Raw genomic sequence first — 52,683 nt, 5'->3', positions numbered from 1 at the left:
AACGAGGCGCTCTACCAAGCTGAGCCACTTCCCGATAAATGTATGCAGAAAGGGATGGTAGCGGCGGAGGGGATCGAACCCCCGACCTCACGGGTATGAACCGTACGCTCTAGCCAGCTGAGCTACACCGCCTCAAAACAATCGAATAAGAAAAGAGCGGGTACTAGCCTATTACAAAAGCTTTTATTATCACTTTCGTGTTAATATTCAACTTCTTGCTTATATAATGGCGGAGAAGGAGGGATTCGAACCCTCGCACGGTTTAACCCGTCTACTCCCTTAGCAGGGGAGCCCCTTACAGCCTCTTGGGTACTTCTCCGAATAATGGCGGACAGGGTGGGATTCGAACCCACGAGACGAGTTAACCCCGCCTACACGATTTCCAATCGTGCTCCTTCGACCAGCTCGGACACCTGTCCCTACATATTTAACAGCGACAAGATTCATCCTATCATAACCTTAGATTAAAAGCAAGGTTTTTTTTAAAAAGCTCCTTCTCCAGTACTGGAGAAGAAGCTTGACATGTACAGGGATTATCCGCAATGCTTCTTAAATGCTTCAAGCAAATCTCCCGCAATAATTTCAAGCGGACGGTTTTCAATTTGATGACGCTCCATCATATACACTAGCTCTCCATCCTTCAACAAAGCAAAAGAAGGAGAGGAAGGCGGATAACCAGTAAAATATTCTCTCGCTTTAGCGGTCGCTTCCTTATCCTGGCCAGCAAATACCGTATAGAGATGATCGGGCTTTTGCTCGCTATGCTGCAGTGAATAGGCTACAGCAGGACGGGCAAGACCAGCAGCACAGCCGCACACTGAGTTAACGACTACAAGGGCGCTTCCTTTCATGTTTTCAAACTTCGCCTCTACATCTTCCGGTGTTAACAACTCTTCAAATCCGACAGATGTAAGCTCTGTACGCATCGGTTGAATAACCGAGCGCATATATTCATCATATGACATCATAAGTCTTATCCCTCCATTACCGTTTCGTACTTTCTTATGGCATGATTACAAAGCGGTTTATTTCATTATAGCGATTTCTCTCCTGTTAGGAAAGTTTTGCAGAACATTCCCGCGCAGAGTGCATCCTTTTACCTGTTTCCAAAAAAAATCAATATTGTATAATTTTATAATGAGGAGGGTTCGTATTCAGCGAATATAATAAATTAAATTTTCGCCAGAAATTTTTGCACATTACTGCTGTTTTTATAGTAGAATAGGCGACGAACATACATCGATACCTGTTTATGGACGAAGTACATAATAAAGAGATAAATAGAGAAAGAAGGGACATATTTTGGAGAATAATCGGAGGAGAAAAAACAGGAACATAATTTGGATTGCGCTATCCCTGTTAGGATTAGTTATTGGAGCGAATATCTTATTTCGCGATAGCCCCCCTGTTCAATCAGCCCATGCGTTTCTAAATAAAATTTCCAATGACACGCTGTACCCGAAAACTAACGAAGAAGCATTGAAACAGCAAAATGCAAATCCAGAACCTAATCCACCGGTTCCGGAAAAAACAGCACTCCCTTCAGCAAAATCAGCTGAAGTTTCTAATGTACCAGCGGTTGGCAAAATGATCGCCAAAATCCCCTTGTCTAAACCAACCGTATATTTAACTTTTGATGACGGACCGGGTCGATATACACAAGACATTGTAGAAATTTTAGACAAAAACGATATTAAGGGTGGATTTTTTTGGGTAGGACAAAATCTAAAAACAGAACAGCAGAGCACTTTCGCTAAAAAGATGCTGGAAAACGGACACATTATCGGTACCCATACGATGCATCACGAAACGTTGAGAAAAAAACCGAAAGACGTACAGGTACAAATGATTCGTACTTCTACTGAATATATCTCCCAAAAAATTGGTGCGCCCATTTATTATTTTCGACCGCCTTACGGAGCCATCGACCAAAATACATTGGTTGCTTCCAAGGAAACGAATCAAATCCTTGCCTACTGGAACGTAGATAGCCTGGATTGGAAGCACGGTGACAAGCCGGATTTAATTATGAATAATATCGCCAGCGAAGTAAAGCCAGGCTCCATTATCCTCATGCACGAAAAAGAGCAGACGGTACGGTTGCTGCCGAAAATTATTGAATTACTCAAGCAAAAAGGCTACGGCTTTGCGCCACTTCCTGTACCAGATCCCGTTGAAAAATCATAGTATTCAATTCATGCAAAAAGAGGCACACCGCTTAAAAACGGAGCCTCTTTTTTTAAGCTTAATCAAGAACAACGAGACACGAACCGGCGCCCGCTTTAGGTTCGTTGTGATGGCTATTTCCCTGGATGATACTGGATAATCAACACCCTTCGCTTAATTAATACACATCGCGTCGAATAAATACAATATAAGCCACAAGAAGGGAGGCTACACTCCATATGCCAAGAGTAGTCAATGAAAAGGTCAGGCTTAATCCGGGAATCGTCGGCAACGTGCCCGCCAGATAATCGGTTAGCTGTAGATTTACCATGAAAAAATATTTTGCTGACTCCCATGCAGATGCCATATTCGTTAAAATCGTACCCGCAATAAGAGCGGATACCATCACTCCCATTCCTGCGGCTGTACTGCGAACAAGCACAGATACCATAAATGAAATGCATGCTACCGCAAGACAGGCGTACCAGGAAAGTCCATACTCCATCATGATATACAGCCATTGTGGGAGTACATGCACACCTTCTGTATTCACCTCCTCCCCTTGAATCTGAAATCCGGTTAGTACTGGGTATGCCCATCCTGTATAGCCAAATACAACACCGGAAATTGCATAAGCAATAATTCCTGTAAGTACAACAATCGCCGAAACAAATAGAAATAAGGCAATCAACTTGCTTGTAAGTATTCTCCATCTTTTTACAGGACGAGTTAGCAGCAACTTAATTGTTCCACCCGTATGCTCGCCCGAGACAATGTCCGAAGAAATAATTACAATAAGAAGCGGGATAAACAAGGAAACAGCATTGCTCATGAAATCCCGCGTGAATGTGACTCCGTTCGGAGATGTTGGATTAATGTCGTGATCCAAATAATATTGTTGTTGCTGAATACGAATCCGCATTAATTTTTTCCAGTCTTCTGGAATACGAGTGCTGCTCAAGCGATTTGTCGTATCATTGATGCTCTGCCGCACCGACACCTTCCAATCTGTCGTCCCGAGCTGCTTCTGATTATCGAGTGTGGCCCGGAACTGAGCATAAGTAAAAATCGGTACAAGCACAAGCAAAATCAATACAACAACCCATAGTCGCTTCCTTTGCAAAATTTTCAACGCCTCGTTCATAACTAAGCCATACATACTAAGCATGATGCTCCCCCTCGGTCATATCGAGAAACAAATCCTCAAGACTCGGCTTTTTCCATTCGATTCCGTATATTTCGATGCCTTGATCGACTAGAGCGGCTGTTAGCTGTGGAATATGCTCGGGAGCTACTTCTGTTACAATCCCGGCGTCTACTAATTCCTGCTCCCGTACCTTGATGAATGGTGAGTTCATAAGCAAACTTTTCGCCCTATCATAAGGGTTAGCATACCAGATGATTTTACGAAAGTTTTGTGTCAACAATTCATCCACGACCCCTACGCGAATGATACTTCCTTCGTTAATAATGGCTACTCGATCGCACATAAGTTGAATTTCACTCAGCATATGACTTGAGATAAATACACTCAAGCCCTCATCAGCCAATTGGCGGATAAAAGCACGCAATTCTCTAATTCCCTGCGGATCAAGACCATTAGTCGGCTCGTCTAAAATGAGCAGCTTCGGGTCACCGAGCAAAGCCTGGGCAATCCCGAGACGCTGGCGCATCCCCAGTGAATAATCTTTTACACGATCCCCAATACGTGCACTTAAATCGACACGTCGTACAACTTCATCAATTTTCTCCCGGGTTACCCCTGGAATCATGCGGGCAAAATACTCCAGGTTCTCCATTCCACTCAAAAACGGATATAGTTCAGGATTCTCCACAATCGAACCAACCTTTGCCAGCGCTTCCGTATGGTCTTTCTGGATATCATAACCGCATACGCGAATTCGCCCCGCGGTTGGTCGAACAAGGCCGACCATCATCCGAATTGTGGTAGTTTTCCCTGAACCGTTTGGTCCAAGAAATCCAAACACTTCGCCCTCTTGTACAGAGAAGGAGATACCTTTAATAATACGGTTACGGCGAATTATCTTTTCTACCTGGTCTAGTTCAAGCGTAATCGCTCGTTGCACCGCTCTTCCCTCCTATCGGATTACTTCAGCCATCCTCTCTCCGATCCGTCGGTACCCCGCTTGGTTCGGATGAAAATGGTCACTGGACAAATATTTTTTGCCATCTACACGAAATAAGTCGTCGGTCGGTACAAAAATCGCATGAGGATACCGGTATAAAACGGCCGACGTTTCACTATTCCAACGCTCTACAACCTTATAGCTTTCCTGTGCATTCGATAAGTCGGCAAACGCATTATATAGCCCCATATACAAAATTTTGGCCTTCGGATTTAACGAATCGATAATTTTTACGATTTCCTTGTAGCGCTCTACTGCCCCAGGCAAACGCTTCTGACTTATTTCCGGATTAACCTCTTCTGCTCCCCCTGCATTAAACAAGTCATTTCCACCAATCGAAAGTGTAACGATATCGGCCTGGCGGAGCGTTCTTCGAATATCTTCTTTTTGTTGTAAATCACGCAGCAAATCAGCAGTTTTATATCCATTTACCCCATGGTTTAATACATACGCTTGCTGACCTGTCGCCTCCGACAGACGCGCCCGCAAGTTGCCGACATAACCAAGTCCTGCTCCGTCTCCTGTGCCTCGAGTTAACGAATCACCCAACGCAACGATTTGGACGGCGTTTACTTTGGGCTTCCCCGTTTCTTCTGTACCTTTGTCAGTTTTCCACTCTCCCGTCGCGGAAGGGGAAAGAATATCTGTAATCCCCAGATAAAGCCCAACTGCAAGAGCCAGAGTAGATGCAAGGGAAAAAACCGCAAATAGACGCCAGCTGGCTTGTGATGACATATCCGCTCCTCCTTTGGACGAAATTCTTTTTCCATTATATACATAACTGACAAGAAGTAAAAAACACATACCTTTTTTGTTTCTCTTACATATAAGCAGGGTAAAGTAAAAAAGGAGAAATACATTCATATGAGAGGATGAAATAATAATGAACAACAACAATGACAACCGAAACCATAATGATAAAGAAGCCCAAAATAAGTGTATACAGAATACAGCCGTTCCTAATTTCGATGCAGCCAAGAAGACAGGTACCGAATTCGAGCATATGAAATCGAATGAAGAGCTCCGAAAGGAAGGTTTACTCGAAGATCCAATTCAAGAAACCAAGGAGCATGCTGAACAAGCTGCGGATAAAAGGTCGAATGTTAAATTAGTAAGGGCAGAGGAAGAGAAATAAAAAGGAGCCCGATCGGCTCCTCTAACGTTTATTCGTTTATTAGCGTATGTACCTTTTTTATCACATCGGCTTTTAAGCATGAAAGGTTGGTCTGCGCTTCTTCCATGGTGCTGCCTTTTACGCCAAAGTAGACTTTTAGCTTCGGTTCCGTGCCGGACGGCCGCAGGCAGAACCACGCACCATTTACTAATGTGTATTTCAATACATCAGATGCAGGAAGCGTAAGTTCCTCGTCCCGGTTCTCCTTCACGAACCGGCGCCGCCCTGTTTGGTAGTCTTCTACCACATTTACTTTTTGACCGCTCATCTCCAAAGGAGGCTCCTTACGGAACGTTTGTAGAATGGACTGGATGGTTTCAATCCCCTTTTTTCCCCTCAGTGTTATCGAATACAAATCTTCCAGATAATACCCGTATGTCGTAAATACTTCCATCAATCCTTCATATACCGTCAGACCACGTGATTTATAATATGCAACCATCTCTGCAACAAGCAGGCATACCTGCACCGCATCCTTATCCCGTACAAAATCACCAGCGAGATATCCGTAGCTTTCTTCATACCCGAAAAGGAACGTACGATCTCCCATCTGCTCAAATTCTTTTATTTTCTCTCCAATGAATTTAAATCCTGTCAATGTGTCTATCGTCTCCAACCCAAAGGAGCTTGCAATGGCGCGCCCGATTTCAGACGTGACGATCGTCTTCAATACGACACCGTTTGGCGGAAGCGTACCTCTTGCCCGCTTTTGTTCCAGCAAATAATGCAGTAGAAGCGCCCCGGTCTGGTTCCCGGTCAGTACCACATAGTCGCCGTCGCCGTTTTTAACCGCAACACCGACACGGTCTGCATCCGGATCCGTACCAAGCAGCACATCAGCATCCACTTTCTTGCCATATCGAATCGCCCACTCGAATGCAGCATGCTCCTCAGGATTTGGAGAAGCAACCGTAGAGAATTCAGAATCGGGCTGCTCCTGCTCGGCTACAACGGTCACATGCGAAAATCCCATCTGAGCAAGACCTCGGCGTACCAGAACATTGGCCGTGCCATGCAGCGGTGTAAATACAATACGCACATCCTCACTCATCCGCCCAATGACTTCTGGATTTACACTTAGGGCACACGCCTTCTGAAGATAAGCTTCGTCAATGTCCGCTCCAATCTCTACGAACAATCCGGCTTTGCGTGCTTCTTGTTCGTCCATAACTTCCACGGTCAACTCATCGGACACTTCATTTACTTTATCTGTTACTGCATCGGCTTCCATTGGGGGCAGTTGTCCCCCGTCCGGCCCATATACCTTGTATCCATTATACTCTGGCGGATTGTGGCTGGCCGTAATTACAATGCCTGCATACGCGTTTAAATGACGCACTGCAAACGACAGAACCGGAGTCGGACGGATGTCATCGAATACATAAGCTCGGATGCCGTGTCGTGCCAGTGTCAAGGCCGACTCCAGCGCGAATGCCCGCGACTGACGGCGCACATCATACGCGATGGCCACACCGCGCAGCTTCGCCTCCGCTCCCTGTGCTTCTATATAACGGGCAAGCCCTTCAGAAGCCTTGCGCACTGTATATGTATTCATCCGGTTCGTACCCGGTCCCAGTTCGCCGCGCAATCCACCGGTACCAAAGGCCAGATTGCGGTAAAAAGCATCTTCCAAGCGTTGCGGATCGTTCCATATGTTCACAAGTTCACGCCTGATGTCTTCCGAAAGGCCAGAATATGCATGCCAGCGCGCCGCCTTCTGTTTCCATTCCATCTTTGTCTCTCCTTTTATATATCTAGATTATTTCTTCTATCATAAACCTTGTTTGACATCCAAGACAATTCCCAGCCTGTGAAGAAGAAAAGCCGTTCGCCTTGAACGGCTCTGCTACTGCCTGTTAAGAGTGGGACAAACTATGTTATTTTTGGTTTGCCCAACAAGCGGAACATATTTCGTTTATATGCTTCTACACCCGGCTGATCGAATGGATTCACCCCGAACAAATAGCCGCTTATGCCACATGCTTTCTCAAAGAAGTAAACAAGCTGTCCGAAATAATAGGGGGACTGCTCGGGTACGATAATGCGCAGGTTGGGCACGCCGCCCTGTGTATGAGCCAGCATCGCCCCCTCACACGCTTTTCGATTCACCTCATGAAACGAAACACCCGATAAATAGTTCAATTCATCCGTATCATCCCCCATCGCAGGCACAGTGACCTGCTCACTTGGCGCCTCCACCCAGAGCGTAGTCATAAAGAAATCGCGGCGCCCTTCCTGTATATACTGGCCCAGGGAATGAAGATCGGTTGAAAAATGAAGGCTCGCCGGGAACACACCCTTGCCGCCTTTTCCTTCGCTTTCACCAAATAATTGCTTCCACCATTCCGCTACATACCGCAGCCCCGGTTCATAGCTCGCCAGCAATTCCGTCGTCTTTCCCTTATCATAAAACAGGCATCGCAAAGCTGCATAGCGATAAGCGGGATTATTGTCCACATCCGGTTTCCCATACAGCCGAACCACGTCAGCTGCGCCTGCCAGTACCGCATCCACATCAATGCCTGCGACGACCATTGGCAGCAGGCCGACCGGCGTCAATACCGCATACCGGCCCCCGATATTGTCCGGTATCGCAAACGTTTCATATCCTTCATGTTCTGCCAGCCTTCTTAACGGACCGTGCGTGAGATCCGTCGTCACAATAATCCGCTTCCGTGCCTCTTCCTTACCGTAGCGCTTCTCCAGCATCTCACGGAACAGACGAAAGGCCAGCATCGGCTCCAGTGTCGTACCGGATTTGGAAATGACATTAATATAGATCTCTTTTTCTTCTACCAAACGCAATAAATGGGCTGTGTACAAAGCGCTCATTTGATGGCCCGCAAAATACACCTCCGGCGCTTTGCGACAGGCTTTAGACCATTGATTATAAAAGACAGGACAAAGCATTTCGATAGCAGCACGTGCACCTAAATACGAGCCACCGATGCCAATTACAATAAACGCCTCCGCCCGATTGCGAATCGTCTCCCCCATCTGTTTGAGACGCGCATATTCTTCCCGGTTGTAGGTTTCAGGCCAATGAACCCAGCCGATATGTTGACCGCCGGGTCCGGTGCCTGCGCTTAGCATGTCATGCGCCTGCTGTACTTTCATGCCCATCTGATCCAGCTCATACTCCGTCAAATATTCGCTAGCAAGCACGCCATCAAAAGCTATCTGTTTTTTCATTCCTGCTCTCCTTCCCGGGTCAAACTCTTTTGCTGAACTGACGGAGAGCTTGACGTATAACAGAAACGAATTAAATCGAAAGTGTTTTACTTAATTCATACATATCTAAATCAATATCATTCTCAATTGTAAACACGTCAGCAAAATCAACCTCTGTAATCCGATTCCGTTGAATGCCTACCATCTTACCGCTCTGGCCTTCACGCAATAAATCAACCGCTTTGGCCCCCAAACGGCTTCCCAGCATCCGATCAAATGCGGATGGAGAGCCGCCGCGCTGTACATGCCCAAGTACAGTTACTCTTGTATCCAACCCAGCCTCTTTCTTGATTCTTTGCGCGATTTCTGAAGCCGGGCATACACCCTCCGCCACGATAATAATGCTATGCTTCTTGCCCCGTTTATTTCCTTCAAGCAAACGATGAATTACATCGGTAATTTCGACGTTTACTTCCGGAATAAGAATCGACTCCGCTCCTCCGCTTAAGCCTGCCCATAACGCAATATCCCCGCAGTGGCGACCCATCACCTCCACAACAAAAATTCGCTCATGTGAAGTTGCAGTATCACGTATTTTATCAATCGCTTCCAATACTGTATTCACTGCTGTATCGAAACCTAACGTCATCTCTGTTCCCGAAATATCGTTATCAATTGTCCCGGGAATACCGATTGTAGAAAATCCTTTGTCCGATAATCTTTGTGCACCACGGAACGAACCATCACCACCGATTACTACGAGTCCTTCGATGCCTTTTCTACGCAACTCATCTATTCCTCTTTGCTGCCCTGCATCCGTTTTAAATTCCTCGCTACGGCTACTGTGCAATATCGTACCCCCACGCTGAATAATATCGCCTACACTTCCTGCATCCATGAGTGTAATCTGCCCATGCATTAAACCTTCATATCCATGGTTGATACCGTATACTTCCATTCCGTATGAAATACCGCGACGTACAACAGCACGAACAGCTGCGTTCATGCCCGGTGCATCTCCTCCACTTGTTAGAACCGCGATTTTTTGCATGTTCATCATCCTCTCTTTTCTTCTATGCCAGACAAAGACAAAAGGTTCATCTTCGCCAATTTTGCTAATCCTATAATCCCTGCATCATTGCCAAGAACCGCAGGTGCAATAATGTTTTTATCTTTAATATCTGGCAACGCAAACTCGCGAAACCAATGAATGAGCGGGGTAAATAATAACGAGCCGGCAGCAGCTACCCCTCCCCCAATAACAATACGTATAGGAGCCGTCACAGTAAAAATACTTGCGAGTGCATATCCTAGATAATATGCCGCATGCTCTATTACCTCGCATGCAGCTTTGTCGCCCTTCTGGGCAGCTTCAGCTACATCTTTGCTTGTTAGTGTTCCGGCTTGCTTCAGTCGCTGTGCGAGCCTGCCCCTCGGATATTGCCTGGCTGCTCGTTCACCATAATAGGCAATGGCCGATGCAGAAGCTTCTGTTTCCAGACATCCTGTTTTTCCGCAGTTGCAAAGGCGTCCGTCCTTTATTTTCACACGAAAGTGACCAATTTCTCCAGCCAATCCGTAAGCTCCATTAACAATACGACCGTTTGCAATTACACCGCCGCCGACACCCGTACCAATGGTCAGACACAGAAGGTCGTCCAAACCTTTTCCAGCCCCCTGCCACATCTCACCCAGCGCAGCCGCATTCGCATCGTTAATTACAAAAACCGGCATGCCCAGCATAGATGATACCTTTTCTGCTACAGGTACATCATGCCAGCCAAGGTTTACTGCCCTTGTTACCGTTCCTGTCTCCATCTCCACAAATCCGGCCACCCCTATGCTAGCTGCCCGTATGTGCTCCAACGTAATTCCACTCTCACGGCAAAGCACATTTTGCAGTTCCAGAAACTGTTTCAGAACTGAATTGGCCTGCTCATCCGTTTGTGTAACCACGCTTTGCTTGGCAAGAATCGTCCCGCTTGCATCTACGAGGCCGGCTTTAATATTTGTGCCCCCCACATCAAAGCAAAGATACACAGCATCTTCCTCCTTGCCCATTTATTCTACCCGTTCACCATTCTATTATAGTATGTACGAACGATTTCGTTTTGATTTTATAGCTAGTTCGAGGTAAAAATACAAGGAACAAGGAGATATAGCCTGTTTCCTAACTAAAAAAAAGCAGGCAATAAAATACTCCCGCCCACCTATACTATCTTTATCGTCCCTTTAATTGTTGCGATAATAATGTTTTCCTACACCTGTTCTTGCAGACTGCGGGCGTGACCCGAACACATCCGCTGGAATGGATAAGGATAACGTTGCGACAACTTGCTCCCCTTTTTCTTATGTTGCTGAGCTTACAATATTTTTATGTCAAATAACACGGTTTGCTCTTGACTTCCCTTCTAGAATCATGAGTATAATAAAAAGGTTTGCAAGATATAGAAGAACGGAAAAAAGGTAAGGAGGAGTTTGTCGCATGGCCATTGTAAGCTATGAACAAATCGAGGAGAAAATCTGGGATATTGTCGAAACAGAAATTATACAAAGTAAATTCATGCAAACGCTGCTTGCAGGTGAATGGACACCGGCACAGGTGCGGGAATTCGCGCTTCAATACAGCTATTACAGCCGCAATTTTCCACGTGTGCTCGGCGCAGCTGTTGCGGCCGTCGAACCGGAAGATGACTGGTGGGTTCCGCTTGTTGACAACCTATGGGATGAAGGCGGACGCGGCAATCCGAAAAGTTACCACTCCCGTCTGTACCATTCCTTTATGATTACGGCAGCACCCGATGTATCGACAAACGAAAAGTACGTGCCGGATTATCCGGTCGCTCCTGCTTCAAAAGAAGCAGTAAATACTTTCATCTCTTTCCTGCGCAATGCTACGCCGCTTGAAGCGATGGCTTCAATTGGTTTCGGCTCGGAGCTGTTTGCAGGAAAAGTTATGGGTCTTATCGGCCAAGGACTGGAGCATCCGAATTACAACAAGGAACAGAAACTGAATACGACATTTTGGACCGTGCATGCCGACCATCATGAACCACGGCACTATGAGCTATGCAAAAGCGTGCTAACCCGCTTTACATCCCCTCAGGATTTAGAGCACATGTACCGGGCCGGAGCATACATCACTCGCTCTGAGGCTCGCTTTTACAACGATCTTTATGAACGTATGAAAAGCGTATAGTCCGGCATACTTTTGAAACGGCCTGTTCTTCCCACAAGAGCGGGCCATTCTTATTATGCTAAACTCATTTGCGTCGCCTTAACGAGCAGTACTACCCAATAGAGGATTAGAAACAGCTTTATTGAGTGAAGTTTCACTTTATTTAGAAAGAAGGAGAGAAAGTGGAGATCGGAACTGTCGTGACTTCCATCCTAATGATGGCATCTATGATTTTAATCGGCAGCCTGCTGGCACGTCGTATTCCTTTTACAGCGGAAAGACGGCAGCTTCTAATAGCGATTATTATTAATGTGGCAATGCCTTGCATTATTCTAAATGGCGTATTCCAAACGGAGATTGATGCAGAATTTCTTATGCTTGTTCTGCTGATCTTCCTTGGTTCCATCATTATTAATTGTTTAGGCGTCCTGCTTGGCTGGATTGCAGCTCGAGGAATGCGTGTCGCCCCAGACAAGGCGAAAGAAATGGCCCTTCTATCCGGATTAGGTAATACCGGTTTTATTGGAATCCCACTCTGTGCTGCATTATTTGGACCGAAGGGCGCACTGCTCGCTGCCATCTTCGACGCTGGACTGGATTTTACTATCTGGACACTTGGCGTGATGATGCTGCAAGGCGAAAAAAGAGTGAGCTTTCGTTTGCTTAAAGAGCTTATTAATATTCCTATGATAGCTATTTTCGTCGGGATGCTTGCAGCTGTCATGCATATTACACCACCACAAAGCGTGGCAAACCTGACAGAAACGCTAGCCAACCTTGCGTCTCCGCTTGCTATGATGTACATCGGTATGCTCATTCCTTCCATATTGAAAAAGAAACAGACCGCCAGCCTACATCAGCTAAGCATGCCGCTCATTATAAAGTTACTGATTTTTCCGGTAGCTACCGCATCCCTGCTGCACATATTTGCCTTGCCGATAGAAGTAGCGCAGATTATTATCGTACAGTCGACAATGCCGACTCTTACGCTGGCCTCCATTCTATTTGCCCGATATTCCAAAGACGAAGAATACGGGGCAATGGCGACTGTATTTTCTACACTCGTATCTATTACAACCATTCCTCTCATGACAATGTTTTGCTTTTATCTTCTTGCCAAATAAACATAGAGAGCCCGCTGATAGCAGGCTCCCTATGTTCCTCAGGCACTTTTTTCCTTGTTTCGTTTTCTTTATAGTAACGGATCATTGTTACGACGCTGTACCGGTGTATCGTTCAAGTACGGATCATACATATGGGAATTCAATGCATTATTGTTACGGAAGGTGTCGTATACACGGTATTTGCGTTCAGCATTTGCATCTACCATGACTAGAATCTCGCCTTCATTGAGATATTCTTCATATTGTTTCGCTTCGTCCTCAGGTATGCCCATGCCAACCAGTGCACCTACCAATCCTCCTGCACCTGCGCCTACGACGGCTCCTCCTAGTGTTGCGGCAATCGGACCAGCCGCCACGATAGGACCTACTCCTGGAATGGCCAACGCTCCGATACCGGCCAGAAGCCCCGATACCCCACCGAGTACACCTCCTGTTGTAGCGCCCGCTGCCAAACCTTCCTCCAGTTTTGTGTCCGTTTCCTCTTCGATCGACCCTATGCTGTCTTGATCTTTTGCAATAACAGAAATGTCTTCGGAGCGGCACCCTCTATCCTTTAGCGTCTCAATTGCACGTATCGCCTCATCACGCGTACGGAATACCCCGATAATTTTCTTGTCTTCATTCATATTATTGTCCTCCTTCACACTTGTCTATCTTGGTAGTTAGCTTGTTTTCGTGAACACATTTATCCCTACCCTTCTTTTCTTCACTTCCAAACTAAAAATCTTATATTAGGAAAAAATACCTCTGCATATAAAAACTCATAAGATCATATCCCTGAGTTATGAGGCTCAGTCTTAAAGAATCATGATATAACACATTTTTTAGTATAAAAGTACGAGTTTTTATGTGAATGTCATGGTATAATCATCAATAATTCTACTGCATACAATTCCATTTCATATATTACGTGTAAAGGGGAAGAAAAAATAATGGGATGTCCGTTTAAGCATCTACTTAATAATGAAAAAGGAGCACTGGGCTTCTTTAAAAACACAAAAAAACAAGAGTCCAGCCAGATGTCCAGCAGCAACACACCTGCCACTTCTTCTACAGAAATTTCCCGATTCTACCGGGAACTGATGAATAGTACGGAAGCCTCCAAAGCCAAGTTTGTTGGTCTAACCGAGGAAGATTTGCGTCGTCTAGTATCCATTCGACCTATCTTCGAAAAACATGTAAGCGACATTGTCGCATCCTTCTATGAAAATTTGTCACAAGTCCCCGCTCTTATGTCCATTATTAATAACCATAGTTCGGTCGACAAGCTGCGTCAAACGCTAGAACGTTATCTGCTTGATATGGTATCCGGCGAAATCGGCCAGGATTATATTGTGCGTCGAAAAATTATAGGCAGTGTACATAATCGGATTAATTTATTTCCAGAATGGTATATCGGGGCCTATACGCTCATTCAAAACGAAGTACTAGCTCTGCTCCTTCGTGAGATGGACGCTGTAGACCAAGCCCGTGAAACGTTCGCCTCGTTCCAACGTCTCTGCTCATTTGATATGCAAATTGCGATTGCCACATATATCGACTCGTACACGTCTTCCATGATGCGCCTCAATGAAATCGAGCGTATTCAGCATCGTCTCAATGAATCATCTGAAATGCTTGTTGCTACTGCAGAAGAAACAAGTGCTTCCATCGGAGAAAAAGAAACACATGTTGTGCAAATGCTTGACGGAACACGTGACATTCAAGAAAGTTCACGAAAAATGGTAGAAGACGTAGAGGAAGGAAAGTCAGAGATTGGTTCGGCGCTTAATGAAATCGACCGAATCGTAGAAATTATGGATGAAACACGGGAAAAATCTAAAGAACTGATTGAAAGCGCCAATAAAATAGGAGAAATTGTTCAGGTTATCCATGCCATTTCCAACAAAACGAACGTCCTCTCACTCAACGCAAGCATTGAAGCAGCACGGGCCGGTGAACACGGACGCGGCTTCACTGTAGTCGCCAAAGAAGTTCGCAATCTTGCTATGCAAACCCAATCAGCACTTGAACATATCCATGAGCAGATTTCCATGGTACAAAATAATGTCAACTCGTTCGATAATTCATTTGAACAAATTGCTAAGCAAACAAGTCGTTTCCGTGAAATTAACACAGCCATTATGAACATTATGGATAACTCCTCGGTTCAGGTGCGTTCCAACAGCGAAAAAATCAAAAACGTCAGTAGATACATTCTTGATTTCCAGCAAACGTTCAACGAAATTTCCACTGCATCCGATCAAGTAGCCAAGATGGCAGAAGAATTGAGTCTACTAAGCAATCAATTAAACGACAAATTTAGCATCGGAAAATAGCATGGGAGAAAATAAAGAAATTTTGGCATAGGTGGGACACGGAATGACTACAAAAAAATTTTCTTTTGAGAGCCGAGAATTTTCCTCGTTAGAAGAAATGACAGATGCACTGCTTCACGAAGCAAACGAACAGATTGTTCGTATTGATATAGGAAATGTCAGTAATGTAAATGAGAATCGAAACTATGTAAAATGGCGTCTGCTCCATCTTCAGTACTATTTTGGCGATATTATTCCTATCCAGATAAAATCTACATACAATTCGCTCTGGAGTCAGCTATATCGTCTTGAACACCAGGATGAGTATCGCCACCCTTATCTTAAGAGCTTATTGGAAAAGATTAAAAATGCTAACGTATAATTTTCCTGGAATGGCGAAAGAAAACGTTAAATCGTATGTAGAGCTTATCCTACGCGACATTCGTAAAGAGCTTTCTCTTAAAGAAGAGTGTCTGCTACATTACTCACTTCAATTAAGCATATGGGAAATTCTTGTTAATATCATCGATCATAATCCAGAGGCTGCAGCCATTTGCCATACACATATTGCCATCCGATGGACGGACAGCGACATTATATTGGAGATTACAAATAAAGGTAGCGGCTTCGACTGGCGCAAATACCTGACGACAGGGCCGCCTTCTCTTGCTCAGGAGAGAGGACGGGGCTTGTATATTATTCAAAGCATCAGCAAGCATTTTACATTCGATGAAAATGGAGAATCGGCAAACATTACGTTTCCTCGTAAGTGAGGACGAAAGACAAAGGGGATAGTGTAATGATTAATTATAATGTGGATCATGAGCAAATCACATTTACATTTAAGGAAGACATTAATTTTGAAACTGTACGGCAAATCGAAACCAAAGTACGGGAATTGGAGATCCCTGGACAGCCAAAAAGAATTGTTATCGACTTTAAACAAGTTCGCTTCATCGACAGCACTGGTGTAGGATTTTTAATCAGTTGGATTCATCCGCTGATTTCAGATTATCAAATTCGCATCATCAACAGCTCGTTTCCTGTAAAAAACATTCTACAAATCTGCAAGCTTGATACGTTAGTAGATATCACATAACCTAAGAAGCAGGATAGGCAGCGAGTATTTTCTCGCTGCTTTCCACTATCTTAGCGGACTGTAATGACAAGCAAGCATACATCGTCTTTTTTCTTCCCGGTAACAAACGTTTGAATCGCTAGTTCCTTTGCTTTCGCCGTCGATGTGTGGTGGTGCCGTGAAAAAAATTGTTGCAGCTTATCAATTACTTGAAGTGCCGCCTGGTTCTTTCCTTCGATAAGTCCGTCCGTATAAAGAACGATGCGTGCTGACGTTTGATAGGAGAGCACTTCCTTTTCCACAGAAAAGTCAGACAAAAGGCCAACTGGAAGACTTCCCCGTTCAAGCCGTCTGCTCTTTCCCTCTACTGTACACATAATTCCCGGAGGATGACCCGCATTCACATATTCAATGATTTTTTCTTTCGTATTAACGACCACATAAATGCATGTAAAATAATACGAATGCATCTTTTGTTGTTTTGCATATAAGTTACGCATATGCCTGTTTAATTCCTTGATAACTTTGACCGGATCTGCCAATCTAGTGATAAGCCCTTGCAGGAGTGATCGCACGGACATGCCAATAAGCGATGCGCTGATACCATGCCCTACTACATCTAATAACAAAATCCCATAACGATGGGAATCAATTTTATACCAGCAATACATATCACCAGCGAGCTCTTCAGATGGAATATAAACCGCCTCCACCTCTATGTGCGGCTCATATAGGGGCGGACTTAATACGCTTTGCTGAACAGCTTTAGCAAGCTCCAACTCTGCCTGCAGCTTTTGTTCCGCTTGCTTGCGCCGGGTAACATCAGCTTGAAGCCCTACAAAATACAGCAGTTCACCTGCCTCGTTTAAAACCGGGCTGATGGTTAATTCATTCCAAAAATAACTCCCGTCCTTACGGTAATTCAATACTTCTGCTGTGATTGGCTGGCGCTTCCGCATCGCCTGCCGTATGAGATCCAGTGTCTCCCCATCTGTTTCTTCCCCTTGCAGAAATCTACAATTATGACCAAGCACTTCCTGAACCGTATAACCGGTCAACAGTTCAAATCCTTTATTCGCAAAAATTAGCGGATTATCAGACATGCTCGGATCAGAGATGGTTACTCCTGTTACTGTATTAGCAATCGCAGCAGCAAGATGATTGTTCGTTTCCAATGCCCGCAAAAGCCGTTCGTCGGTCTTCTTTCGCTCTGTAATATCATGAAAATAAATACATAGCCCTTCTGAAAAGGGCGTTGCATGAACTTCAAACCATTTATCATATACGGGCAAGTATTCTTCAAACTCCACTGCACGTTGTTCAGCTATTGCTTTGAAATAATCATTCTGAAATGAAGACACCATCATACTTGGAAACACATTCCACATGTTTTTCCCTAGAAGTTCTTCCCGGCGCTTCTCAAAGATTTTTTCAGCTTCCCGATTTGCATATGTAATTCTCCATCGTTTATCCACACTTAAAAAAACATCTGGAATCGACTCGATCATCCGGGCGATTCGCCGCGTCAACTGCTCCTCCTCGTTCATGCTCCACCTCATTGCACCTCTTTTATTCTCAGTGTAGCATACTCGCAAAAATATAAAATCCCCTGTCCTACATACAAATTCAGATGATGCAAGAGACGGATATGAAACACCGCTGCGTTTACATCCCTACTTTAATATACTTTTCTCTCCGTAAAATAAACGTTTCCCGGTCCTTACTTCTGATAAGCAATTCGTGCACAGGTGAATACAATGTAACATCTGATACCCAAGTATCACTAAAACAACAAGAAAGGGTGAAAATATGAGTACACAAAAAAAAGAGCACCAGGCGCTAAAGTTGCTGAGTATATCCGGGATCGGCTTGCTGTTCGATTCAATGGATGTTGGTATTCTCTCTTTTGTTATCGCTGCACTGCAAGCGGAATGGGGATTAACACCGACACAAATGGGTCTTATTGGTACAATTAATTTCATTGGAATGGCATTAGGTGCAGCACTGGCTGGCGTCTGGGCTGATCGTTACGGACGCAAGCAACTGTTTATTGTTACCCTTTTAATCTATAGTATCGCGACCGGGTTAAATGCTCTTGCCACTACATTGTTGATATTTATGGCACTGCGATTTGTTGTCGGCTTTGGCCTGGGTGGGGAGCTGCCTGTCGTTACAACGTATGTACTGGAATCCTCTCCGCAACGGGATCGGGCCAAATGGGTTGTCTGGCTTCAAAGTTTTTGGGCGGCTGGTGCGCTTGTTGCAGCCGTTATTTCTTACTTTATCATACCAGAATATGGTTGGCGGATTGCGTTGTTCATCGGTGCTTTGCCTGCTCTGTATGCTCTATATTTACGTCGCGCCTTACCGGAAACACCTGCATTCACTAAACAGGCGGATCGACAAAAAATCAACGAAAAAATTCGACTTCTCTGGTCTCCTACTTATCGACAAACCACTTTTGTTCTGTGGCTACTCTGGTTTGCTTCCGTTTTCTCCTATTACGGTATGCTGCTATGGATGCCGTCCATTATGGTTATGAAAGGATTTACACTCATTAAAAGTTTTGAATATGTCTTGCTAATGACATTAGTGCAAATACCCGGCTATTTCACTGCCGCCTATTTCGTAGGCAAATGGGGTAAGAAGCCTACGCTTATTACGTTTATGGCACTATCTGCTATTGCTTCCCTGGCTTTCGGTCTCTCCCCTAATATCTGGGCGCTGTTAGTCTCTGGAATATGCCTTTCCTTTTTTAACCTTGGCGCCTGGGGAGCGACCTATGCTTATACGGCGGAGCAGTACCCGACCTCCTTCCGTGCAACCGGTACTGGTTGGGCAGCAGGCTTTGGGCGAATTGCTGGCATTATTGCGCCATATCTTGTCGGACTGCTTATTGGTATGAGCGTTGGTTTTCCGTATATATTCACCATATTTTTTTTCATGACAATGTTGGCTGTGCTAGGCGTACTGTTCTTCGGTAAAGAATCAGCACCTGAACAATAAGGGCATCGATCTTTTTGCCTGCAAATCCACGTTCCCTACAAAGATAAAAAGAACCGCTCCAGGCTATGGAGCAGTTCTTTTTATCATGTACAGCTTCGCTTTTTATATTATTGTGCAGTATACCCACCATCAATAACTACAGCCTGACCTGTCACTCCAGCGGCTTTATCACTGGCAATAAACAATGCGTAATCCGCAACTTCCTTAACAGACAGCAATTTGCGCTGTGGAACAAGCGGGTAAATGACTTCCTCCAATACTTTCTCTAAAGGCACATTGCGTGTTTTCGCCAAATCAGACAACTGATTACGTACGAGCGGCGTATCTACATATCCCGGACAAATTGCATTGACCGTAATCCCATGTGCCGCCCCTTCTAAAGCCGCTACTTTAGTTAATCCAATGACACCGTGCTTCGCGCTATTGTATGCGGCCTTACCGGCAAAACCAACAAGACCATTAATCGACGCCATATTGATGATACGACCGAATCCCTGCCTCTTCATCGTCGGAAATATATGCTTGATTGCCATAAATGGTGCTACGAGCATCACCTTCACAAGCAACTCGAACTTCTCTGTCGGAAATTCCTCTATCGGTGATACGTATTGCAACCCTGCATTGTTTATCAATACATCCAAACGACCGAACTGCGCTATCGTTTCATTCAAAGCCGCTTTAACTTGTGCTTCCTCGGCTACATTGCATCCTAAGCCGATAGCGGTATATCCTTGTGCAGCAAGCTCTTCTGCTGCAGCTTTCGCAGCCTCTGAATGCAAATCGCTAATGGCTACTTTTGCACCCTCTTTGGCAAACTCTTTGGCGACCTCCAATCCGATTCCGCTTGCGGCCCCCGTAATAAACACAATTTTATCTTGCATTAAATTTGTCATACGTCACTATATCTCCCCTTGATCTCCTTTACGCCTGATTAGCCAGCTTCGGAGAAACGAGTAACTCCGGCTCCGTGCAATCCTGAATATCCTGCACAGTAAAGCCCGGTGCTACCTCTAACAATTCCAGCCCATTCGGGGTTACATCGATAACCGCACGATCTGTAATAATACGATTAACAACGCCTTTACCCGTCAGGGGGAGTGTGCATTCGTTTAAGATTTTTGGCTGACCATGTTTATTAACATGTTCCATAATAACAATAATCCGTTTCGCACCATGCACTAAATCCATTGCGCCGCCCATGCCCTTTACCATTTTGCCAGGGATCATCCAATTAGCTAAATCGCCGTTTTTCGATACTTCCATGCCCCCGAGAATAGCCAGATCAATGTGTCCACCGCGAATCATTGCGAAGGATTCAGCGCTGTTGAAAATACTTGAACCCGGAATCATCGTTATGGTTTCCTTACCAGCGTTAATCAATTCGGGATCTACTTCATCTTCCGTCGGATAAGGACCAATGCCAAGCAGACCGTTCTCTGATTGCAGCACAACATGCTTATCTTCCGGAATATAATTAGCTACAAGTGTCGGAATTCCGATTCCCAGATTTACATAAAAGCCGTCTTCAATTTCCTGTGCCGCCCGTCTGGCGATTTGCTCTCTTGATAATGTCATTATAATCCCTCCTCGTTATGCTTGCCGTACCGTTCTACGTTCAATTCGTTTCTCATATTTCTCGCATTGAATGATACGTTGTACATATACGCTAGGTGTATGGATTTGATCCGGTTCCAGTTCGCCTATCTCTACGAGTTCTTCGACTTCAGCAATCGTAACTTTACCTGCTGCCGCCATCATCGGATTGAAGTTGCGTGAGGTCTTGTTATATACCAGGTTCCCCATTTTGTCGCCTTTCCAGGCCTTAATCAGTGAGAAATCAGCGGTCAAGCCCTTCTCCAGCAAATATTCCTTGCCATCAAATGTACGAACCTCTCGCCCTTCCGCAAGTGGAGTTCCGACACCAGCCGGCGTATAGAAGGCAGGTATCCCCGCACCGCCTGCACGGATACGCTCTGCCAGTGTGCCCTGCGGTACCAACTCCACCTCCAGCTCACCTGATAGGAACTGGCGCTCGAACTCTTTATTTTCACCAACGTAAGAAGAAATCATTTTCTTGATTTGCTTATTTTGCAGAAGTAGTCCAAGACCCCAGTCGTCCACCCCGCAATTATTCGAAATAATCGTCAAGTTCTTTACTCCCCGGTCACGCAACCCAAGGATTAGTTTTTCGGGAATGCCGACCAATCCAAAACCGCCCACCATAATGGTAGCTCCGTCCTGAATCCCGTTTAAAGCTTCATCAATTGACGTAAACATACTCACTCGACTCACTCCTCACTGGATTTATAAGTATGCAGCAGCATGTGATATTGCAATCGCTTGCAAGCAAGCGAAAATTTAAACGATACCAAACATATAGTAAAGAGCAATAATAAAGAATACAGCTATTGTTTTGATAAGTGTCATCGCAAAAATATCAAGGTATGATTGCTTGTGTGTCAAACCTGTCACCGCAAGCAATGTAATGACTGCACCGTTATGTGGAAGCGTATCCATTCCTCCGGACGCCATAGATGCAACACGGTGTAGCACTTCCGGATTAATACCGAGCTTCTGCGCCTGCTCAAGATAAGTCTCACCCATTGCCGCAAGCGCGATGCTCATACCACCGGATGCAGAACCCGTAATCCCGGCAAGTGTCGTTGTGGTGACCGCCTCATTGACCAGCGGGTCCGTAAACGTATTTGCCATCGCATTGTTTACAGCCTTAAAGCCAGGCAGCAATGCGATAATTCCGCCGAATCCGTATTCGGATGCCGTATTCAAAGTCGCTAGCATCGCACCACCAATTGATACGTTAATGCCAGCATTAAAGTTCTCTTTAATTCGGTTAAACGAGAAAATAAGGACGGCTACAATCCCTAGCACAAGTGCTCCTTCAACGGCCCAAATCGCCGTTTCCTTCGAAATATCAACCGGAGTTACTTTCTGAATGTTAATGGCTGTAAAATCGAACGTCTTGCCGTAGAATTGTGGAATTAAATTCGTAAAAATCTTATTGAATACGCCTACAATAATAAGCGGCAGAATGGCGATAAGAGGATGGGGCAGTTTCTCATCGGCAAGTTGTTCCGGCTCGTTCCTGTGCCCGGTGCCATATCCTTCGCCTGCTGCCTTCGCTTTTCTTCTTCTCCATTCTAAATAAATCATACCAATAACAAGGACAAAAAGTCCACCGATGAAACCAAGCCACGGCGCAGCCCATGTATCCGTTTTAAAAAATGTTGTCGGAATAATATTCTGAATTTGTGGCGTTCCCGGGAATGCATCCATCGTAAATGTGAATGCGCCAAGGGCGATCGTGCCTGGAATAAGCCGTTTTGGAATATCAGCAGCCTTAAACAGCTCCGCAGCAAACGGATACACGGCAAACGCTACAACAAACAGGGAAACCCCTCCGTATGTTAGAATAGCGCCTACCAATACGATTGCAAGCATTGCGCGACTCGGTCCGATAATCTTTATTACCGCGCCTGTAATCGATTTTGCGAAACCAGACATTTCGATCACTTTTCCAAAAATGGCACCCAATAAAAATACAGGGAAATAATTTTTAATAAAACCAACCATCTTATCCATAAAAACGCCTGAGAAAAACGGAAGCACATGTCCCGGATCCGTCAGCAATACCGCAAACAGCGCAGCGATAGGTGCAAACAGAATGACGCTAAAGCCGCGGTATGCGACAAACATAAGAAAAAATAGCGCCAGTAAAATAATAATAATTTCCATCTAGCTTCCTCCCCCATATGTTCCTCAAAAAATAAAACGCTTTCATATTGATATAAATATATTTTTTATTTTTTTCATCACTCGCTTCCCTCTGCACTTTTATTGTGTGTTACCAATTCTCAAAGCAAATCTCGTGCCAACTCTTGCCGATTTTTTGACAATTCATTTACATATCCTATTGCTTCTGCATTTTTACTATTTTTACTTCCCTAAACAACAGGCTAGGCCCCCTTTTTTCCACATTACCCCCTCGTTTTTTTCCGAAATTCAGGACTTTTATTCCAAAAAAATGGACGAATGAAAAAGCCGCTTCATCCGCCACATGCATTAATTCTTATTTCGCAATCTGATAGCGCACCAGCTTAGCATATAAGCTCGACTTACTAATTCCTAAGCGCTTTGCCGCTATCCTCTTGTCACCTTTAGCTTCCATAATTGCCCTGCGAATCGCCAACGCTTCCGCCTGCTCTACCGCCTGCTTCAACGTACCAGCACCTTCTCCGCTCTGCTCTGAAACTGGCGTAGCTTCAAGAAATTCAGCAGGCAAATCCTGTATTGCAATAAAAGAATCGTGCTTGACATATAGAGCCCGCTCCAATACGTTGCGCAATTCTCGAATATTCCCCGGCCATGAGTATGACAGTAGTGCATCCATTGCTTCCTGCTCAATGCCTTCTACAGAAATTCCCGTTTCCTTCGTGAGCTTCTCCAGAAAATGTTCAATGAGAAGTGGCGTATCACTTTTTCTTTCGCGCAGCGGAGGAATATCAAGCATGACTACGTTTAGACGATAATATAAGTCATGGCGAAATTTTCCCTGTTCTACTAAGGAAAGCAAATCTTTATTGGTGGCCGCAATAATGCGAACATCCACCGACTCTGGCTTGTCTGCTCCAATCGGTTCAATTTCTTTCTCCTGTAAAACACGAAGCAATTTAACCTGCATCAGCAAAGGCATCTCGCTAATCTCATCGAGAAAAATCGTGCCCCCTTTTGCCAATGCGAATTTCCCTTTTTTCCCGGATTTCTTCGCCCCTGTAAACGAGCCTTCCTTATAGCCAAACAACTCTGATTCAAGTAATGTATCAGGAATAGCAGCGCAGTTTACCTTAATAAGCGGACCTGCGCCCCGATAGCTTTCACGATGAATCGCATGTGCGAATAGCTCTTTTCCCGTGCCGCTTTCGCCTTTTAGCAATATTGTCGTATCGCTCTTCGCCACCCTTTGTCCCAGCCGTTTGACTTTTTCCAGCTCATCGCTTGTTCCTAAAATTGTATCAAACGAATATTTGGCTTGTAGGCGTTTATCCAATTCACTCTTGTAATAATTCAACTCTTTACGCAGATTTTCCATTTTTGTGGAAAGAGCAAATAAATCATCTACCTGTTGAAACATGACCGTACCGACAACCGCCGCTACCTCTCCTTGATTAAATACCGGAATTCGGCTCGCAATCATTTCCTGACCGTTGATTTTTTGCATTTGGGCAATCTCTGGCTTTCCCGTCTGTCCAACAATATGCATGCGCGTATTTTCGATGACCTCTGTTACATGTTTACCAATCAATTCGCTCAGCTTCTTGCCCAGAAAATCGGCATACATTTCATTCGCCATTAGAATGTATCCTTTCGGATCAACAATCAAGACACCTTCATACGCATGGTCAATGATCGTTTGTAGCATGTCTTTCTCTTCTTTTACTTTCTGCGCTTTGCCCGCCAGGTCCATCAGCAAACGATGTACCCATCCATTTCGCTGGATAATCATGACGCTTCTCCCCCTATTCCCTTACTTATGCAATGGCTCCGACTGCAACAGAGGTATACCGCAAACATCCGCCTCTTCAAGCCGCGTCAATTCTTCCGTTGTAAACGAAGTTTGCCCGGTATCTGTCAACCGTCTCGCCTGCCGCTGCGCCGCTTCTTCAATAACCGTACGAGCCAGCCGAGCATTGCCATTCACGCCTCCTCCTCGTTCCACAAAAATTCTCTGTAAACGGCTCAACGCAGTAAGAGAGAGATAATACCCTATATCGGAAGCATATCTCTTGGCTACTTCTACCAATTGCTCAGGTGAATAATCAGGAAAGTGAAACTGTTTCTTAAAACGGGAACGAAGACCAGGATTCGTATTCAATAACTCTTTTATCAATTCCGGATACCCGGCCAGAACAACTACCAGATTTTCCTTATGCTTCGTCATTTCTTCTACAAGCGTATCGATCGCCTCTGCACTATAATCGTTCGTTCCAGTAGGAATAAGCGAATGGGCTTCATCGACAAACAACATGCCCCCAAGCGCTTCTGCGATTTTTCGTTTTGTTCGGGCTGCTGTTTGTCCCACATATTCGGCAACCATATCCGCACGTCCTACAGTGACAAGATGACCTCGCTTTAGCATGCCGACTTCTTTCAGAATCGATGCGTACACTTGTGCTACAGTCGATTTTCCTGTACCCGGATTTCCCGAGAATATGGCATGTAATTCCACTGGCACCGCCAGCAATCCTTGTTCTTTTCTTTTCTGCTGGATAGACAAAAATGAAAAAAGCGTCGATATCTCATCTTTTATGCTTGCAAGACCGACTAGCCTCTCCAGGGATTCTGTAGCCGATCTTACTTTCGGCTCGGGAAGGGCAAAATCTTCCGCATATAAAATCGTATACTCATCGGAGGGTAATTCCTCCGTTCGAGCTAATTTCCGACCTTTCGATGTAATCGCATCCAAGATAATATTTTTTACCGTACGAGCATTGCCAAAGGTCGTATCCACTCTTTCAGCCTCAATGCGTTCCTCAAGCGCGGTAAGCGCACTTTCTGTCATGACGAATTCGTTATCCCTCGCCACTAGTTGTCCAATGGCTGTAAGCTCGTCCATCGTAAAATCCTTCATCACAAAATGCCCGCTCTCCGGAAATCGACTACGCAAACCAGGGTTTGCTCGGAGGAAATTACGCATCTCCTCTGGATATCCTGCCAATACAACAGCGAATTTACCTGCATACTCACCGCCGGTCATCGCTGCCACCAACGTATCAATCGCCACCTGTCCGAAATCGTTCTCCGCACTGCCAGTCCGCTTTAAACTGTATGCTTCATCGATGAACAGCACACCTCCTACAGCACGCTGTACAGCTTCCATTACTTTCTGTTCTGTATGTCCTACATATGATCCAACTAGATGGGAACGATCCACTTCGACTACGGACGCATGTTCTAAAAGCCCCAACTCGTAGTAGATTTCGGCAAGCAAACGAGCAATCGTCGTCTTTCCTGTACCCGGATTCCCCATTAAAATCGCATGCAAACCGATACGATCGCGCATAGCAAGCCCTTTCTCATTCCTCTTTGTCAGGTACAGCAGGAAATAATACAGGTCCCGAATGCGCTGCTTAATATCAGTCATACCGATAAGACCATCCAACCGCTCCAATGCGGAAGGGATTGCAGGCACTTCTCTGCGGTACGGTAAAAACATCCGATTCCATCGTTCAATATATTCATTCATTGTTTCAATGGAATGGTTTAATTCCTGCAAAAATTCTTCAGGTGCGAATAAACCGTTAATGGAACGGCTATATGCAAGAGAACGTCCGTCTACTTCATGCGCCAATCCCGGCAACCCATCAAGGAGCGAGACGGCTTGCTGCCAAATCGCATCATGCGATTCAAGGTGTGACTGCGCTTCTCTCCCCCGCTCAATCCACTCCTTTGCTTCTTTCCATACTTCGTTTGTCAAGCGCTGCATCTCTTGCTGGAGCTCAATTGTTTTCTGCTTTCGATATTCAGACGGATCGACTTGCCGAAGAGGGGGAAACGAAATATTTTCAAATAAAGAGGCGAGCTTAGCAAGTACAATGTCCTTTATGTACCTCCAGGCCGTGCGCTGCGAGGAATCAAGCTCAACTGCACGTATGAACCACTCATCCGCACGTCCTCCCTGTAGATGATGATCCCATTGTAGAATGCCCAAAGCGGTATATAAAAGCGCTTCTAATGGTCGCAGTTGCTCTTCGGCAATTTGAGCTCTCCAGTGCACAAGCTGGGCATACAACTCTGCTGCACGGGCTTCGCTTGCCTGCGGATTTCGTTTTATTTCTTCAGATAATGCACAAACAGCTTCTGTCCATTCATCAAATTGCAACGTTCGATTCATAGGGCATCTCCTTTACTCCAGCGAAGGATTGTAAAATTCAAAACCGTATTCTCCTAAATATTTGTTATGTGTAATTGTTCCCCCGTCAAAGTACCATGCATCTCCTTCCTTAATGAAAAATCGTATCCCTTCTACCTGAAACGTAGTATCATGTGGTTCGATTTCTTCCGGCAAATACTTTTCTATCGCATAGAATAATCCGCCTGTGCCAGGACCACCTGTCCGTATATACAAACGATAGCATTCTCCATCTTGAAAGTTCGCGTATTTCTTATAAGCCTGTACCGCTTCCGATGTAATCGTAAATTGCATAGCCGCTCTTCCCTTCTCTCACTAATGTAGTGTACATGTAGAAAAAACCGTTCCATACTACGGAACGGTTTTTATATAACAATAATATAGCGGCCATAAGAAGTGATATAAGCCAGGTTTTGTACTTCCCGTACTCATCACGGCAGCCAGCCTGGTACATGGAAGTGACAGTCATCTATCTACGGGAATACCTTCCCGTCTATCCTCCAGTTCATTTCCCTTCGGATAGTGCCCCTACCAAAATTTGGGTTGCTCGCTTGCGGGGTTTACCTCGTTCCACCTCTGCCGTTTCCGACAGAGCTTCGTCACTGTGGCACTTTCAGGCTATTTTCGGCATATTCTGAAGAACGTAGCCGATTTCACCGCCGTCAGTCGGTGATCCGACTGCCCTACCTTGCGATAGGCACAAACACTCCAGACGTTGCAGTCTGGGCGAGCCTGGACTTTCCTCTATTCATTCAAGATGAACAGCGACTGCCCACACTTCTTATGTTATAAGATTATACACATATTAATGCTTTCATCATACCCTTGTAACGAACAATGGTGCGGACGAAGGGACTTGAACCCCCACGATATTGCTACCACTAGAACCTGAATCTAGCGCGTCTGCCGATTCCGCCACGTCCGCATGGCAGGATGAAGAAAATGGTGAGCCATACTGGACTCGAACCAGTGACACCCTGATTAAAAGTCAGGTGCTCTACCAACTGAGCTAATGGCTCGCTGTCGTCCCAGGAAAGATTCAAACTTCCGACCGGCGGCTTAGAAACTGCAACGCTATGCTCCCGATATGTCAACGCATTGTCAACCATCGAATATGCGTCTAAGCTGTCCGAAAGATTAATAAAGCTCCTCAGACTGAACATCAGTTTGTTTCCAACGGATATTATCTTATCATAAGACACAAGATAATGTAAAGCATATTTTAAAGCCTAAAAGTGTTTCTTTAAATATAGAATCTTTTCCTTTTTCGGAAAACCCTATTACAAAGGAGGGATAAATATGGCAAAAAGAAATAAAATACTTGTTCCAGAAGCAAGAAAAGAATTGGATAATTTAAAGGCTAAAGTGGTTAACACTCAAAATCCGATACATGCTAAATTCGAAGCCGCAAAAGAAGTAGGTGTTCCTCTAAAACAGGGGTACAATGGACAGCTTACTTCCCAACAAGCAGGTCAGATTGGTGGCAAATTAGGCGGAAATATGGTGAAGGAACTTGTAAAGATAGCTCAGGAAAATTTGAGTAAAAAATCTTAATGAAAAAGCACTCTCTAATTAACAGCCATGCTGGAGGATGCTTTTTCACTTTTGCAGTAGTACTTCGATTGTTTCTTGTGATGACATTTTCTCCAAGTTCGTCGCCTTGTCTCACGGACGCATTCGGCAAGTACCGACGGACAAAAAAAAAAACGGTATGCCACCGTTCCGTCATCGTTTGATTCACCGATAGCAGAACGTTAACATACCACTTATTCTTCGTATGGCGTCCCAGGAGAGATTCGAACTCCCGACCGACGGCTTAGAAGGCCGTTGCTCTATCCAGCTGAGCTACTGGGACATTGTATTAATGCAGCGACAAGATTTATATTATCACATAAAACCTGATCAATACAAGAGTATTTTTTGGAAAAACGCAAAAAAATTTTATTTTAGGCAAAATAAGTACTGGCAAGGCGCACCAGGCAGCCTTGCCAGTATTTATTCCTGCACGTGCAATCCAGCGGAAAACCACCCAGATACTGCATCATATTCTCGCCAATATTGTTCCCATTTGACGATAAATGATTCCATTGCCGTAATCCAACCAAGCAGATGCTCCCTCTCTCGAGCCAGCTTGGCAATCCCCTGCACATTATTCTGCTGAAAACACATTCTGACTTCTTCTTCAATCCATTGCACCTGCAGTCGCTTGTGATCGACAACCTGCCGCAGACGTTCAAAGCGACGATGCAATGCGTCAAGCTTTTCAATCGCTTCCATTCTCTACGGCCATCCTTCATACATTATTTATTCACAGCTTCAACAACTTTTTCAAGCGCAACAACAATCGCTTCACATTTTTCTTTTTCCGCTACCAGAGTCGAAATGGCAGACATGTTGTTTCCCTTAAAGTGTTCCAGCACTTCTTCTTCCATTTCTTTAATACGTTGCTCCAACTTCTCTGTAGAATCTTGCGCATTTACGAGCACATCTTCGAATACACTTACTGTCTTCATATCGTTTGCCATCGTTACGGCAACCTCCTCTTCCCTTTGAATGTTTTCTGTTATTGCGGTACTTTCCTGATCCAATGCTGTTGCCTGAACTTCTTCTGTTTGCAACGGCACTTTTTCTTCTTTATCCCCGCTATTCTTGGCTTCATCTTCATCGTCGACTAGTACCAGTCCCTCGATAACACGTAACCTGCTGTCTCCTTCCGGTACGAATACATAGTCACGGCGCGACAGATTCAGTTCATGCTCCATCATCAGCAGCAACTGCGTAAGAGGCAATTGTTTAATCTGCTTATTTGCAAGAAAACGGTATACACGATCATTAGCAACTTCCCAACGGGCCAGATACCATAAATCTGAACCTGTAAATTGGACAAAACGCGAATCTTTATACAACGGTAGTTTGTTTTCTGCATAACTATAAGAAATGATATTCTGTCGGCGCAATTTTTTCAGACATTGCTCAGCCGTAAGCGGCCCTTTACTTTCCAAAAAATAACGAACCAGCTCTTCCGCAATTAGATCACGAAACGGGGCTTCCATCTCGATCACCGCATGGGAAGCTCCTACATGAAACGAGGAAATCTCCTCCGCCAGCGCTTCATCAATCACCTGCGCCGGTGATTGGTTCATACGCTGTAAGCTTGTACCGTATGTATTCTGCAGGCGGTTTTCTAATTCCTGCCTGGAAAGCGAGCGTTCGCCCGTGCGAAACACTTTTTTCAACATACTGCTCGGCGTATATACTAACTCACTCATTCCCAGACCCCTTTACATATGTCTTATCGTGTATTATCATACCATGTTCTGTCCGTTGATGGAGGGGATTTTTAGCGTTTTGTTCATTTTTCCTAGTATCTTTGCTTCGAATCAGCCACTTATACATTCACAATTTTTTCATAATTACCGCACTATGGAGAATAACATTCAACTTTTTTATTGTTATGATAGGTAAGAATTGTATTTATTATAGTAATCAAGGGAAGAGGGAGAAAAATTGGAGCCATTATCTGCAGTAAGTGCAATAGCAGTTCTCTTCGGTACGTTTGCCGTTCCAATTGCTATTAATTTTTTTGTCCTTTCTAGAGCAGAAAGAAAATACCAGCAATAAAAAAAGCGGAGCCAGAACACGCACATTCTGGCTTCGCTTTTTCTTTTCTGTTTAAAACACAGCTATACAAATAAAACAATATATCTTCTATTTTATAAAAATGCATTTAAACTCATATTATATCTAGACAAAACAAGGATAACACTGTATATTTATTATTATTAATCTAATAATTATTCAATAATTTGTTGCATAGAAACAATTTTTATGGAGGGGTAGCTTTATGTTTATTCGCAAGGCAAAAATACAGGACCTCGACGGAATGATGGCCTTAATTAATGAATATGCTCAACAAGGTCTGATGCTCCCGCGATCAAAGCTATCGCTCTGTGAAACGCTGCACTGTTTTTCGGTTGTGATCGACAATGAGGGAGAAGTCAGCGAACCAGGGACTGTTATTGGTGTAGGAGGACTTCATATCCTATGGGAAGATTTAGCCGAAGTACGGTCGCTCGCTATTTCAGAAAAAGCGAAGGGAAAGGGACTTGGCAAAAAATTGGTTAATCACCTTGTGGATGAAGCAGAGCAAATTGGGCTGCGTCGTGTCATGTCCTTGACATATCAGCAGGAGTTCTTTGAGAAGTGTGCTTTTTATGTGGTGCAAAAAGAAACTCTCCCACATAAAGTATGGAAAGATTGTGTTAATTGTTCGAAATTTCCAAGTTGCGATGAAATTGCAATGATTAAAGACTTAGAGCAGGCGGCAGTAGTCGCTAAATAAGAAAGTAGATGTCGCTGTATAAAGAAGGAAGCGACATCTACTTCCTTTCGATCGTACCATCTGAAAAATACTCACTTTTCTTCCTTATTTACGGTTTTTAAACATTTTTTTTATCATTTCAAAGCGGCTTTTTCCGACAAGCGAATCCGCTTTGCTTAACACATCACGAATAACGGCTATAATACTTTTGTCGCCATTCCAATGCTCATTAATAATCTTCTCGTCTACATCAACGAGCATTTTATTCAATGCCAGGGTGGCAAAGATAATATCGTCCACGTATCCTACAGGCCCCATAAACAGCTCAGGAATAATATCAAGCGGTGTCATGAAATACAACACTGCAGCCAGTGCAAGCGATTTCGAACGTAAGGGGACACGCTTATCTTTGGCTAAACGTGCAAGCAATACGAACAAATCCGGCGCAAGCAGCAAATACGGAGCTACCTTTTCCGTGCGCTTATCACCCATCTTCTCCCGCATATATTTCTCTATTTTTTCCCGCAACTGGTCATAATAGCGTTTGTGCTCACGCTCCAGTACGACTAATTCCCCATCCATATAGGAATGCATTTCCTTTTCAAATGGCGGCACTTCCGCTTCCCCTATCGGCTCCATCCAATCGAACTCCAATGATTCAATCTGAAGCTCCGGCGGACCGCTCACCTCCAGGCGAAGTGCCTCTCTTTCCATCGTAAGCGCATTGACTGTAATGCTCTGTAAAGCCGGATACGCATTAGCCAGTGGTGCCAACTGTACAGTAATCCGTGTGTCGGATACATGAATATCCTGATGACCGGCCAATACTTCCATTAACAACGTTTTTCCGGTAAAATTTTTTGTCAAAAAAATTTCAGTTTCATGTAGCAATCTTTGGGCAAGCGATATTTTCTCTTTCTGTACTTCCTCTGTGTAAATTAGCGTAATATATCTTCCGGAAACATCAAACCGAAACGTGTCAAGCTGCAATGTATATAGTACAGGCAACCATTCCCCCCGGATCTTCACCTGTACTTTTACTATCGCATACCCTTCATACAAACGAATTGTATTCAAATACATCTCTTTAGGGAGCAGCTTGTTGAGCCGGGGCAATACCGCTGCATTGATAATATGTTCGTTTACTTTCATTCGAATCATCGACTCCTATCTCAGCTTCTCTACTGCTTTACCTTTCCATACGGATAGTAGAACAGAAAGGTTCCATCCCCAAAAAACAGGAAAAACACGATGTCCCTGCTTACAATCCCTTATCTTCATCCTGATCCGGAAGCCATTTTCTAATGATAATACAGGTTCCTGTTCCAACTTCACTTTCGATATGGAATTCGTCCATCAATCGTTGCGTACCAGATAAACCTAGTCCCAATCCATTGCCCGTGCTCATCCCATCCCTCATCGCTTCTTTAATATTTAGGATACCCGGCCCCTCATCCTGAACCGTTACTTCCAAACACCGTCCACTCTTTCTAAACTGGATGTATCCCCTTATTCCATAATTAATCACATTGCGCGTTAACTCAGATATACTCACGGTAATCTTTGTCTGATCTACTATAGAAAACCCCATTTCCCGCGCCAGCGACTTCCCAAATGATGCTGCCACAATAATATCTTCCTCACTCTCAATAGCCAATTGAATCATGGCATCTCTCCTTGTATCTATAGTCTGTAATTATCTACATAAATTACACTTAATTTTGACATCGGCAAGGTGGTTAAAAATGTCCATTCATCAAATTATATATATCGTACCCACTTATTAAACAGCAAAAAAGCATTCCGGTGAAAAAAACCGGAATGCTTCCCTTTTACGGCTAAATACGAATTGACTTCCACAGAAAAGCTCGCTATGTAAAATGGCGAGAGGATGTCACTTAAATCCACGTTCGTACTGACGAGGCCCTGCATATTCACGATGCCGCTCTTTGGAAGCCTGCAGCACCCAATACGGATTGCGTAAAAGCACTCTTCCTAAAAAGATAAGGTCTGCTCGTTCATTTCCAATAATTTCATTCGCTAGCGTATGTTCTTCAATAAGACCAACGCTACCTGTAGCTATGCCTGCTTCACGGCGAATAGTCTCCGCATATGATACTTGGTATCCGGGAAAAATTCTCTTAGGGGCAACAGGAAGAATCGCACCGGATGAGCAGTCAATCAGATCAACACCCGCTTCTTTTGCGATTTTTGCGATTTCTACACTATCTTCAATCGTAAGCCCTCCTTCGGCATGATCCACCACAGAAAGACGAAGATAAAGTGGATTTTCTTCAGGCCATTCTTGTTTAACAGCTTCGATAACCTGTGTAAGGAATAAGCAACGCCCTTTTAAATCGCCTCCATATTTATCTGTTCGTTTGTTGGATAGAGGAGACAAAAATTCATTAATCAAATAGCCATGCGCTCCATGAATTTCCACAATATCAAATCCGGCCTCTCGTGCTCGACGTGCACCCTGTCGCCACGCTTCTATGACATCATCAATCTCGGCTTCTGTCAGCTCATGCGGAATCTGGGACTTCTCATCAAAAGGGATGGCACTCGGTGCAACGATTGTATCGTTAAGCATTGCCTTGCGTCCGGCATGTGCCAGCTGGATAGCTGCCGCCGCTCCCTGTGCCTTAACGAATGAGACAATCCGGCGCAACGGTTCAATATGTTCGTCGCTCCATATTCCTAAGTCGTGATGGCTAATCCGGCCACGGGCTTCCACTGCGGTTGCTTCCTGCATTACAAGCCCAACTCCGCCCGCTGCGCGTGTACCATAGTGCACATAATGCCAGTCAGTGGCTTTGCCATCATCCTCTGCAGTATACATGCACATTGGCGACATGACAATTCGATTGCGCAAGGATACATTTTTTTGCGTAAACGGGGTAAAGATATCAGACATCTATAGCGCCTCCTCTTTCAGTATTATATTTTCAGACACTTACACAAGTAATGATACTATAAAAATCAAAGACATACTAACACCGTTTACACTTTTCCGTTATAATAAATAGTGACACCGATTGTGCAGGTAACCTGTACAAGAAATGAGGAACCTACATGTGGAGAAAGCTTTACCGAAAGTTGAAATATCAATACATTAAGCTGCTGAGGTCCAAAGGAGCTCCCTCCATTGTGGCCCGTAGCTTTGCTCTTGGGATTTTCATTGAATTTATTACGCTCCCTACACTTGGTTCGGCGTTTTTGCTTCTGTATCCTTTAAACTTATTAATCCGTGGTAGTTTTGCTGCTTCGCTCATTGGATTCATTATGGGCAAATTCGCACTCCCCCTCTTTTTCGTTCCGAATATGAGTGTTGGAAATATGCTGGTGGGCAACAAATTCGGAGCAGCCCACGGACACATGGGTCACATGGGCTTTATCGCTCTATGGGAATTCGTAAAAGAAAAAGGTGTCGCCTTTTTCGTCGGAAGTGCCACCAACGGTATAGTCGTAGCTGTAATCTGCTATGTGCTTGTTTTTTACGCTCTGCAATTGTATCGGAAAAAACGAGAAGACCGTCGTCTGGCATTACAACTGGGAAAAAATATACGATAAGAAAAACGCATGGGAGCCATCGCTCATCCTTTTCCACAAAAAAAGCTAAACGTCTACTTTGTGTCACGTGATACGTTCAGAAGAAAATATATAATGCTTTCTTCCTTTATAGCGATATATACCTTTTTATCTATTATGTATAAAAAATCCCCGAAGCTGCTCGGGGATTTTTTACGCTTATTCTATGCAAGCACCGCACGATCACTGGCGAACTTCTCGCCGCGTAAGCGTTGAAATTCAGCTAACAGTCGTTCTATCGTCAGATTTTTCTTCTCTTCCGTTGGAACATCAAGAATAATGGAACCTTTATCCATCATAATTAGTCGATTACCCAAATCAAGCGCCTGCTGCATATTATGTGTAACCATTAATGTCGTAAGCTGTTGACGCCCGACAATTTCTTCAGTCAACTCGGTAATCCGTTGGGCACGTGCGGGATCGAGCGCTGCTGTATGCTCGTCGAGCAGAAGCACCTTCGGTTTAGTGAATGTAGCCATTAGCAAACTTAACGCCTGCCGTTCACCTCCGGACAAAAGCCCCACCTGCGCGCTTAAACGGTTCTCCAATCCAAGGTGCAACGTCTCCAAATATGTCCGAAATTCATCGCGCCGCTTTGTGTTAACCCCTCTGCTTAGTGTACGCCGTTTGTCGCGCGCATACGCTAAGGCAAGATTTTCCTCAATTGTCATGGCGGGCGCTGTCCCAGCCATCGGGTCCTGGAATACGCGGCCAATCATTGGCGCACGTTTATATTCAGGAAGGTTATTAACCTTTACCCCGTCGATTTCCACTATGCCATGGTCTGGCTTAAGCACACCTGAAATAACGTTCATCAACGTTGACTTTCCAGCGCCATTGCTGCCGATAATCGTAACGAAGTCACCTGGATTCAGATGAAGATTTACATGATTAAGAGCTATCTTCTCATCTACGGTTCCTTCGTTAAAGACCACATAGATATCCTCTAGCTTAAGCATGTTTCTTCACCTCGCCTCTCTCTAATATCCTTGACTGCTGTTCACGATTTTTTATACGTGTAGCCCGACGCTTTCGTTCTTTATAACCTGCAGAAATGCGCGGCATTATCAACGCAATAATTACAATTAATGCAGTCATTAATTTCATATCGGACGGAGCAAGGCCAACATGCATAGCAAGTGCAACAACCATACGATAAATAATCGCTCCCCCGATAACAGCAAATGTTGCACGCACAATCGTACGATTACCGAAAATCGCTTCTCCAATAATAACGGAAGCAAGACCGATAATAATCATACCAATTCCCATAGATACGTCTGCAAAGCCTTGATATTGAGCGTACAACGCGCCGGATAAGGCGACCATACCGTTAGAAATACTTAATCCGATAATAATGGTTGTATCCGTATTGGCGGAGAAGCTGCGAATCATACGTTGATTATTACCTGTCGCACGAATCGCAAGTCCCACTTCCGTGTGAAGAAACCAGTCATTGACAAACTTGATGACAAGCGCAATCACTGCAACCGCCACCAGTATACCGTAGTCGCCCAGTGCAGAAAGAACCCCCTTGATTTGCGTAAACAGCGTCTCTTCACCTAACAATGGAACATTTGCTTTTCCCATAATACGAAGATTAATGGAATAAAGAGCAATCATAGATAAAATCCCTGATAGCAGGGCATTAATTTTTCCTTTTGTATGCAAAATGCCCGTCATAGCCCCAACTACTAGACCGACTAAGAGCGCAGATACAGTAGACATGAATGGAGCAAATCCCGCCGCAATCATCGTTGCCCCAACAGCACCACCAGTAGCAAAGCTACCATCTACCGTTAAATCGGGAAAATCCAAAATTCGAAATGTTAAATATACGCCAAGTGCCATAATAGCAAAAATAAATCCTGATTCAATTGAACCTTGTAGTGCTACACCTACACCCATAGCTTCCTCCTTTCACCTGCTCCTCTAGCGCTGTGTGTAATACACGCAACAGTATTAGGATAAGAAACAAAAAATTCTGTTTCTTATCCTAAAAGAGACCTGCTTACATTATTCTTTTCTTGATTATTTTGTTTCAGTTTTCTCAATCCATTGCGGCTTCCATTTGTCCATTGCTTCTTTCGGAAGCTTATCAATATCAATTCCTTGTTCCTTGGCCGCTTCCTTGTTGATAGTAAGGGTCAGCTTGCTCGGGTAGCCGATTGCTAACTCTCCTGGCTTAGCCCCTTCTTTCAGAATCTTTACAGCCATCAGGCCGGTATCATATCCGATATCAGAGTATTCGAAACCTACACCCGCAAAGCCGCCGCTGCGGACAGATTCAAGTTCCCCCACAAACAGAGGGATTTTATTTTTATTTGCTGTGCTGACAATTGTTTTCAATGCAGCTACCGCCGTATTGTCCTGCGGCACATAAATCGCATCCACCTTGCCGACCAATGATTCACTCGCCTGCTTTACTTCACTTGTATTCGTTACAGTCGCTTCCACTGGCTTCAGCTGCAATTTTTCCAGCTCTTCTTTTGCAATCTTTACATTTGCAACTGAATTCGCTTCCCCGCTATTATAAATAATACCTACGCTTTTCGCCTGCGGGAAAAAATCCTTAATGGACTTTATCGTATTTGGAATTGCATCTGGTGGTGTATCAGAGAAGCCCGTAATGTTCTTGCCCGGTTTTTCCAGGTTATCCACGAGCTTTGCGCCTACCGGATCGGATACGGCTGTGAATAGAATCGGCGTATCCTTCACATTTTGCAACAATGCCTGCGCATTCGGCGTGGCAATAGCTAGAATTAAATCCTGTTTGGACGCTGCGAATTTCTGTGCGATTGTATTCGTATTCGACTGATCAGCCTGTGCATTCTGATAATCAATCTCGAGATTTTTTCCTTCTTCTAGCCCATTTTCTTTCAGAGCTTTAATGAATCCTTCTCGTGCCGCATCTAAAGCCTTATGTTCTACAAACTGCGAAATGCCTACTTTAAACTTCTTCTCGCCTTCCGCACCTGCTGCTGTCTTCTTTTCCCCTTCTCCAGCCTGTTGGCTAGCAGTCTGCCCGCCACAGGCAGCAAGCAGCACCATTATCGCTGCAAGAAGAATTCCAAACCAACGCTTCTTTTTCACCACGAATATTCCCCCCTGCTCGGACTTTTGTTTTAATTAACACTCTCATGCACCAAGTAGATTCATTATAGCATGTTCTCTTTTACTTTAAAGCAAAAAATTAACGGAAATATTCGATTTTTTAAAAATAAAAATAGTGAATATGTTGAATTTTCTGCTTTAAAGCGTTTATAGAGAACAGTAATAAAAAGGGACATTATTTGATTGGCAAACCAAATAATGTCCCTTTTTATTTCATTTCCTATCCTCGAATCATTGCAACCACAAATAAATCAAGCGAGATAAGAAACCCGGCAAAAAAACCGAACATACCAAAAATAAACCGATTCCTCCTGGCTTTCTCGAACTGCAACGCGGCAAGACTTCCCACGAATGGTATAATGATTTCTAGCATGATAAACCGCCGTCTCATTCCTTCGCTGTCTCCATGGAGTGCTTCTGATGAAATCACATAATTATATATCGAAAGACCTATAATCACTAGCAGAAAAGGACTTATACGTATCCACGTTTTCATTTCGCCACTCCTCCCCCTACCGTTTCTAATATTACTTCGTTTCCAGCAGACGGTAAAGATAGCAGGCGTAATGTTCACGGAACTTTGACATCTTATCAGATTCTTTCTCTCAAAGAAGTCACTGCTTAATCAAACAATACATATCGTCTGGCAAAGGTGTCGTGAAGGTGAGTAATTCCTTATGCCGCGGATGTGGAAATGAAAGAATACGGGAATGGAGAGCCTGCCTAGAAATCAATGTCCGCTCTCCGCCATATAAGTCATCTCCAAGCAAAGGATGACCAATATGGCTCATGTGTACACGGATTTGATGTGTACGTCCTGTGTCAAGTTTGATTCTTATATGGGTAAATTCGTTATACCTTTTAAGCACCTTATAGTGTGTCCGCGCCCACTGTCCATCTTCATGAACGACACGTTCCATCAAAGAGTCCGCCTTACGCATGATTGGCGCATCAATCGTCCCCTCGTCTTCCTTCACCTGACCATGTACCAGCGCTTCATAATAGCGTGTAATACCGTTTTGTCGCTGCACTGTAGCTAGCTGCTGGTGAGAAAACTGACTTTTGGCAATTAGCACCAAACCTGACGTATCCTTATCCAGACGGTTAACCGCTCGGAATTTACGTGAAATACCCAGCAGCTGCCAATGATAAAGCACCCCATTAGCCAATGTTCCATCCGGGTGTAGGAGAGTCGGATGTACACATAAATTCGACGGCTTGTTCACAATGAGTATATCCTCATCTTCAAATACAATTTGCAATGGAATCGGTTCTGGCACAATATTTTCCGATTCCTCCTCTGGAAGATGCAATTCTACCACATCGCCGGCCTGAAGCGAATGATCAAGATACGTGGCTGCTCCGTTTAAGCGTATGCCCTTTACATGCTTAAGTTCAACCAGTAAACTACGTGAAATCCCGTGGTCCTCGCGCAAAAAGCTACGCACGTTTTTTTCGGCATCCTGGACATCAGGCGGTACGATAAAACGAAGCACTTGGTTTTTTCCTGTCTGTTCTTTTTTCATCGTATTCTCCTTATATAAAGCCTCTTCTCATCTCTCCCTGTTTCCTGCTTACACCAAAATTAATTTTTCATTATTTTTTCAGGCTTCTGAATATTCATCCATGTGTTATTATTAATTATAGTTCTCAAATTTTACATACCGTTTTAGTTTGAGAGACAAAAATTAATAGGAGAGGGAGATTCTGAATGGCCCAGATTAAAAGATTTAAGAAAATCCTGGTGGCGAACCGTGGCGAGATTGCCATCCGGATTTTCCGCGCCTGCACAGAGCTTAGCATTCGCACCGTTGCAGTGTATTCTGAGCAAGACAATGTAGCCTTGCACCGTTTTAAAGCTGATGAAGCCTATCTCATCGGAGAAGGCAAGGGTCCGATCGAAGCGTATTTGGACATCGAAAGCATCATTGAAGTGGCTAAACGGCATGACGTCGATGCCATTCATCCCGGCTACGGCTTCCTGTCGGAAAACGAACAATTCGCCGCCCGATGTGAGGAAGAAGGTATCGTGTTTATCGGTCCAAAATCCGAACATATCGCCAAGTTTGGCGACAAAGTCACTGCCCGTCAAATGGCAATCGAAGCTGATATCCCGGTAATCCCCGGAACTCCAGAACCGGTGCGAACGCTCGAAGAAGCGCTTCGCTTCGTGAAAGAAAATGGTTACCCGATTATTATTAAAGCCGCGTCAGGCGGCGGTGGCCGTGGCATGCGAATCGTACGTAAGCAAAGCGAACTACAGGACGCGCTTGACCGTGCTCGTTCCGAAGCAAAATCTGCATTTGGTAATGCCGCGGTGTACCTGGAAAAGTACCTTGAAAATCCAAAGCATATCGAGGTTCAAGTATTGGCCGATCAACACGGACATGTTGTTCATCTGTTTGAGCGCGATTGTTCAATTCAGCGTCGGCATCAAAAAGTCGTTGAAGTGGCACCAAGCCTATCGTTGAGCGAACGGCAGCGCGAAGATATTTGCAATGCGGCACTACGCCTGACCAGGGCATCCAATTACATCAATGCCGGTACAGTTGAATTCCTCGTTGCACCGGATGGGAAATTTTATTTTATCGAAGTTAATCCTCGAATTCAAGTAGAACATACGATTACCGAGATGGTGACGGGGATCGATATCGTTCAATCACAAATCCGCATCGCCGAAGGATATGCTCTTGAAGACGAGGAAATCGGAATTCCGTCCCAATCAAGCGTGCAAATGCGTGGATTTGCCATTCAATCGCGTGTTACGACGGAAGATCCGAATAAAGGATTCATGCCGGATACCGGTCGCCTCCTTGCATACCGTTCCGCAAGTGGATTTGGTGTGCGTCTGGATGCAGGCATCGGAGCTCATGGTGCTATGATTACCCCGCACTATGATTCACTGCTTGTCAAAGTATCCACTCATGCGTTAACGTTTGAGCGAGCAGCTAAGAAAATGCTGCGCACACTGAAAGAATTCCGGATCCGTGGGGTTAAAACAAATATTCCTTTCCTTGAGAATGTGATGCAACACCCGGACTTTTTAAACGGCAATTATAATACTTCTTTTATTGATACAAAACCAGAACTATTCGAGTTTCCAGTCCGCCAGGACCGCGGCACGAAGCTCTTAACGTATATCGGTCAGACCATCGTCAACGGCCATCCAGGTCTGGCTAAGACAGACAAAAAGCCACTGTTCGCAACACCGCGCATCCCGGAGGTTTCCTATAAGCAAGAGTATCCGAATGGTACGAAACAAATCCTGGACGAGCAAGGACCGGATGGCTTGGTAAAATGGATACAGCAGCAGAAAAAGCTTCTGGTCACTGACACAACATTCCGTGATGCGCATCAATCGCTGTTTGCTACCCGTGTGCGCACCCATGATTTGCTGCAAATCGCGGAAGCTACAGCCAAACTTGCACCCGACCTCTTCTCGCTTGAGATGTGGGGTGGAGCTACATTTGATACAAGCATGCGCTTTTTGAACGAAGACCCGTGGGAGCGCCTGCGCAAGTTGCGACAGAAAGTTCCCAATCTGCTATTCCAGATGCTTTTCCGTGGCGCCAATGCTGTCGGCTATACAAATTACCCAGATAATGTCATTAAAAAGTTTATTGAAACATCCGCTAAAGAAGGAATCGACGTATTCAGAATTTTCGATAGCCTAAACTGGGTGGATGGCATGCGCCTTGCCATCGAAAGCGTGCGAGAATCAGGTAAAATCGCTGAAGCAGCTATTTGCTATACCGGTGATATTCTAGATCAAAGTCGTGAGAAATATAATCTGAAATACTATGTTGCTCTGGCCAAAGAACTGGAAAAAGCCGGTGCGCACATTCTTGCGATTAAGGATATGGCTGGTCTTCTGAAGCCATATGCCGCATATGAGCTGGTGAAGGCGCTGAAACAAGAAATTAGCATCCCGATTCACCTGCACACGCATGATACGAGTGGGAATGCAGGCGCAATGCTCCTAAAAGCTGCAGAAGCCGGAGTTGATATTGTTGATACGGCACTTAGTTCCATGTCCGGCCTCACTTCACAGCCCAGCCTAAACGCACTTGCGTATGCGCTTGAACACGATAAACGTGCAACCGGCCTAGATTACGAAAAGTACCAAAAACTAGCCGATTATTGGGAAGACGTCCGGAAATATTACATTGGCTTTGAAACTGATATGAAGTCGAGCAATGCGGAAGTATACAAGCACGAAATGCCGGGTGGACAATATACAAACCTGGAACAGCAGGCAAAAGCTGTCGGTCTTGGCGATCGCTGGGGAGAAGTGAAAGAAATGTATACCGCTGTAAACCATATGTTTGGCGATATCGTGAAAGTAACGCCTTCCTCCAAAGTAGTAGGAGATATGGCATTATTTATGGTACAAAACAACCTAACGGAAAAAGACATATATGAACGTGGCGAAACCATCGATTTTCCCGAGTCGGTTATCACATTTTTCCAGGGATATCTAGGCCAGCCACATGGCGGGTTCCCGGAAGATTTGCAGCGTATTATTCTTAAGGGACGCGACTACTTTACAACCAGACCAGGTGAATTGTTGCCTTCCGCAGACTTTGATGAAATCAAAGCCATGCTTGAAGAAAAGCTGGAACGTGATATGACAGAGTGCGATGTCATGTCGTATGTTATGTATCCTCAAGTCTTTCTGGATATGCAGGCACGTCAGAAAGAATTCGGCGATGTATCCGTTCTCGATACGCCAACCTTCTTCTACGGTCTGCGCTTAGGTGAAGAAATCGCTATCGATATCGAGCAAGGGAAAACACTCATGGTTAAACTTGTTTCCATTGGAGAAACAAGGCCGGACGGCATTCGGACGATTTACTATGAATTGAATGGTCAGCCACGTGAGATTAATATACGAGATGTGTCGGCTAAAGTAACAACAACTCAACGACCAAAAGCCGATTTATCCGAAGCCGGGCAAATCGGTGCATCCATGCCAGGTAAAGTGCTGAAAATAATGGTCCAACAAGGCGACAAAGTGAAAAAAGGCGAGCATGTGCTTGTGACGGAAGCAATGAAGATGGAGACAACAATGCAGGCCCCATTCAACGGCACGGTTAAAGAAATTCACGTAAAAGCTGGCGATACGATCGAGACAGGCGACCTGCTTATTGTTATTGCCAAAAGTTAATTTTTTCTTCTCTTACTTGTAACACACGAAAAAGAGCACCGTTGCGTGCTCTTTTTTGTTTTTAATGAAGCTCATCGATAATTTCCTCGCCATTTTTGCGTTCGTTTCGGTCTTTACAATCCTTTTGCTTGGTGTGATCCTTGTCATCACCTCGAATCATAGATTGAATTTTCTCGACCACGGCTGGAGCTAAATCCATCATTCGTTCATACAAGTGAGATTGTCCCTGTAGTGAGATAGAGCGTACACCATGCTTGCCAACAATAAGAAACGCTACCGGAGTAATGGAAATTCCGCCACCACTACCGCCGCCAAATGGTAACTCACCTTTAGACACGCCATTTCCATTCGCATGCTGTCGGGCCAAGTCCCCATCGCGCCTTTCGTGGCGGTGCTCCGTTTCCTGATATACTTCAAATTCGCTTCCTCCAGCAGCAAAGCCAAAACCAACTTTGGAGACAGGGATAATCACATTTCCATCGGGTGTTTCTACCGGGTCCCCTATAATCGTATTTACATCCACCATCTCTTTAATATTTTCCATTGCGGTTTGCATTAAGCCTTGAATCGGATGTTCTCCCATACCTGCTCACGTCCTTTACGGAAATAATGCACAGCAATCCGAATGACTGCAATGATAGCATGTCCAATCCTTAGACGCAGTATACAAAGCAAATATGTGTCCAGCATCTCACGTTGAAACTCGGGAAAAACATGTAGCCTTGGTCGGGTACGCAAGGAAATATAATGGGCCAGCACAGCAATCATCAAACTTTTAACACACCATACTGCACCAATAGCGGCTCCTGTGGCGGATGCTTCTCCAAGCCCGACATTTGTTCTCCACTCAATCATTTCCCCATGCACACATTTCAATGTCTGCCGCAAAACATGGTGTAAATCTTGCACATTACGTAGCAGCTGTACGTATTTCCTTTGAAAACGCTGTATAATTCGTGGTGTAATCCACATCTTTTTCTTTCTCTTCGTTTCCATCGCCGGTCTGACTTTCGCCTGTTTTGATACTTGGACTCCCCTGGATAAACTTCCTATTTGTAGTAAATTAACCGTAAACCGATACTTGAGTAAACGTTTGTATACGGAAACTTCCACGTTAATTCGGTCATTCTCCGACACACGCTTATACTCGATTTGAATGCGTACGGATGTAAACCAAATAACTGTTATTATGATTACTATACTACCAAGAAAAATCAGCCAGCCGTTCATATCCGCTCACCTTCCCACAGGTAGTATGAGCGGATCCTCTTTCCTGCATACAAGAAACGAAAGCAACTTTTCGGCAAAAAATGAGTAAAAACTATTGATAAAACTACATTTTACATATAGGAGACGTGAAAAAATTGAAAAAACATTGGATGGCGCTAGCTGTAAGCCCGCTAGTCGCCAGCGGCCTGCTGCTCGGGGAACATTCCGCCGCCGCTGCTGCTCCTTTCTCCGATATAGACAATCATTGGGCAGAAGCGCAAATCCTCTCGCTAGCCCGCCAGGGAATTGTAAACGGTATTGATAAGAATACTTTTGCGCCTGAACGTTCTCTTACCCGAGGGCAGTTTGTAGTCATGCTTGCCAACACACTTAAAAACGATTTAACCACAAGTGGCACAGCACAAGAAGCAAAAAAGTATTTTTCTGACATAAGCGGGTCTGATTATTATGCTAATGACCTGGTTCGCCTACGTAAAGCGGGTATTATTGACGATCGAGGAACATTCTCCGGCGAACGAAAAATTACCCGACAAGAAATGGCCCACTATCTGGTCAATGCGTACCGTTATCTCTATAAACAGGACTTATCTTCTATCGTTAATGTAAAACATATTCCGTTTAAGGATGCCGGTAGCATTGCCCCTAGCTATCGGGCTGACGTTGTTATCGCTGATAAAATTAATTTAATCAGCGGACGTGATAATGGCAAATTTGATCCACGGGCAACACTTACCCGTGCAGAAGCTGCCTCCGTCATCTACCGCTTCAGTCAGCTTGTGCCTTATAAAGACATCGGGGTACGTTCCGGCACACAATTGGCTACCATTCAAGATGCGTACTATAAAAACAATAAGCTTTATATTACATTTACCTATAGCTTACCTGGTGCCGGATACGATGGACAAATCATTGTCATCACCCGCTCTGGCCAGCAGCTAAAAATTGATGTGGATCAAGTGAAGCTTGACAGTAGCTCCTCCACTTCAGGATTTAAACAAACCCGCACGATCGTTGTCGATGAGAGTGATATACAAACGATTCTTGTTCGTGTAAACGGAAAAGAGGAAGCACGCTTTAACGTATAACTATCTTCGTCAAAAACAAAGCAGGAACAGTCGGGTTGCTGCTTTGTTTTTTTATTTTACAGAAGGCAAAAAGATGCCTTCCGGGTCAACTATATCATGCAAAATATGAAGCTCTCCGTAAGTAGGCGGCTCCGTTTCTCCTCTGCACTGCGAAAAATCAAGTGTAAAACCGGTGTTTTCCTGTAATTGCTCACGTGTCACGCCAGGATGAAGTGTATCAACATACATTGTTCCCATTTCTTCGTTGAAACGAAATACTGCCATGTTCGTAATAACAGCGCTCGGTCCTCCCCGAAACTTCGCGCCATATGCTTCCCGGCGGTGTACCAGTGTGCCTTCCGGCCATTTTCTCACCATCCAGCCTGGAGATGTAATATAATCTACCTGTTCTTTGAATCGGCGTTTTTCTTGTACCATAATAAATACCGTACGCCGCGCAAGTGAATTGATATCTGGATTTCCCCCACTGCCAGGAAATCTCACAGTGGGGATAAAATAATCACCTGCAACGGTTGTATTCACATTGCCATACTTATCAATTTCTGCCCCGCCCAAATAAGCTAAATCCACTTTTCCTCGCTGTAGTTGATTGAAGACATCGAACAGTCCAGACGCTACAGATGCTTTTGTGACGCAACGCGGATCTCCTACGGAAGACGGAAGCGAGTCGCCTTTGGAATCAATCGTACCTGCTTCGTATATAAGCTTGGAATTCGGTGCATTGAGCTGCTGCGCCAGCATAATTGCAAGCATCGGCAATCCAGTACCGGCAAACACAACTTCTTCATCTTTCACTTCGCGGGCCGATGCTACCGCCAGCATATCTACTATCGAATATTCTCCGGGCTTTGCATATTGTTTATCCGTCATTCTATCTCGTCCCCCGTTTCACTTTTGTGCTGTATTTCCGGTATGAATTTGCCCGGAGCTTCTCCAACCTTGATACGCCTAATTTGTTCAAATATTCTTCATGGTTTTTGACACCATATACCCATTCGTCCATCCAGTTAGCAAATTTTTCATCAGTTTTGGAAGCTGCGGATATCTCGCGTATGAACGGGCCATCTACATCATAATAGCCATATGCGCCGGTTGGATGTGCCCCCCATGGAAGTTCGACGATCGCGTCTACCAAGTAACCAGGAATCAGATTGCGCTCTGGCTCCTCCCTCAAATAAGATTCCGGTACGATTTCCTCCGCCAATACAATAACCTGATCTGATGCTTTAATCGCTTGTTCATCCGAGTACGTCTGTCCAGTAATACGAATCGTCCCCTCCTCCCCTACTTGCTGAGCATGTACGATGCATACATGTGGACGTACTGCAGGCACATGTATAATCTCCCCCTCATTATAAAAAGGGTCTTGAGCAAAATCGAATTTCTTTACCGGAATTCGGTCATTTGCACCGTTACGCAATCCCATTTTTTCTAGCATGTCATACTCCGGATTTAAAATATCTGTACCTCGGGATGCCCATGTCGGCAAATATGGAATGCCCATCGCACCTGCCGCTATCCTGTATAGCATGTGCTGATGGCTATAATCTTCCACAATGACTGAGCGCTCTCTCATTTTTCGATCTAAACAATATGGTACCTTACCATACAACTCATGACCAATCCAGCACGATTCCCAGATAGAGACTGCACCTGCCCCTATTAAAAGCTCTGCGTGAGTACCAGAGTTGACCTCCACCAGATGCAATCCTTTTTTCTCCTGTCGTAGCATTTCATAAATAGCGGCCATTGGACGACGCCAAATAACAAAGCCACTGAATGTAATCATGTCATTATCCTGAATCATTTGTACTGCTTCCTGTAGCGAACAACGTTTATCTATCAAAATTTTCCCTCCCTACTCACACCATATATTCTTTATCAAGGGTGTTGATTATCCAGTACGATCCAGAGGGTAGCGTCATCACACCGTTGCCCAAACGGGCGTCGGTTCGTCTCCCGCACAGAAGCGGCCGTGTCTCTTCTCGTGAAAAGACGAGGGAACACGCCGACGCGTGCACCTTATTTCTTCCACCTTATGGATAATCAACAGGTGTGATTCTTTATTTCATATTTTCAAACAAATCCTGAAAAATGTCCATAATGCATGTTTTTATTTTTCCGTCAACTGTTCTTTATTCTGAATGAGCGCTTGCTTTCTGTATGAATATAAAAGCCACATAATAAAAAGACTTCAGGTATTTGCCCGAAGTCTTCTTATCCTGCCTTAACGGGCAGCCATCTTTCACTGAGTAAAGCTTCACTTTATATTTGTGTAGCTTTACGCGATTTTTCGGCTTGCCGTAATTCGACACGGCGTATCTTGCCTGATGTTGTCTTCGGTAGCTCCTCTACAAATTCAATTTCACGCGGATATTTGTAAGGTGCAGTAATGTTCTTTACATGTTCTTGCAGTTCTTTCACCAACTCTTCTGAAGCTGCAGTTGTATCCCGAAGAATAACAAATGCCTTTACGATGCTACCTCGTATTGGGTCCGGACTTGCGACAACCGCGCATTCTTTTACAGCCGAATGCTTCACCAGTGCATCCTCTACCTCAAACGGCCCAATCGTATAGCCAGAGCTAATGATAATATCATCAGAACGACCCTCAAAGAAATAGTATCCGTCTTCATCCTCCTTGGCCTGATCACCCGTCAAATACCATTCTCCCCGGAATGAAGCCGCAGTACGTTCCGGGTCATTTAAGTAACCTTTGAACAGCGCAGGAACGCTGCGATGTACCGCAATGTCACCCACTTGCCCCTGCTCCACCGGATTTCCTTCTTCATCAATAATGGCAATACGATTGCCTGGTGTCGGTTTACCCATTGAACCCGGTTTTACTTCCATACCGCTCAATGTTCCGATAAGCAGCGTATTCTCCGTCTGTCCGTAACCATCACGCACGGTTACACCATAATATTTCTTAAATGTATCAATAACTTCGCGATTGAGCGGTTCACCCGCACTTACCGTGCTGCGAAGATGGGCTAATTTATACTGATCAAGCCCTTCTGCTTTCGCCATAATCCGATATTCAGTCGGCGTGCAGCACAACACATTAACCTGATACTTCTCCAGCAATGATAAATACTTCTTCGGATCAAACTTGCCCAAATATACAAGTCCTGTAGCACCTGAACCAAGCACAGAAATAAATGGACTCCAGTTCCACTTGGCCCAACCTGGACCTGCCGTTGCCCATACGACGTCACCTTCCCGCACATCCAACCATAGCCTAGCAGCTACTGCTTGATGAGCATAAGCCCAACTGTGCGTATGAATTACACCCTTCGGATTTCCGGTTGTACCTGATGTATAGTTCAAGAACGCGATATCATCAGCGCGTGTATTCTCAATTTCAAATTCTTCACTCTGACCATCCATTACTTTATCAAAGGAAAGCCAGCCTTCTTTATCGCTTCCATACACGATAAATGTTTCCATTGTACGGCAATCCGAACGCACCTCGTCAATTCGATCCACTAAATCGTGATAGGAAATTACCGCTTTAATGCCAGCATGTGTGGCCCGGTACAAAATATCTTTCGGCATGAGCATCTCAGAGCCAGGAAGAACAATGGCTCCTATTTTCAGTGCGGCCATATAGCTGATGTATGCCTGCTCAATGCGCGGCAGGATAATCATGACTTTGTCGCCCTTTTGGATACCAAGCTCTTTAAGTCCGTTTGCTAGCTGGTTAGATGCTTTGCTCAGTTGAGCGTACGTAAACCGCTTGGTTTCTCCCTCTTCATTCTCCCATAGCAGAGCCAGCTTATCTCGATCCTGAGCATAACGTTCGATGTCATTTACCATGTTATAGTACTCAGGTGCGTGCAACTGCAATTCGGTCATTCTCCATCTCCTCCAATTTTCATTTATTTTTACAAGATTGATAAACATTTTCTTTTAATTTGAAAACGTTTACTATAAACGAATTATTCTACCTTTTTTCGAATATTCCTGCTTTAATTCAAATTAATTATTTCCTATTTTCAAAATCCTTTTACTCTCCGCACTAAAGAAGAAGCCGACGAATATCGCCGACTTCTGTTATCCAGATATAAAGTTAGGTTACGCGCGGCCACCAAGCTGTTGTTCAGCCATTTGAACCAAACGCTTCGTGATTTCTCCACCAACAGAACCGTTCTGACGAGCAGTAGTGTCTGCTCCCAGTTGCACGCCAAATTCAGTAGCAATTTCATACTTCATTTGGTCAAGTGCTTGGTTAGCTTGAGGTACAAGCAGTTGGTTACGGTTTCCAGTGTTGCTCTGTGCCATATTGTTTCACCTCCTTGAGTGGTGTACCTATAGAATGTCACCACTACAGAGGTTGCATACAATCAGAAGCAAAGTAAATGTTGGAAGCATAGGTGCAATTAAAAAGCAGAAGGGTATATACGTTTGCGCCACCAAATACCCAGTACAAGAACAAATGATGTGAGCAAGAGCGGGAACAACCAGTCAAGATAATAATATTCGGGCGCGATATGCTGCTGTACAGCTTCTTCCGATATAACCATCGTTCCAGCCGTATAGCTTAAGATACCCGCTCCGATATAAATAAGGACAGGAAGACGATCCATAAGCGCAGCTACAGCATTGCTTCCAGCCATCAGCAACGGAATGCTAAGCCCTAGTCCAAACAGCAGCAAAACAAAATCACCATGCGCTGCGCCACCTACAGCCAGCACGTTGTCCAAACTCATAACAAAATCAGCTACAATAATAGTCTGTATAGCTGCAAATAACGTAGGACCGGCTTTAATATCCGAGGCTTCCTCCCCTTCACCAAGCAAAAGCTTGAGGGCGATCCAGGCCAGTACAATGCCGCCTATCGCTTTCAGATAAGGGATGAGCAGTACCCAGGTAGCCATCGCCGTCAATACAATACGCAATCCGATTGCTCCCATAGTTCCATATATAACAGCTTTTCTCCGCTGTTCCGGTGGCAATTTTCGGCTTGCCATCCCAATAACTACCGCATTGTCACCACTCAATACAACATCAATAATAATAATATTAATAAAACCGAGCCAAAACGAGGCATCCATGTGTCCTGTCACCACCTTCTAGCACTGAATATATTCAGTGACAAGACAGGCTATACCTATATAAATTAAGTTTTATTATTCTCCATGATTCGAAATTGGAGTAGCATATGGTAAATTTACTTGCATTCTTCCTTCATTCCATGTATTTGTGTACGGCTTCGGACCGGGTTGCTGGTAAAACGTAAGCAACGTATAAATAAAGCACCAAAGCAGAAAGCCTATCGGAATAATCATCCATTTATACTTTGTTTTTTCATTCGTTTTTTCCATATAAACCGCCCCTTCCTACACTTCTCTTATGTCAATCAACTGTTATGAACGCCGTATCCAAATACGGCTCGAGTCAAATTCGATACGTCCCTCTCGCTTTAATTGACTGATAATTCTGCTAACTGTTTCTCTTGTCGTGCCTACCATATCGGCCAAATCTTGATGAGTTAATTCTATCGGAAGCAAATAACCATCCACATCCTCGACACCTCTGACCTTGGCTAGTGAAGAAAGCGTGTTCATAATTTTCTCTTTCATGTCTTTACTAAGCACATCCGAAAGACGACGCTGCAAATCGCGAATTTTCCCCTCCAGTATTTGCAGGAGGCGAATACATAAGGCTGCGTTTCCCTGAAGCAACATCGTCAATTCCTGAACGTTAATTGAATAAAGCGAGGACTCTTCCATTGCCTCTGCCGTTGCCGGATACGGGCTGCCTCCAAACATACCGATATGCGGAAAAAGATCTCCTTCATGCAACACGTTGACAATTTGTTCGCGACCATCCTCGGTTGTTTTATATACTTTCACCATTCCGCACTCCAGCAAAAAAATCGCCGTACATAAATCACCTTCATAAAACAAAATTTCACGCTTTCTGGCTTTTCTATGGGACATGACACTGGCGATAGTATCACGCTCCGGTTCAGATAAGGGCGCAAATAGCGGTACTGTGCCGAGAAACTCCCTTAGTGACTTCTTTCCCAATCACACTCTCTCCTATCTATCCTGATCCAACGGACAACGAACCACCAGTAGTAATGCTCTCCACTGATGAAAGTTTTACTTTATGGAAAAATAAGGCGCCTCCAAAAGGATGGCGCTCGTACTCTTTTCTTTTACCGCAGCATTTTAATAAATTCACGCATAAAACCAGGCAAATCTGGCCATGCGTGTCCAGATATTAGATTCTGATGCGTATGTAGCGTTTCTTCAATATACGTTGCACCGCAGGCTACAACATCCGGCTTGCACGCTGAATATGCCGTGTATTCTCTGCCTTTCATTATATCGGGCACCACCGATAAAACCTGTGCAGCATGACAAATCGCTCCAACGGGTTTATTTGCTTCGAAAAAGTGGCGGACAATGGCAGGCAAACTCTCATCAAGACGAATATACTCCGGTGCACGACCACCTGGAATAATCAGTCCGTCATACTGAACGGGGTCTACGTCGACAAACGCCATGTGCGAATCCAGGCCATATGAAGGCTTCTCGACATACGTTTCCATTCCTTCTACAAAATCATGGCTAACAGTTTGGAGCTTTTTTGCTGAAGGAGATGCGATAGTTACATCGAATCCTTCTTCAAGACAACGGTAATACGGATAAAATACCTCCAGCGCTTCCACTGCATCTCCTGTTACGATTAATACTCGTTTGCTCATGAATTCACCCCATTAAAAAAAGTAGTGATACTTCAGAACTCAGGCTTTGTTTTTACCCGACTGTATGTAATTCATTCGACATTGTAAAGGAAATTCCTGCTTCTGTCATAATGTACGGATGTGGAAAGGGATAGCTCATTATACTATTGCTAATAACCAAGGGTGTTGATTATCCAGTATAATCCAGAG

At 44.5% G+C, this 52,683-nt stretch carries 51 protein-coding genes, 6 tRNA genes and 1 other RNA gene; 14 read left to right on the top strand and 44 right to left on the bottom strand.

Translation table 11 applies throughout. From position 1 onward, the window contains the following. Positions 1–55: 55 nt before the first annotated feature. The 4 genes from HMPREF0083_RS06825 to HMPREF0083_RS06810 form a co-directional block, all read right to left on the bottom strand. A tRNA-Met gene (locus HMPREF0083_RS06825) sits at positions 56–132 on the bottom strand. A gap of 95 nt (positions 133–227) precedes the next feature. After that, positions 228–319, bottom strand: a tRNA-Ser gene (locus HMPREF0083_RS06820). A 6-nt stretch (positions 320–325) separates the two neighbouring features. Beyond that, positions 326–419 (bottom strand) — tRNA-Ser (locus tag HMPREF0083_RS06815). 114 nt (positions 420–533) lie between these two features. Beyond that, the gene (locus HMPREF0083_RS06810) at positions 534–968 is read right to left on the bottom strand and encodes a BrxA/BrxB family bacilliredoxin (RefSeq protein WP_021620436.1); all 435 of its coding nucleotides are present in this window, start codon (positions 966–968) and stop codon (positions 534–536) included. A gap of 334 nt (positions 969–1,302) precedes the next feature. On the opposite strand from HMPREF0083_RS06810, the gene HMPREF0083_RS06805 reads away from it, so the two are divergent. After that, on the top strand, positions 1,303–2,187 hold the full coding sequence (locus HMPREF0083_RS06805; protein ID WP_021620434.1) for a polysaccharide deacetylase family protein: 885 nt from the start codon (positions 1,303–1,305) through the stop codon (positions 2,185–2,187). A 157-nt stretch (positions 2,188–2,344) separates the two neighbouring features. On the opposite strand, the gene HMPREF0083_RS06800 is transcribed toward HMPREF0083_RS06805, so the two are convergent. Genes HMPREF0083_RS06800 through HMPREF0083_RS06790 form a run of 3 tightly spaced genes read right to left on the bottom strand, consistent with a single transcriptional unit; the run spans position 2,345 to position 5,048 of the window. Continuing rightward, positions 2,345–3,334 carry an ABC transporter permease gene (locus HMPREF0083_RS06800; RefSeq protein WP_021620432.1) on the bottom strand — a complete coding sequence of 330 codons (990 nt, stop codon included), beginning with the start codon at positions 3,332–3,334 and terminating at the stop codon, positions 2,345–2,347. Beyond that, on the bottom strand, positions 3,327–4,253 hold the full coding sequence (locus HMPREF0083_RS06795; protein WP_021620431.1) for an ABC transporter ATP-binding protein: 927 nt from the start codon (positions 4,251–4,253) through the stop codon (positions 3,327–3,329). Before HMPREF0083_RS06795 ends, HMPREF0083_RS06800 begins: the two co-directional genes overlap by 8 nt. 12 nt (positions 4,254–4,265) lie before the next feature. Next, positions 4,266–5,048, bottom strand: a complete 783-nt coding sequence (locus HMPREF0083_RS06790) for a GDSL-type esterase/lipase family protein (RefSeq protein WP_040301776.1) — start codon at positions 5,046–5,048, stop codon at positions 4,266–4,268. 148 nt (positions 5,049–5,196) lie between these two features. Between HMPREF0083_RS06790 and HMPREF0083_RS06785 the strand changes: the two genes are divergently transcribed. Next, positions 5,197–5,448 (top strand): hypothetical protein, encoded by a 252-nt coding sequence (locus HMPREF0083_RS06785; RefSeq protein WP_021620429.1) that lies wholly within the window; start codon positions 5,197–5,199, stop codon positions 5,446–5,448. A gap of 28 nt (positions 5,449–5,476) precedes the next feature. Here HMPREF0083_RS06785 and HMPREF0083_RS06780 read toward each other — a convergent pair whose 3' ends face one another. The 4 genes from HMPREF0083_RS06780 to HMPREF0083_RS06765 all read right to left on the bottom strand — a co-directional run bounded on the left by HMPREF0083_RS06780 (position 5,477) and on the right by HMPREF0083_RS06765 (position 10,719). Continuing rightward, complete coding sequence (locus HMPREF0083_RS06780; RefSeq protein WP_021620428.1) at positions 5,477–7,219, bottom strand: phospho-sugar mutase; 1,743 nt, start codon at positions 7,217–7,219, stop codon at positions 5,477–5,479. A gap of 140 nt (positions 7,220–7,359) precedes the next feature. Next, positions 7,360–8,679 carry a glucose-6-phosphate isomerase gene (locus tag HMPREF0083_RS06775; protein WP_021620427.1) on the bottom strand — a complete coding sequence of 440 codons (1,320 nt, stop codon included), beginning with the start codon at positions 8,677–8,679 and terminating at the stop codon, positions 7,360–7,362. Positions 8,680–8,749: 70 nt separating this feature from the next. Beyond that, complete coding sequence (gene pfkA / locus HMPREF0083_RS06770; RefSeq protein WP_040301802.1) at positions 8,750–9,709, bottom strand: 6-phosphofructokinase; 960 nt, start codon at positions 9,707–9,709, stop codon at positions 8,750–8,752. Positions 9,710–9,714: 5 nt separating this feature from the next. Further along, positions 9,715–10,719 (bottom strand): ROK family glucokinase, encoded by a 1,005-nt coding sequence (locus tag HMPREF0083_RS06765; protein ID WP_021620425.1) that lies wholly within the window; start codon positions 10,717–10,719, stop codon positions 9,715–9,717. A 424-nt stretch (positions 10,720–11,143) separates the two neighbouring features. Here HMPREF0083_RS06765 and HMPREF0083_RS06760 point away from each other — a divergent pair, with 424 nt between their 5' ends. Both HMPREF0083_RS06760 and HMPREF0083_RS06755 read left to right on the top strand, forming a co-directional pair. After that, positions 11,144–11,857 carry an iron-containing redox enzyme family protein gene (locus tag HMPREF0083_RS06760; protein ID WP_021620424.1) on the top strand — a complete coding sequence of 238 codons (714 nt, stop codon included), beginning with the start codon at positions 11,144–11,146 and terminating at the stop codon, positions 11,855–11,857. A 161-nt stretch (positions 11,858–12,018) separates the two neighbouring features. After that, positions 12,019–12,960, top strand: coding sequence for an AEC family transporter (locus HMPREF0083_RS06755; RefSeq protein WP_040301774.1), 942 nt, complete (start codon positions 12,019–12,021; stop codon positions 12,958–12,960). A gap of 68 nt (positions 12,961–13,028) precedes the next feature. Here the strand turns inward: HMPREF0083_RS06755 and HMPREF0083_RS06750 are convergent, their stop codons facing one another. Next, positions 13,029–13,586 (bottom strand): general stress protein, encoded by a 558-nt coding sequence (locus tag HMPREF0083_RS06750; RefSeq protein WP_051354561.1) that lies wholly within the window; start codon positions 13,584–13,586, stop codon positions 13,029–13,031. A gap of 306 nt (positions 13,587–13,892) precedes the next feature. On the opposite strand from HMPREF0083_RS06750, the gene HMPREF0083_RS06745 reads away from it, so the two are divergent. The 4 genes from HMPREF0083_RS06745 to HMPREF0083_RS06730 are packed head-to-tail and all read left to right on the top strand — an operon-like array spanning position 13,893 to position 16,356. Beyond that, complete coding sequence (locus HMPREF0083_RS06745; RefSeq protein WP_021620421.1) at positions 13,893–15,278, top strand: globin-coupled sensor protein; 1,386 nt, start codon at positions 13,893–13,895, stop codon at positions 15,276–15,278. A gap of 43 nt (positions 15,279–15,321) precedes the next feature. Continuing rightward, on the top strand, positions 15,322–15,639 hold the full coding sequence (locus HMPREF0083_RS06740; RefSeq protein ID WP_021620420.1) for a hypothetical protein: 318 nt from the start codon (positions 15,322–15,324) through the stop codon (positions 15,637–15,639). Then, a complete protein-coding gene (locus HMPREF0083_RS06735) occupies positions 15,626–16,030 on the top strand; it encodes an ATP-binding protein (RefSeq protein ID WP_021620419.1) in 405 nt (134 codons plus the stop codon). Before HMPREF0083_RS06740 ends, HMPREF0083_RS06735 begins: the two co-directional genes overlap by 14 nt. A gap of 26 nt (positions 16,031–16,056) precedes the next feature. After that, on the top strand, positions 16,057–16,356 hold the full coding sequence (locus HMPREF0083_RS06730; protein ID WP_040301772.1) for an STAS domain-containing protein: 300 nt from the start codon (positions 16,057–16,059) through the stop codon (positions 16,354–16,356). Positions 16,357–16,406: 50 nt separating this feature from the next. Here the strand turns inward: HMPREF0083_RS06730 and HMPREF0083_RS26220 are convergent, their stop codons facing one another. Next, positions 16,407–17,882 (bottom strand): SpoIIE family protein phosphatase, encoded by a 1,476-nt coding sequence (locus tag HMPREF0083_RS26220; RefSeq protein ID WP_021620417.1) that lies wholly within the window; start codon positions 17,880–17,882, stop codon positions 16,407–16,409. A 262-nt stretch (positions 17,883–18,144) separates the two neighbouring features. Here HMPREF0083_RS26220 and HMPREF0083_RS06720 point away from each other — a divergent pair, with 262 nt between their 5' ends. After that, a complete protein-coding gene (locus HMPREF0083_RS06720) occupies positions 18,145–19,341 on the top strand; it encodes an MFS transporter (RefSeq protein ID WP_021620416.1) in 1,197 nt (398 codons plus the stop codon). 107 nt (positions 19,342–19,448) lie between these two features. Here HMPREF0083_RS06720 and HMPREF0083_RS06715 read toward each other — a convergent pair whose 3' ends face one another. From HMPREF0083_RS06715 to HMPREF0083_RS06675, 10 genes are all read right to left on the bottom strand, one after another. After that, positions 19,449–20,222 (bottom strand): 3-hydroxybutyrate dehydrogenase, encoded by a 774-nt coding sequence (locus HMPREF0083_RS06715; RefSeq protein WP_021620415.1) that lies wholly within the window; start codon positions 20,220–20,222, stop codon positions 19,449–19,451. Between the two features lie 40 nt (positions 20,223–20,262). Further along, positions 20,263–20,916: a CoA transferase subunit B gene (locus HMPREF0083_RS06710; protein WP_021620414.1), complete on the bottom strand. Its 654-nt coding sequence runs from the start codon at positions 20,914–20,916 to the stop codon at positions 20,263–20,265. 15 nt (positions 20,917–20,931) lie between these two features. Beyond that, positions 20,932–21,618, bottom strand: a complete 687-nt coding sequence (locus HMPREF0083_RS06705; RefSeq protein WP_021620413.1) for a CoA transferase subunit A — start codon at positions 21,616–21,618, stop codon at positions 20,932–20,934. A gap of 81 nt (positions 21,619–21,699) precedes the next feature. After that, positions 21,700–23,094: a GntP family permease gene (locus HMPREF0083_RS06700; RefSeq protein ID WP_021620412.1), complete on the bottom strand. Its 1,395-nt coding sequence runs from the start codon at positions 23,092–23,094 to the stop codon at positions 21,700–21,702. A gap of 334 nt (positions 23,095–23,428) precedes the next feature. Further along, the gene (locus HMPREF0083_RS06695) at positions 23,429–24,862 is read right to left on the bottom strand and encodes a sigma-54 interaction domain-containing protein (RefSeq protein ID WP_021620410.1); all 1,434 of its coding nucleotides are present in this window, start codon (positions 24,860–24,862) and stop codon (positions 23,429–23,431) included. A 21-nt stretch (positions 24,863–24,883) separates the two neighbouring features. Continuing rightward, entirely contained in the window at positions 24,884–27,250 is a 2,367-nt protein-coding gene (locus HMPREF0083_RS06690) for an AAA family ATPase (protein ID WP_021620409.1), read from the bottom strand. Between the two features lie 12 nt (positions 27,251–27,262). Next, on the bottom strand, positions 27,263–27,562 hold the full coding sequence (locus HMPREF0083_RS06685) for an iron-sulfur cluster biosynthesis family protein (protein ID WP_021620408.1): 300 nt from the start codon (positions 27,560–27,562) through the stop codon (positions 27,263–27,265). 103 nt (positions 27,563–27,665) lie between these two features. Beyond that, positions 27,666–28,048: RNase P RNA component class B (rnpB, locus tag HMPREF0083_RS27040), an RNA gene on the bottom strand. A 58-nt stretch (positions 28,049–28,106) separates the two neighbouring features. Continuing rightward, a tRNA-Leu gene (locus HMPREF0083_RS06680) sits at positions 28,107–28,193 on the bottom strand. A gap of 18 nt (positions 28,194–28,211) precedes the next feature. After that, positions 28,212–28,287 (bottom strand) — tRNA-Lys (locus HMPREF0083_RS06675). Positions 28,288–28,567: 280 nt separating this feature from the next. On the opposite strand from HMPREF0083_RS06675, the gene HMPREF0083_RS06670 reads away from it, so the two are divergent. Further along, positions 28,568–28,822: an alpha/beta-type small acid-soluble spore protein gene (locus HMPREF0083_RS06670; protein WP_021620407.1), complete on the top strand. Its 255-nt coding sequence runs from the start codon at positions 28,568–28,570 to the stop codon at positions 28,820–28,822. 224 nt (positions 28,823–29,046) lie between these two features. Here the strand turns inward: HMPREF0083_RS06670 and HMPREF0083_RS06665 are convergent. The 3 genes from HMPREF0083_RS06665 to HMPREF0083_RS06655 form a co-directional block, all read right to left on the bottom strand. After that, positions 29,047–29,123: transfer RNA gene (locus tag HMPREF0083_RS06665), tRNA-Arg, on the bottom strand. A gap of 140 nt (positions 29,124–29,263) precedes the next feature. Continuing rightward, on the bottom strand, positions 29,264–29,545 hold the full coding sequence (locus tag HMPREF0083_RS06660) for a hypothetical protein (protein WP_021620406.1): 282 nt from the start codon (positions 29,543–29,545) through the stop codon (positions 29,264–29,266). A gap of 23 nt (positions 29,546–29,568) precedes the next feature. Continuing rightward, positions 29,569–30,537 carry a hypothetical protein gene (locus HMPREF0083_RS06655; RefSeq protein ID WP_021620405.1) on the bottom strand — a complete coding sequence of 323 codons (969 nt, stop codon included), beginning with the start codon at positions 30,535–30,537 and terminating at the stop codon, positions 29,569–29,571. Between the two features lie 575 nt (positions 30,538–31,112). Between HMPREF0083_RS06655 and HMPREF0083_RS06650 the strand changes: the two genes are divergently transcribed. After that, a complete protein-coding gene (locus HMPREF0083_RS06650; protein ID WP_021620402.1) occupies positions 31,113–31,610 on the top strand; it encodes an N-acetyltransferase in 498 nt (165 codons plus the stop codon). A gap of 84 nt (positions 31,611–31,694) precedes the next feature. Here the strand turns inward: HMPREF0083_RS06650 and HMPREF0083_RS29330 are convergent, their stop codons facing one another. From HMPREF0083_RS29330 to namA, 3 genes are all read right to left on the bottom strand, one after another. Then, the gene (locus HMPREF0083_RS29330; RefSeq protein ID WP_021620401.1) at positions 31,695–32,750 is read right to left on the bottom strand and encodes a YkvA family protein; all 1,056 of its coding nucleotides are present in this window, start codon (positions 32,748–32,750) and stop codon (positions 31,695–31,697) included. 100 nt (positions 32,751–32,850) lie between these two features. Beyond that, on the bottom strand, positions 32,851–33,255 hold the full coding sequence (locus tag HMPREF0083_RS06640) for an ATP-binding protein (RefSeq protein WP_021620400.1): 405 nt from the start codon (positions 33,253–33,255) through the stop codon (positions 32,851–32,853). A gap of 228 nt (positions 33,256–33,483) precedes the next feature. Then, a complete protein-coding gene (namA, locus tag HMPREF0083_RS06635; protein ID WP_040301768.1) occupies positions 33,484–34,506 on the bottom strand; it encodes an NADPH dehydrogenase NamA in 1,023 nt (340 codons plus the stop codon). 158 nt (positions 34,507–34,664) lie between these two features. Between namA and HMPREF0083_RS06630 the strand changes: the two genes are divergently transcribed. Continuing rightward, positions 34,665–35,162, top strand: coding sequence for a DUF2062 domain-containing protein (locus HMPREF0083_RS06630; protein ID WP_021620398.1), 498 nt, complete (start codon positions 34,665–34,667; stop codon positions 35,160–35,162). A 182-nt stretch (positions 35,163–35,344) separates the two neighbouring features. Here HMPREF0083_RS06630 and HMPREF0083_RS06625 read toward each other — a convergent pair whose 3' ends face one another. From HMPREF0083_RS06625 to HMPREF0083_RS06605, 5 genes are all read right to left on the bottom strand, one after another. Continuing rightward, a complete protein-coding gene (locus HMPREF0083_RS06625; RefSeq protein ID WP_021620397.1) occupies positions 35,345–36,139 on the bottom strand; it encodes an ABC transporter ATP-binding protein in 795 nt (264 codons plus the stop codon). Continuing rightward, positions 36,132–37,088, bottom strand: a complete 957-nt coding sequence (locus HMPREF0083_RS06620) for an ABC transporter permease (protein ID WP_021620396.1) — start codon at positions 37,086–37,088, stop codon at positions 36,132–36,134. The genes HMPREF0083_RS06625 and HMPREF0083_RS06620 overlap by 8 nt, the downstream gene beginning before the upstream one ends. A 123-nt stretch (positions 37,089–37,211) precedes the next feature. Continuing rightward, positions 37,212–38,276, bottom strand: a complete 1,065-nt coding sequence (locus HMPREF0083_RS06615) for an ABC transporter substrate-binding protein (protein ID WP_021620395.1) — start codon at positions 38,274–38,276, stop codon at positions 37,212–37,214. A gap of 238 nt (positions 38,277–38,514) precedes the next feature. Then, positions 38,515–38,790, bottom strand: a complete 276-nt coding sequence (locus tag HMPREF0083_RS06610; RefSeq protein WP_021620393.1) for a hypothetical protein — start codon at positions 38,788–38,790, stop codon at positions 38,515–38,517. A 118-nt stretch (positions 38,791–38,908) separates the two neighbouring features. Beyond that, positions 38,909–39,820: an RluA family pseudouridine synthase gene (locus HMPREF0083_RS06605; RefSeq protein ID WP_021620392.1), complete on the bottom strand. Its 912-nt coding sequence runs from the start codon at positions 39,818–39,820 to the stop codon at positions 38,909–38,911. Positions 39,821–40,005: 185 nt separating this feature from the next. Between HMPREF0083_RS06605 and pyc the strand changes: the two genes are divergently transcribed. Beyond that, the gene (gene pyc / locus HMPREF0083_RS06600) at positions 40,006–43,461 is read left to right on the top strand and encodes a pyruvate carboxylase (RefSeq protein ID WP_021620391.1); all 3,456 of its coding nucleotides are present in this window, start codon (positions 40,006–40,008) and stop codon (positions 43,459–43,461) included. 61 nt (positions 43,462–43,522) lie between these two features. Here the strand turns inward: pyc and ytfJ are convergent, their stop codons facing one another. Together ytfJ and HMPREF0083_RS06590 are read right to left on the bottom strand one after the other, a co-directional pair. Then, complete coding sequence (gene ytfJ / locus HMPREF0083_RS06595; RefSeq protein ID WP_051354560.1) at positions 43,523–44,044, bottom strand: GerW family sporulation protein; 522 nt, start codon at positions 44,042–44,044, stop codon at positions 43,523–43,525. Continuing rightward, a complete protein-coding gene (locus HMPREF0083_RS06590) occupies positions 44,017–44,691 on the bottom strand; it encodes a DUF2953 domain-containing protein (protein WP_021620389.1) in 675 nt (224 codons plus the stop codon). Before HMPREF0083_RS06590 ends, ytfJ begins: the two co-directional genes overlap by 28 nt. A gap of 134 nt (positions 44,692–44,825) precedes the next feature. Between HMPREF0083_RS06590 and HMPREF0083_RS06585 the strand changes: the two genes are divergently transcribed. Next, complete coding sequence (locus HMPREF0083_RS06585) at positions 44,826–45,776, top strand: S-layer homology domain-containing protein (protein WP_040301765.1); 951 nt, start codon at positions 44,826–44,828, stop codon at positions 45,774–45,776. 51 nt (positions 45,777–45,827) lie between these two features. Here the strand turns inward: HMPREF0083_RS06585 and HMPREF0083_RS06580 are convergent, their stop codons facing one another. The 8 genes from HMPREF0083_RS06580 to HMPREF0083_RS06545 form a co-directional block, all read right to left on the bottom strand. After that, positions 45,828–46,646, bottom strand: coding sequence for a CoA-transferase subunit beta (locus HMPREF0083_RS06580; protein ID WP_021620387.1), 819 nt, complete (start codon positions 46,644–46,646; stop codon positions 45,828–45,830). 1 nt (position 46,647) lies between these two features. Beyond that, positions 46,648–47,622: a CoA transferase subunit A gene (locus HMPREF0083_RS06575; RefSeq protein WP_209421076.1), complete on the bottom strand. Its 975-nt coding sequence runs from the start codon at positions 47,620–47,622 to the stop codon at positions 46,648–46,650. 419 nt (positions 47,623–48,041) lie between these two features. Further along, positions 48,042–49,634 carry an acyl-CoA synthetase MbcS gene (gene mbcS / locus HMPREF0083_RS06570; RefSeq protein ID WP_040301762.1) on the bottom strand — a complete coding sequence of 531 codons (1,593 nt, stop codon included), beginning with the start codon at positions 49,632–49,634 and terminating at the stop codon, positions 48,042–48,044. A gap of 219 nt (positions 49,635–49,853) precedes the next feature. Beyond that, positions 49,854–50,060 carry an alpha/beta-type small acid-soluble spore protein gene (locus HMPREF0083_RS06565; protein ID WP_021620382.1) on the bottom strand — a complete coding sequence of 69 codons (207 nt, stop codon included), beginning with the start codon at positions 50,058–50,060 and terminating at the stop codon, positions 49,854–49,856. Positions 50,061–50,158: 98 nt separating this feature from the next. Further along, entirely contained in the window at positions 50,159–50,833 is a 675-nt protein-coding gene (locus tag HMPREF0083_RS06560) for a TerC family protein (protein ID WP_021620381.1), read from the bottom strand. 75 nt (positions 50,834–50,908) lie between these two features. Next, complete coding sequence (locus HMPREF0083_RS06555) at positions 50,909–51,103, bottom strand: hypothetical protein (RefSeq protein ID WP_021620380.1); 195 nt, start codon at positions 51,101–51,103, stop codon at positions 50,909–50,911. 42 nt (positions 51,104–51,145) lie between these two features. Then, positions 51,146–51,811: a Crp/Fnr family transcriptional regulator gene (locus HMPREF0083_RS06550; RefSeq protein ID WP_021620379.1), complete on the bottom strand. Its 666-nt coding sequence runs from the start codon at positions 51,809–51,811 to the stop codon at positions 51,146–51,148. Between the two features lie 131 nt (positions 51,812–51,942). Then, the gene (locus HMPREF0083_RS06545; RefSeq protein WP_021620378.1) at positions 51,943–52,494 is read right to left on the bottom strand and encodes a DJ-1/PfpI family protein; all 552 of its coding nucleotides are present in this window, start codon (positions 52,492–52,494) and stop codon (positions 51,943–51,945) included. Between the last annotated feature and the right edge of the window lie 189 nt (positions 52,495–52,683).

It is taken from the genome of Aneurinibacillus aneurinilyticus ATCC 12856 (genome assembly GCF_000466385.1).
Classification (GTDB): domain Bacteria; phylum Bacillota; class Bacilli; order Aneurinibacillales; family Aneurinibacillaceae; genus Aneurinibacillus; species Aneurinibacillus aneurinilyticus.
This window is presented reverse-complemented; position numbering and strand designations above follow the sequence as displayed.

Excerpts from the sequence above, each read along its gene's own strand:
- HMPREF0083_RS06810 (WP_021620436.1), bottom strand. The coding sequence starts at position 968 with ATGATGTCATATGATGAATATATGCGCTCGGTTATTCAACCGATGCGT.
- HMPREF0083_RS06800 (WP_021620432.1), bottom strand. The coding sequence starts at position 3,334 with ATGCTTAGTATGTATGGCTTAGTTATGAACGAGGCGTTGAAAATTTTG.
- HMPREF0083_RS06790 (WP_040301776.1), bottom strand. The coding sequence starts at position 5,048 with ATGTCATCACAAGCCAGCTGGCGTCTATTTGCGGTTTTTTCCCTTGCA.
- HMPREF0083_RS06785 (WP_021620429.1), top strand. The coding sequence starts at position 5,197 with ATGAACAACAACAATGACAACCGAAACCATAATGATAAAGAAGCCCAA.
- HMPREF0083_RS06780 (WP_021620428.1), bottom strand. The coding sequence starts at position 7,219 with ATGGAATGGAAACAGAAGGCGGCGCGCTGGCATGCATATTCTGGCCTT.
- HMPREF0083_RS06775 (WP_021620427.1), bottom strand. The coding sequence starts at position 8,679 with ATGAAAAAACAGATAGCTTTTGATGGCGTGCTTGCTAGCGAATATTTG.
- pfkA (WP_040301802.1), bottom strand. The coding sequence starts at position 9,709 with ATGCAAAAAATCGCGGTTCTAACAAGTGGAGGAGATGCACCGGGCATG.
- HMPREF0083_RS06765 (WP_021620425.1), bottom strand. The coding sequence starts at position 10,719 with ATGGGCAAGGAGGAAGATGCTGTGTATCTTTGCTTTGATGTGGGGGGC.
- HMPREF0083_RS06760 (WP_021620424.1), top strand. The coding sequence starts at position 11,144 with ATGGCCATTGTAAGCTATGAACAAATCGAGGAGAAAATCTGGGATATT.
- HMPREF0083_RS06750 (WP_051354561.1), bottom strand. The coding sequence starts at position 13,586 with ATGAATGAAGACAAGAAAATTATCGGGGTATTCCGTACGCGTGATGAG.
- HMPREF0083_RS06745 (WP_021620421.1), top strand. The coding sequence starts at position 13,893 with ATGGGATGTCCGTTTAAGCATCTACTTAATAATGAAAAAGGAGCACTG.
- HMPREF0083_RS06740 (WP_021620420.1), top strand. The coding sequence starts at position 15,322 with ATGACTACAAAAAAATTTTCTTTTGAGAGCCGAGAATTTTCCTCGTTA.
- HMPREF0083_RS06735 (WP_021620419.1), top strand. The coding sequence starts at position 15,626 with ATGCTAACGTATAATTTTCCTGGAATGGCGAAAGAAAACGTTAAATCG.
- HMPREF0083_RS06730 (WP_040301772.1), top strand. The coding sequence starts at position 16,057 with ATGATTAATTATAATGTGGATCATGAGCAAATCACATTTACATTTAAG.
- HMPREF0083_RS26220 (WP_021620417.1), bottom strand. The coding sequence starts at position 17,882 with ATGAACGAGGAGGAGCAGTTGACGCGGCGAATCGCCCGGATGATCGAG.
- HMPREF0083_RS06720 (WP_021620416.1), top strand. The coding sequence starts at position 18,145 with ATGAGTACACAAAAAAAAGAGCACCAGGCGCTAAAGTTGCTGAGTATA.
- HMPREF0083_RS06715 (WP_021620415.1), bottom strand. The coding sequence starts at position 20,222 with ATGCAAGATAAAATTGTGTTTATTACGGGGGCCGCAAGCGGAATCGGA.
- HMPREF0083_RS06710 (WP_021620414.1), bottom strand. The coding sequence starts at position 20,916 with ATGACATTATCAAGAGAGCAAATCGCCAGACGGGCGGCACAGGAAATT.
- HMPREF0083_RS06705 (WP_021620413.1), bottom strand. The coding sequence starts at position 21,618 with ATGTTTACGTCAATTGATGAAGCTTTAAACGGGATTCAGGACGGAGCT.
- HMPREF0083_RS06700 (WP_021620412.1), bottom strand. The coding sequence starts at position 23,094 with ATGGAAATTATTATTATTTTACTGGCGCTATTTTTTCTTATGTTTGTC.
- HMPREF0083_RS06695 (WP_021620410.1), bottom strand. The coding sequence starts at position 24,862 with ATGATTATCCAGCGAAATGGATGGGTACATCGTTTGCTGATGGACCTG.
- HMPREF0083_RS06690 (WP_021620409.1), bottom strand. The coding sequence starts at position 27,250 with ATGAATCGAACGTTGCAATTTGATGAATGGACAGAAGCTGTTTGTGCA.
- HMPREF0083_RS06685 (WP_021620408.1), bottom strand. The coding sequence starts at position 27,562 with ATGCAATTTACGATTACATCGGAAGCGGTACAGGCTTATAAGAAATAC.
- HMPREF0083_RS06670 (WP_021620407.1), top strand. The coding sequence starts at position 28,568 with ATGGCAAAAAGAAATAAAATACTTGTTCCAGAAGCAAGAAAAGAATTG.
- HMPREF0083_RS06660 (WP_021620406.1), bottom strand. The coding sequence starts at position 29,545 with ATGGAAGCGATTGAAAAGCTTGACGCATTGCATCGTCGCTTTGAACGT.
- HMPREF0083_RS06655 (WP_021620405.1), bottom strand. The coding sequence starts at position 30,537 with ATGAGTGAGTTAGTATATACGCCGAGCAGTATGTTGAAAAAAGTGTTT.
- HMPREF0083_RS06650 (WP_021620402.1), top strand. The coding sequence starts at position 31,113 with ATGTTTATTCGCAAGGCAAAAATACAGGACCTCGACGGAATGATGGCC.
- HMPREF0083_RS29330 (WP_021620401.1), bottom strand. The coding sequence starts at position 32,750 with ATGATTCGAATGAAAGTAAACGAACATATTATCAATGCAGCGGTATTG.
- HMPREF0083_RS06640 (WP_021620400.1), bottom strand. The coding sequence starts at position 33,255 with ATGATTCAATTGGCTATTGAGAGTGAGGAAGATATTATTGTGGCAGCA.
- namA (WP_040301768.1), bottom strand. The coding sequence starts at position 34,506 with ATGTCTGATATCTTTACCCCGTTTACGCAAAAAAATGTATCCTTGCGC.
- HMPREF0083_RS06630 (WP_021620398.1), top strand. The coding sequence starts at position 34,665 with ATGTGGAGAAAGCTTTACCGAAAGTTGAAATATCAATACATTAAGCTG.
- HMPREF0083_RS06625 (WP_021620397.1), bottom strand. The coding sequence starts at position 36,139 with ATGCTTAAGCTAGAGGATATCTATGTGGTCTTTAACGAAGGAACCGTA.
- HMPREF0083_RS06620 (WP_021620396.1), bottom strand. The coding sequence starts at position 37,088 with ATGGGTGTAGGTGTAGCACTACAAGGTTCAATTGAATCAGGATTTATT.
- HMPREF0083_RS06610 (WP_021620393.1), bottom strand. The coding sequence starts at position 38,790 with ATGAAAACGTGGATACGTATAAGTCCTTTTCTGCTAGTGATTATAGGT.
- HMPREF0083_RS06605 (WP_021620392.1), bottom strand. The coding sequence starts at position 39,820 with ATGAAAAAAGAACAGACAGGAAAAAACCAAGTGCTTCGTTTTATCGTA.
- pyc (WP_021620391.1), top strand. The coding sequence starts at position 40,006 with ATGGCCCAGATTAAAAGATTTAAGAAAATCCTGGTGGCGAACCGTGGC.
- ytfJ (WP_051354560.1), bottom strand. The coding sequence starts at position 44,044 with ATGGGAGAACATCCGATTCAAGGCTTAATGCAAACCGCAATGGAAAAT.
- HMPREF0083_RS06590 (WP_021620389.1), bottom strand. The coding sequence starts at position 44,691 with ATGAACGGCTGGCTGATTTTTCTTGGTAGTATAGTAATCATAATAACA.
- HMPREF0083_RS06580 (WP_021620387.1), bottom strand. The coding sequence starts at position 46,646 with ATGACGGATAAACAATATGCAAAGCCCGGAGAATATTCGATAGTAGAT.
- mbcS (WP_040301762.1), bottom strand. The coding sequence starts at position 49,634 with ATGACCGAATTGCAGTTGCACGCACCTGAGTACTATAACATGGTAAAT.
- HMPREF0083_RS06565 (WP_021620382.1), bottom strand. The coding sequence starts at position 50,060 with ATGGCACAGAGCAACACTGGAAACCGTAACCAACTGCTTGTACCTCAA.
- HMPREF0083_RS06560 (WP_021620381.1), bottom strand. The coding sequence starts at position 50,833 with ATGGATGCCTCGTTTTGGCTCGGTTTTATTAATATTATTATTATTGAT.
- HMPREF0083_RS06555 (WP_021620380.1), bottom strand. The coding sequence starts at position 51,103 with ATGGAAAAAACGAATGAAAAAACAAAGTATAAATGGATGATTATTCCG.
- HMPREF0083_RS06545 (WP_021620378.1), bottom strand. The coding sequence starts at position 52,494 with ATGAGCAAACGAGTATTAATCGTAACAGGAGATGCAGTGGAAGCGCTG.